We start from the raw sequence: 57,200 nt of genomic DNA, 5'->3' as shown, positions 1-57,200 counted from the left end.
AGCGCACCAGGCCCCGTTGCTGCAGCTGACGCAGATTCCGATACACCGTGGCCAGTCCCATGGTTTGGTCGGGAGCGAGGTTGCGGTGCAGTTGCTGACCGCTCATCTCATCGCCACAGGCCTGGAGGCTCGCCAGCAACACCTTCTGGCGGGCATTGATTTCCGTTGAGGGGCGACGAGTGGCCATGGTTTTAGAGAGCGACCAACCAGCGGCCGCTGAGGCTGACCAGGAGCAGCACCATGCTGCCTCTGACCCAGGCCCGACGGTTGAGATCCAGCAAGCGGCGGCTCAAAATCACAGCACCAATCCACCCGATCAACACCACTACGGTCTGGCAGAAGCCGATCACATGGAGGTCGGCGGACCATTGCGGCCAACCAACCGGCAGAACCGTGCCCGCTTCGGACATGCCGATGGGCAGATGGCGTGCCAGGAGTAGGGCCCAGAGCAATGGCAATCCGGCATACAGCCAACGGCGTTTGAGCCACAAACCCGCTGCTGCTGGAAGAGCGAGGGCCAGCGCCGCAAAGCTGAGCCGAGCCAGCAGGGGGCCTTCATGCAAGGAAGACGGTGCAAGCGGCAGCCAGCCGAGCAGGCGCTGCCAGTGGTGCAGGCAGAGTCCGCCAGCCAGCACCAGGATCAGTCCGCGCTCTCCATCGGGGGCCTGCATGTTGCGTTGCAGATCGGCGGCAGGCGGGCGCAGTCGCAACTGCACAGAGCGGTTGGGACAGGCCTGGGTGCAGGTCATGCAGAGCACGCAGTTGCGGTTGTCGCTCAAGTGGGCGGGGTGGGTGCCCAGGGGACAGCCTTCGGTTGCCAGGCCCTCGCCATCAGCGGGTCCTCCCTTGAAACAGGCGTAGCTGCTGCAGCTGCCGCTGCAGGTGCCGACTTCAGCCCGCAATTCAAGGATCGAGAGTTTGGCGAATAGTCCGTTCATGCCTCCGACGGGACAGAGGTATCGGCACCAGAAGCGTTTTTCGAAAACCATTGAGCTGATCACGGCCCCTGCCGTGATCAGTAACAGCAGGCAGCTGCTCAGCCAGGCGGTGTCTTCAAGGTTCCAGACCTCTTCCCAGAGGAGAATCGCGGCAAACCCGGCGGCTAGAGCAGGAGCTCCCCAGCGGTCTAGGTCTCCATGGGGCCAACTCCTTTTTCGCCATGGAGTGATCCGTTGGGCGATCTGTCCCCACACCATGAATGGACAGATCGAGCACCAGAGTCGCCCCACCAGTGGGTAGCTCAGCAGGATCAAAGGCCACCACCAAGCCCAGAACAGGGTCAGCATTGGATTGGCTGCGCGCTCCTGGGGGCCAAGCCAGAGCGCCAGGTTCACAGCCACGAACAGCCAGCTCACCAGGCCGAACAGCAGCGTGTTCCAGAGCGCCGGTGCGCGCATCCACTCCCGCAACTGTGGTTTCCAGCGCCAGACGTCAAAACGGGTGCGCCGTGCTTTGTCTTCGGTCCAGAAGACCTCTTCGGGAAGCAATGGTGGAAGCTCGCCTTGGCTTTGCTGACGCGCCTGACGTAGGGCGCGATCGACCATCGCTTCGAGTTCGCGCAGGTTGTTGGCGAAATCGTGGTTCTGAAGCCGTCGCACCACGCTGTCGGGCAGGGCTGGTGGTTGGTTCCAACCGAGTCCAGGGCTCTGCAGCCTCAGCCGGTAACGCAGCCAGTCCCCCAGGTCGGTTCGGCGCACGCGTAAGGGAGGTACGCGGATGGCTCGCACCAGGCCATCGAGGGCCGGGATGGCGGCTTCGCTGGTGAACAGCACACGACCATGGAACCCTGGCACTTCGCCACGGGCCATCGCGATCAAGCGTTGCTGGAGCTCGTTATCGATGCGGTCCATGCCGCTCACCAACAGGGTGCTGGATCCGAGCTCATTCAGCAGGTTGAGCGTGCTGCCCTGCAGATCACTGGCATCCAGTCGCACCAGCAGACGGCGTCGTTCCGCTGATCCGTAGTGCACCAGGGCGGCGAGATTGTCTTTTTCCAGGCCGGGCTCACCGCTGATCAGCACTGGCTGGCGTTGCGGGTCTCTGGCGGCCTCGAGCACAGCACTGCGCAGCCGTTGGGCATAGCGACTGGATCCCACGACGCCACGTCGGGCCCGGCCCAAAACGAAGGGGGCCAACCGGTGCAACCCAGCGCTGGATTCAGCCACCGATCAGCTGCTCGCTCAAGCTCCAGAGCCGCTGCCGTTCGGCAGGTTGATTCGCTGCTGGGGCAACACGGCAGAGCGCCGGTGCACCCCGCAATCCACCGAACTGCTCAGGGCCGTAGTGCTCGCCACCCTGCGCTGTCGCTGCGGTGGCGGCATGCAGTTGCGGCAGGGCGCCCATGCTGGCGCTTTGAAACAAGGGATCCATCAGCCGGTAGGCCAGGGCCTCCAAGCGATTGCCAACGCTGGCGATCGCCGTGGGTTGCAGTTCGGTGCGTGCGATGCCTGGATGGGCGGCCAGTGAGCCGATGGGGCTGCCCTGTTCGCGCAGGCGTGCATCCAGCTCGAGGGCAAACATCACATTGGCAAGTTTGCTTTGGCCATAGGCCCCATAGCGGTCGTAGCCCTTGCTCCAACTGGGGTCGTCCCAGCGGATCTTGCCGAAGTACTGGGCCCCGGAGGTCACCGTCACAACCCGGGGGTCGGGCCGGTTCTGCATCAGCGGCAGTAGCGCCTGGGTCAGGGCCATGTGCCCCAGGTGATTCACACCGAACTGCAGTTCATGCCCCTGGGCGGTGCACCGGCGCGGCGGCGCCATCACTCCAGCGTTGTTGATCAGTAGATCGAGGCAGCCATAGCGCTCGCCAATGCTGTTCGCCGCCCGTTGGACGCTGGCTAGGTCCGCTAGATCCAAATCCACCAGATCCACCGCACCTCCATCCCGCTCCTGCAGCAAATCTTGTTTGGCCGTCTCCGCTTTGCGGGGGCTGCGGCACGCCAGCACCACGGTTGCCCCGCAGCGTTTCAAGGCTCGCGCGGTTTCGAGGCCCAGGCCGCTGTTGGCTCCGGTGATCAAGGCAATGCGCCCCTGCTGGTTCGGGATGTCAGCAGCGGACCAACCCATGTCTCGAGGAAGAGTGAATTCATTGTGCCGAGTTCGCTTTCAGAGTCGTCGCGCCAGGACCTCCAACACGGTTGGTCCAACCCAGTAGCAACCCGGTTCAGCCTGTGCACGGGCGATTTCATCCTGAGCCTCTAGTGCGTCGTCGGCACTCCAGTGCCCCAATTGTTGAAGTCGCCTGCCGAACACCAGGACAAACCGCTCCATCCATTGCCCGGCCATGGATCCGGCATCGCCCAACACGGGGATTGGCTTTAGGTGCTCGATTTGCCATCCGCGCTGGTGGAGCAAACCGGGGAGTTTCCGGTTGACGTCGGGATCGCCGCCGTCTTCACGAAAACTGCTCTGACAGGCCCGGCCAAAGCGCTGAATCGCTCGTCCGTGGGGATGCAGCCCGAAGGTGTCCCAGTGAACGTATTCATGGATCAGCCAGCGTCCGCCCGGTTGGATGCACTGATCCACCCCAGCCAAGAGGGGCTCCAGCTGGGGCAAAAACATGGCCACCCAGCGGCACCACACCAGATCGAAGAATTCACTTGGCCAGGGATCTTTGAGCAGATCCTGTTGGCGGAGTTCCAGTTGATGCAAGCCCGCTTGTTCCGCCATGCGGCGGCCCGATGCGACGTAAATCTCACTGCGTTCCAACCCCAGGACGCGACCTTGGGCACCCACAGCGTTCGCCAGATCTGCTGCAGCGAACCCTGGCCCCGCACCCAGGTCGAGCACGCTCTGCCCCAAATGGAGGCCGGCGCGCTGCCAGGCGGCTTGGGCCGTCGGTCGCCACAGAGAGTGCTGGAAACGCAGGCGTTCCAGCTCCTCGGTGTGGGTGCCCAATAGGTAGGGGTCCCTTGGTGATGCGGCGTCCGAACCCAGCTTCAGTCTTCCGGGAACAGCAATTCAGCCAGTTCGTCGGCATCGACGTCGTAGACGCGGGCCAGGCTGGTTTCGATGGCGCTGGTCACCTCGCCGGGCAGGAAGCGCATCGAGTTCAGAGCGTCCTCAGCGATGTCATCGGTGAGCAGCTTGTCGTCGCTGTCGAGTTTTTCGTCGTTGATCACCGCCATCACCCAGCTCTGGTAGGCGTAGACCAGATCGGAGAACTCGAGTTCGGGATCGTTCAGGTCCAGGGCCATGGTGCGAATAGCCAGTCGCCCCAGTCTGACCTTTCACAGGAGAGGATGAACAGCATGGATTCCGCTGATGCCACTGGCCTCCAGGCCACGCTGTTTGATTTCTCGATTGCTGAATTGGTGCGGCAACACCGGGAGAGCTTCCAACCCCTCTGGACGGCAGAAAGTTGGGTGAAGTTGTTGATCTGGTTGTCGTTGAATTGCGGCAGCTCCGGGGATGAAGCCGGCATGGCCCGTTTCGTCGAGGCGCTTGGTCCAAGCCTCACCACCCGGATGCGGCGGGTGTTCTTTGAACGGGAACTGGAGGATCTCGATCTTCAGGTGATGGCCGATCCGGCTGAGCAGCAGGTGCTGGTGCTGCCGATGGGCCCTGGTGTTCCTCTGGATCTCGAACGGGCCGCGGCTGTGATTGAACAGGTGAAGCTTCAGGATCAGGTGGTGGCGGATCGTGGTCGCTGGCAGGCCCTGGATGCTGTGGTGGCGATTCCCAGAATGGTGGCAACGGCATGAACTTGATCGGCCGTTACCGCAATGCCGGGTTCGAGTCGGTGGCTGATGCCGTAAGTGAGTTCTTCCCGCGCCGCTTGGATTTGCAGCGTCCTGGCGTGGCCTTTGGGCCGGAAGGTACAGGCGAACCGGCGAAACAGAGCACCGACATCAGCCTGGTGGCGATTGATCGCTCGGAACCCGAATCCTTCGCCCTTTCACAACTGATCTTTCGTGGGGTGACGGCAGGGTTGGATCGCTATGTGCAGGAGCGACCGCTGTTCCGTCAGTGCTGCCCGCAGCAGAGCCTGTTCGTCAATCCGATCTTCAATCTTCAGCACTACGCCCCGGGGGAAGGGTTCAAGCGTTGGCACTGTGATTGGACCATGAGCGATGAGGCCACCGAACCGGTGCACCGAGTGCTGGCCTGGATTCTTTACTGCAACGACGTGGATGAGGCGGGCACCGAGTTTCATTGGCAGGACCACCACGAACCGGCGGAGCGGGGCAAGCTGGTGATCTTCCCGGCGGGTCCATCCCACATTCACCGGGGACGGGTGAGTGAGAGCGCCAGCAAGCTGATCGCCACTGGTTGGATCAATGCCGGACGCCAGGAGGACTACTTAAGTCGCCTCGCCCGTTGAGCTGGGCTGGTCCTCTGGGATTGCGTCTTCCACTTGCAACTGATTGGCGGCAGCACCCATGCGCAGGGTCTGATCTTTTGATGGTGGCCATTCCATCGGATACACCTGACGCTGCGGGAAGGGGATGCCGATGCCGTTCTCTTCAAAAGCCGTCCAGATGGCTTGGCGCAAGTCACTTCCCACACCGAAGGCCTCCAGTGGGTTGCGCACCCAGAACAGCAGCTTGTAGTTGATCGATGAATCCGCGAAATCGACGGTGAAGGCTGCCGGGGGTGGGTACTGCAGCACCTTCTCGTGCTTGCGGGCGACCTCCTCCAAGACCGCAATCACTTGACTGGGTTCGTGGTGATAAGCCGCTCCCACCATCACCCCGTCGCGGCGGGAGGTTTCTTCGGCGGTGTACGACTCAGCCTCTTGGGTGAAGAAATTTTGATTGGGAATCAGCAGTTCGGCGCCATCGCGGCCGCGGCGCAATTGGGTGGCGCGCAGCCCCAGCTTTCTCACCGTGCAGGGGTCGCCGTTGATCATCAGGATTTCTCCGGGGCGCACGGAGCCTTCAAACAGCAGCCAGAGGCTGCTGATGAAATTGGAAATGATCTCTTTGATGCCAAAGCCGATGCCCACGGAAAGGCCTCCGGCTACAGCTACTAAGGCGGTGCCATTGATTCCGATGTAATACGCCACCCCCATCACGCCAATGCCGATCACCGAGTAGCGAAGAATCACTTCGAGCGCTTTGCGGCCCTGGGGCTTAATGCCGAAGAATCCACCCCCAAGCCAGGCGGCGAAGGCTGCCGGACGGCTGGCCAGGGTGATAACCAGATAAACGATCACCAGGGCTGTGCACAATTTGCCGATGGTGAGAGTCACCCCGAACACATCTCCCAGGGAAATCAGCGACAGCGATTCCCGGCTTCCAAGCATCTGGAAGAAGGTGAGGATTGAAATGACCAACAGAATGGGCCGGAAGAAAGATTTATCGATTTCTTCGACCGGTACTTTTGGAAAGCGGCTGAGAATGAGTTGCTTGGTGGGTTCCACGCAGCGCCAGATCAGCCAGAGCAGCGCCAGATACTGCAGGTAGCCCGCTGTGACTCCAACGAGGGTCAAAGTGGTGGCGATTAGAAACAGTGCCGCCGGGACCAGGAGATGGATCAGGCTGGCGATCAGGGGACTCCTGAGTTTTCGCTTCACCCGTGATTCGCTGGTGATGGCGGCGACGAACAATCCCACCTGGAGAAGTACGGAACCCCGCTGCAGATAGCCCAGCCAGGTCGTGGTTTCAGAGGTGATTTCGGTGATCATGAATCGCTCTCCCGCAAACTTTTCAGGATTTTTTGACTGGATTCCTCTGGGGAACTGACGTCGTAGATGGTGTCGAGCAGAGCATCTGAGATGGTTTCATAACGCTCTGGATCGCGAAATACGCGCGCTTTGGATTGCCCTTTGGCGGCGTTTGCCTTCAGGGACTCCTGTGCATACATCACCAAGGCTTCTGTGCCGCCGGGGATTTTGGCGGCAACGATCTTCGCGGCTTTGCGGTTCACGGGCAATGAATTGCGCCCTGCGAGTGCATAAGTTTTTTGCGCCCAGGGTTTGGTGATGAAATCGATCATCACTAATGCTTTCTCTCGCTGCGTTGGGCTGGAGTTGCGTCCAAGCGCCCACACCTGCAGTTTGGTGGCGGCTTTGAGCTTTGTTGAAGGTCCTTTGGGGAGAGGAGCGAGCGCAAGTTTGTCTTTCATTTGCTCTCTCAATTCCCGCAGGCTGCTGCTCCAGCAGGTGATCCAATCCAGCTCTCCAGCCACCAAGGCGTCGCGGAGGGTGCGCTGATCGTTCAGAAAACGAATGTTTTGCTGATAGCTCGCGTTTTCCAGCCAGTGCAACCAAGCCGTCACGTTGGCCTGGCGTTCAGCATCTGGAGGGAGCTTCGCGAGTGCGGCTTCCATGGCTTCGCCAGCGTCAAATGATTCAGCACTCCAGAACAGATCCTTCAGCTGCAGTGCCATGCCGAAGTTGTTTTCTTCGCTGGCTTGTTCCATCTGCTCAAGGGTCTGGGGCGGAGAGGGCAATCGCTCCTTGTTGAAGCAGGCCAACTGCACAAACTGATTCACCGGACGGCCCACCAGTTGCCCGTCCTTGGCTGTGACGAGGTCGAACAGATAGCTCGGTGTGTCAGCACGATCTTCACGAGAGATGACAATCGGATCGACCAACTTGCGCTTGTACAACTCGAGAGCTGTGTCGCTATCGGTGATCAGCAGATCCGGGCCAAAGCCGCTACGGGTTTGATCTTCAATCTCATCAACAAAATTTTTCTGGGAGGACAGGGTTAGTTGAGGGCGGATGGTGGGATCCACACTTCTGATGTGATCAATGGCGTCTTCAGTGACCTCCCGCAGCTGTTCGTAGTCCTTGCTGGAGATCGTTTCTGAGTTATTGATCGTGCGAACCACCTTGATCACAACCGGTGGGTGCCAACTGCTGCAACCTGTTGTAAGGGCCGTTAGTGCAATGCCCAGGGCCAGATGCTGGATCCGGATTAGCCCCATGCCAACGCTTCAGTGGGCCGATGTTAGGGACGTTGGCCGGTGTGGGCAGGGCTTTGCGAGCATGTCCTGCTGAAACGCTGAGCATTCCGTGCCCGAACTGGCCAAGACCTACGACCCGGTTGGCACGGAGGCCCGATGGCAACAGGCCTGGGACGACCAGGGAGCCTTCCACCCCGACCCGAAGGCGCCAGGTGAACCGTTCTCGGTGGTGATCCCGCCACCGAACGTGACCGGCAGCTTGCACATGGGCCATGCCTTCAACACGGCCTTGATCGACACGATCGTTCGCTACCAGCGTTTGGCTGGAAAGAACGTGTTGTGTTTGCCCGGCACCGACCACGCCTCGATCGCGGTGCAAACGATCCTGGAGAAGCAGCTGAAGGAGGAGGGCAAGACCCGCCACGATCTCGGCCGTGACGCTTTCCTGGAGCGGGCCTGGCAGTGGAAGGCCGAAAGCGGTGGCCGGATCGTGGGCCAGCTGCGCCGTCTGGGCTATTCCGTTGATTGGAAGCGCCAGCGCTTCACCCTCGATGAGGGCCTTAGTGAGGCTGTGAAGGAGGCCTTCGTGCGGCTGCATGAGCAGGGGCTGATCTACCGCGGTGAATATCTGGTGAATTGGTGCCCCGCCTCGGGCTCGGCGGTGAGCGATCTGGAGGTGGAAATGAAGGAGGTGGACGGTCACCTCTGGCATTTCCGTTATCCCCTCAGCAGCGGTGAAGGCCATCTGGAGGTGGCCACCACCCGGCCCGAAACGATGTTGGGCGACACGGCGGTGGCGGTGAATCCCACCGACGAGCGCTACGCCCATCTGGTGGGTCAAACCCTCAAGCTGCCGTTTGTGGATCGCGAGATTCCGATCGTGGCCGACGACCACGTGGAGAAAGACTTCGGCACCGGCTGCGTCAAGGTGACGCCGGCCCACGATCCCAACGATTTCGCCATCGGTCAGCGCCACGGTCTGCCCCAGATCACGGTGATGCGCAAGAACGGCACGATGAACAAAGAGGCTGGCCAGTTCGAGGGGCTCGATCGCTTCGAGGCTCGTAAGGCCGTGGTGGCCGGCTTGGAGGAGCTGGGGCTGCTGGTGAAGGTGGAGGACTACCGCCACAGCGTTCCCTATTCCGACCGCGGCAAAGTGCCGGTGGAGCCGCTGCTGTCCACCCAGTGGTTTGTGAAAACCGAGCCCCTAGCGGCCCGCTGCCGCGAAGCGCTGGAGAAGCAGGATCCCCGCTTCATCCCTGAGCGTTGGGAGAAGGTCTACCGCGACTGGCTGACCGACATCCGCGACTGGTGCATCAGCCGACAGCTTTGGTGGGGGCATCGCATCCCCGCCTGGTTCGTGATCAGTGAGAGCGGCGGCAAGTACACCGACACCACGCCCTACGTGGTGGCCCGCAACGAAGCCGAAGCCCTGGAGAAGGCCAAGGCTGAGTACGGCGCGGCGGCGGAGATTGAGCAGGACGAAGACGTGCTCGATACCTGGTTCTCCAGCGGCCTGTGGCCCTTTTCCACCTTGGGCTGGCCCGATGCGAGCAGCGCCGATCTCCAGCGCTGGTACCCCACCAGCACCCTGGTGACGGGCTTCGACATCATCTTTTTCTGGGTGGCTCGGATGACGATGATGGCCGGCGCCTTCACCGGCGAGATGCCCTTTCAGGACGTCTATATCCACGGCCTGGTGCGGGACGAGCAGAACCGGAAGATGAGCAAGAGCGCCGGCAACGGCATCGATCCGCTGCTGCTGATCGACCGTTACGGCACCGATGCCCTCCGATTCGCCCTGGTGCGGGAAGTGGCTGGTGCCGGTCAGGACATCCGCCTCGATTACGACCGCAAGAAGGACACCTCCGCCACGGTGGAGGCTTCCCGCAACTTCGCCAACAAGCTGTGGAACGCCACTCGGTTCGCGCTGATGAACCTGGGCGGCAAAACCCCCGCCCAGCTTGGGGATCCCGACCCCGCTGCGCTGCAGCTGGCGGATCGCTGGATCCTCTCGCGTTTGGCCCGGGTGAATCGGGAAACGGCTGAGCGCTACAGCAACTATGGCCTCGGTGAAGCGGCCAAGGGGCTCTACGAGTTCGCTTGGAACGACGTTTGCGATTGGTATCTGGAGCTGAGCAAGCGCCGGCTCAACCCCGGTGAGAATCCATCAGCCGAAGCCCTCGCTGATCAGCGGGTAGCCAAGCAGGTGCTGGCCAAGGTGATCAGCCAGATGCACCTGATGCTGCATCCGCTGATGCCCCACCTCACCGAGGAGCTCTGGCACAGCGTCACCGGCGAGCCGGAGACCAGCTTCCTGGCCCTGCAGCCCTGGCCGGTGTTGGATCAAAGCGCTTTGGATGATGCCTTGGAAGCCTCTTTCGCTGAGCTGATCGGTGCCATCCGTGTGGTGCGCAACCTTCGCGCTGTGGCAGGTCTCAAGCCCTCCCAGTCGGTGCCGGTGCGCTTCGTTACCGGCCGCAGCGAGCTGGCGGCTGTGCTCAGCCAAGGCACGGCCGACATCACGGCGCTGACCCGGGCGGAGTCGGTCGCGGTGATGACACCAACAGAGGCCGATGCCGCTCCGGTGGCCAAGGCCTTGGCTGGGGTGAGCGGTGAGCTGCAGGTGTTGCTGCCGATCGAAGGTTTGGTAGACCTTGATGCGCTGAAGAGTCGCCTCGAGAAAGACATCGCCAAGGCGGAGAAGGAGATCAAGGGCCTGGCCGGCCGTTTAGGGAATCCCAACTTCGCTGATAAGGCACCGCCGGAGGTGGTGGCTGAGTGTCAGGCCAACTTGGATGAGAAGCAGGCCCAGGCGGATTTGGCCCGTAAGCGCTTGGCCGACCTGAGCTGATCCGGTGATTCAGGTTCAGGGGCTGAGCAAGACCTACCGGGTTGCCGAGAAGCAGCCCGGTTTGGCCGGCACCCTGCGCCATTTCATCCGGCGCCGCACGCGGGATGTGACGGCGGTGCAGGACGTGTCCTTTGCGATTGAGCCCGGCGAGATGGTGGGCTTTCTCGGCGCCAATGGCGCCGGCAAAACCACCACCTTGAAGATGCTCTGCGGGTTGATCCACCCCAGCGCTGGGGATGTGCAGGTGGCAGGGCACAGGCCGCAGCGACGCCAGGCAGAGTTTTTGCGCCGGATCACCTTGGTGATGGGGCAGAAGCAGCAGCTGCTCTGGGACCTGCCGCCGATGGATTCCTTGCGGGTGAATGCAGCGGTCTACGGCATCCCCGATGCTGTGGCCCAGCGGCGGATCAGCGCGCTGGCCGATCTGCTGGAGCTGGGGGAGGAGCTCACTCGCCCGGTGCGCAAGCTCTCCCTGGGCCAGCGGATGAAGGCTGAACTGCTGGCGGCCTTGCTGCACGAGCCGGAGGTGCTGTTCCTCGATGAACCAACTCTTGGGCTGGATGTGAATGCCCAGGCCCGGGTGCGTCAGTTCCTGGCGGACTACAACCGCCGCACGGGGGCAACCGTGTTGCTCACCAGCCACTACATGGCCGACATCACGGCGCTCTGTCCCCGGGTGCTGCTGATCCACCAGGGGCGGTTGTTCCACGACGGCCCCTTGGAAGCTTTGGCCGATCAGCTGGCGCCGGAGCGGGAGGTGCGGCTGAAATTGGAGTCGCCGGTTGAGCCGGGAGCACTGGCTGGGCTGGGACGTCTTGAGCAGCTGGAGGGCTGTGACGTGCGGCTGCTGGTGCCCCGCGACCAGCTCACCGCGGTTGTGGCGCAGCTGCTGGACCGCTTCCCCGTGCGTGATCTGGACGTGACCGATCCGCCCATCGAAGAACTGATCGGTGGGTTGTTCCGGCAGGGGCGCGTCTGATGCGGATCTTCGGGTTGAACCGCAGGATCATCCGGGTGCTGCTGGGGTCCCAGTACGCCCACATGCTCGAGTACCGCGCCGAGATCGCCCTCTGGGCGCTCTCCGGTGTGCTGCCCTTCATCATGCTCAGCGTCTGGAGTGGCAGCGAAGCCCGCTCAGGCTTGGGGCTCGATGGTGTGGCCCTGGATCGCTATTTCCTCAGCGCTTATCTGGTGCGCCAGTTCTCGGTGGTTTGGGTCGTCTATGCCTTCGAGGAGGACGCCCTGTTGGGTCGGCTGTCGCCCTATCTGCTGCAGCCGCTCCACCCGCTCTGGCGTTATGTGGCGGCCCATCTGGGTGAGCAGCTCACCCGCCTGCCCTTCGCAGCCTTGATTGCTGTGGTGTTTTTTGCTGTGCAGCCCCAGGCCTTCTGGCTGCCCTCCTTGGGCGGCTTTCTGCTGGCCTGGCTGGCCACCTGGATGGCCTTTGCCATCGCCTTCCTGTTCCAGAGCTTGATCGCGGCCCTGTGCTTCTGGAGTGAGAAGGCCAGCGCCCTGGAGCGGCTTCAGTTCATTCCCTTCGTGTTTCTTTCTGGTTTGTTGGCACCCCTCACGGCGTTCCCGCCGGCGGTGCGGGCTGTCGCCCAGTGGACGCCCTTCCCTTACCTGATCGACTTTCCAGCTCGGGTGCTGGCGGGCCAGCCGGTGGATCTGATGGCGGGCTTTGGCGCGCAACTGGTCTGGGTTGCTCTGTTGCTGCCGTTGGTGCTGCTGCTCTGGCGTGCCGGCGTGCGGCGCTACAGCGCCATGGGGGCCTGATGGGGCGGTACTGGCGGACGTTGCGTCGCTTCTGGAGCACCGCCGTGGCGGTGCAGTTGGAATACCAGGCCAACGTGTTGATCGAGTTGCTGGCGGTGGCGATGAGCCTCAGCGGCAGCCTATTTTTGCTTTCGCTGTTCTATGGCCCCAATCAGACGTTGGGGGGTTGGAGTTGGGCCCAGGCCCTGATGGTGCAGGGGCTTTACACCGTGTTCGATGGCATGGCCACCACCTGGCTGCGCCCGAATCTTGGGGCGATCGTCACCCATGTGCGGGAGGGCACCCTGGATTTCGTGCTGCTCAAGCCAATTGACAGCCAGTTCTGGTTGTCGCTCCGCACCCTGTCTCCGGCTGGGTTGCCAGAAATTGGCCTGGGGCTTGGGCTGCTGGCCTGGGGCAGCCATCAGGCCGGAGTAGTGCTCACCTTGTCCTCACTGCTCACCGTGCTGGTGATGCTGCTGGCCGGTGGCTTGATCCTTTATTCGCTCTGGTTTCTGATCGCAGCTACCAGCATCTGGTTCGTCAAAACCTGGAATGCCACCGAGGTGTTGCGGGCTTTGCTGGCTTCCGGTCGTTATCCCCTCAACGCCTACCCGCCGGCCTTGCGTCTGCTGTTCACTGTGGTGCTGCCCGTGGCGTTTCTCACCACGGTTCCCGCCCAGGTGTTGCTCGGGGAAGCTGCGATACCAATGCTGCTGGCGGGGTTGGCTCTGGCGGTGCTGTTCTTTGCAGCGGCGCGTGCCTTCTGGTTGTTTGCACTGCGTTTTTACACGTCAGCTTCCAGTTGAGTGCAATGCTCCACGCCATGTGTTGGTGAGTTCGCTTGATCTCCTTGGTTCAGCACTGGCTTCCGGAGGCGTTGGAGCTGCTGCGCTCCCCAGCCGGTGCGCTGGTGTTCATCCCCCTCTATGCCCTCTGGGTGACCTTGCTGTTGCCGGGGGTGTGGGCCTCGATGCTGGCCGGAGTGCTCTATGGCACCTGGCTTGGCAGTGGCCTGGTATTCGTTGGGGCCTGCCTGGGGGCGGTGGTGGTGTTTTTGCTGGGGCGTTCGGTGCTGCGCGACTGGGCCCAGCGCCGCTTGGAGCAACTCCCCAAGCTGCAGGCGGTGGAGCGGGCCGTCAGCAAGGAGGGGCTGAAGTTGGTGTTGCTGACGCGTCTCTCCCCTGCCTTTCCGTTCTCTTTGCTCAACCTGGCCTACGGCCTCAGTGAGGTGAGCCTGCGGGACTACAGCATCGGCTTGATCGGCATCCTTCCTGGCACCATTTTGTTTTGCGGGTTGGGGGCGCTGGCCGGCGATGTGGCCCGTTTCGGTGAGGTGCTTGGGGGTGAGGCCGATGCCGGCACCTGGACGCTGCGGGTGGTTGGCGTGCTCGCCACGCTGGCGGTGGTCTGGCTGGTGAGCCGGGCGGCCCGCCGGGCCCTTCAGGATGTGGAGACGTCGCTCTGATCGGGATCGGCGAGTCGCCAGTCCCTCAGGGCAGCGATCAGGATGAACCAGGCCAGTCGCATGCGGGCGATTGTGCCGGTGCGCTGCTGCAGGTCAGCCAACTTGGCCCGTCCGCAGTCGGTCTTGATCCAGCGATGAAGCGCAGGGGGGGATTGGTTCATGGCAGCAGCATGGCGGTGAGGTCGTCTTCGCTGAGAACCGCCACCCCGAGGCTCTCGGCTTTGGTCAGTTTGCTGCCGGCGGCTTCTCCCGCCACCACATAGTTGGTCTTTTTGCTGACGCTGCCGCTCACCTTGCCGCCGGCCGCTTCGATTAGCGCTTTGGCGTCGCTGCGGCTCAGGCTGGGGAGTGTTCCTGTGAGAACCAGGGTCTTGCCCTGCAGCACGCCGTCGGCGTCAGCTCCGGCTTGGCTCGCGGCTTCCTGCTCAGAGGCACTTGCTTCCAGGGAGAGGCCGACGCTGCGCAAGTCCTGCAGCAGCTGTTGGTTAGCGGGCGTGCGCAGCCATTGGCCGAGGCTGGCGCTGATTTCCGAGCCGATGCCGTGCAGTTCGGCGATCCGCTCCGGGGCATCCAGAGCGGCTGCTGCGAGGCTGTCGATGCTGAAGAAGTCAGCGGCGAGAGCTTTGGCGTTGACCTCACCGATGTGACGTATTCCCAGGCCGTAGAGCTGGCGGTGCCAGGCCTGCTGTTTGGAGGACTCCAGGGCGGCCACCAGGTTGCTGGCTGATTTGTCCCCCATCCGATCCAGGCTGGCGAGCCGGGCGGCATCCAGCCGGTAGAGATCGGCGAGAGAGCGCACTAGGCCGCGGTCCACCAGTTGTTCGATCAACTTGCTGCCGAGGCCATCCACATCCAGGGCGCCCTTGCTCACCCAGTGCCGCAGACCACCCCGCAGGATCGCCGGGCAGCTGCTGTTCACACAGCGGGTGGCGGCTTCATCGCCCTCCCGCACCAGGCTGGAGCCACATTCGGGGCAGTGCTGCGGCAGTTGTACCGGAGTGGCGTCGCTGGGCCTGAGCTCCGGCAGCACCCGCACCACTTCGGGAATGATCTCTCCGGCTTTGCGCACCACGATGGTGTCGCCCAGATGTAGATCCAGTTCAGCAATCCGATCGGCGTTGTGGAGGGTCGCGCGGCTGACGCTGGTGCCCGCCAAAGCCACCGCTTCGAATTCGGCGACGGGGGTGATGGCACCGGTGCGGCCCACCTGAGCGCCAACGCGCAGCAGACGGGTGGGGGCTTCTTCGGCGGGGTATTTGAGGGCGATTGCCCAGCGCGGTGCCTTCTGGGTGAAGCCGGCTTCGTCCTGCAGCAGCAGGTCGTTCAGTTTCACCACCACGCCGTCGGTGGCATAGGGGAGGTCATGGCGACCCTGTTCCCAGTGGTCGCAGAAGCGTTGGATGGCGGCCAGATCGGCACAGAGCTCCCGGTTCGGGTTCACGCGGAAACCAGCCGTGTTGAGCCACTCCAGAGCAGCCCATTGGCTGGGGGGTTGGGCGTCACCCGGCAGATGCAGGGTGTAGGCGAAGAAGTCGAGCCGGCGGGCGGCCACCACTTTTGGGTCCAGTTGGCGCAGGGTTCCGGCGCAGGCGTTGCGGGGATTGGCGAACAGGGCTTCGCCCCGTTGTTCGCGTTCGGCATTGATCGCCGCGAAGGTGGCATCGGGGATGAAGGCCTCCCCTCTCACCTCCACCCATTCCGGTGGATTGTCGATCTGCAGGCGAAGGGGAATCGAGCTGATCGTGCGCACGTTGGCGGTGATCTCTTCCCCGCGGCTGCCGTCGCCACGGGTGGCGGCACGCTCCAGCACCCCATGGCGGTAGCTCAGGGCGAGGGCGTTGCCATCAATTTTCAGTTCCCCCACCAGGGGCAGCTGGGTGTCGTTGGGTCGGTCCAGCACCTTGAGCAGCCGCTCATGCCAGGCCTGTAGGTCGTCGCGGTTGAAGGCATTGTCGAGGCTGAGCAGCCCCACACGGTGTTCAACGCTGCTGAACCCTTCCGCTGGAGCCACACCCACCCGCTGGGTGGGGCTATCGGGACGTTGCAGATCAAGATGGCTCTCTTCCAGCTCGAGAAGCTCGCGATAGAGGCGGTCGTAGACCGCGTCCTCCATCACCGGAGCATCGAGAACGTAGTAGGCGTGGCCAGCACGGTTGAGCAGTTGCCGCAGTTCCGCGGCCCGCTCGTGCGGATCAGGCATTGACCCGGTTGATGCGGGCAATGCGCCAGTTGTCCTCCACCTTGGTGAAGGTGAAGTCGAGGGGCAGCTCCTCGTCACCCTCGGACTTCAATTTCACGGTGAGGAGCAAGTTGCCTTCCTGCACGCGGGGGCGTCCGGACTTGAGATTGCGGAACTTGTTCAGCTTGAGGTCGGCCAGGAAGCGGATGAACTGCTGGCGGCTCACGTGCTGCCGATAGGCCTTGGTGGTGAGCAGGTAGGCGGCATCGATGCGGCCGGCAGCAACCTGCGTGAAGAACTGCTTGATCAGGGGGTTGATCCCGCGGGCGTCAAGCACCAACTTGACGGCGTTGTAGATCCAGTACCCCAGCAGGGTGACTCCTCCCGCCAGCAAAGCTTTGCTGCCGATGTCACGCACCAGTCCTAGTTCCATCACCAGCTGTCAAAGCAGGGCCGAGTCTGACTGACCACGGCAAGATGGCGCTGATTCGGATCCCCTCCCCCCTGCTCTGTGCCTTTGCAGCCCCTGCTGCCGTTGTTTCACCGCCTCAACCGGGAGCATTTCGGAGGTGTTCTGGTGGATGCTGGGCAGCCGCTGACGGCTGTGCGTTGGAGTGATGGGCGGATGAGCCGCACCGCGGGGTTTTATCGGCGTGGCCCAGGGGTGGGCGAGGGACGCGGCAGCGAGATCGTTCTGTCGCGTCCCGTCTTGGAACCGCTGCCGCAGACCGCTACGGAAAGCACGCTTTGTCACGAGATGATCCACGCCTGGGTCGATCTGGTGCAGCGCCGCCGGGAAAGCCATGGACCGCTGTTCCGAGCTCGGATGGCAGCGATCAATGCGGCCCAGAGTCGCTTTCAGGTGAGCATTCGCCACAGCTATCCGGTGCCGCCCCGGCCGCCCCGCTGGCTGGCGGTCTGTCCCCGCTGCGGGCGTCGCACTCCTTGCCGGAGACGCACGCGCAATGCCGCCTGCCGCGCCTGTTGCGTCGAGCACTTTCACGGCCGCTGGGATGCCAGCTGTGTGCTCAGTTATGTGGAGGCGGAGGGCTAGATGGAGGTGTTCTGGCTGTCCCTTGAATGCGGTGGTGTGGTGATTGTGTTGTTGGGATTGCGGCGGGAACAGTGGTTGCGCCGCCGCCGTCGGTAACGTCAGGGGATGGAGGAGCGCTTCGATCGGTTGGACCGGTTCCGTGATCAGCGGGATCGCCGTCTTGACCAATTTTTGGAAACCGGACGTCAGCTCGTCGATGGTGTCTCCGGCCGGCGGCCTGGACAACGACCCGGGCAGCGGCGTTCCGGTTTGGACCTCGATTCAGTGGGCCGCTGGGTCGGTGAAAAAGTCGAGTGGCTGCTGGAAGAGGACGACGACTGGCAGGAGCCTTGGCAAGAGTCCGGGCGGGGCCGCCCGGAGCCCGGGCGTTCCATGCGATCAGCCCGGCGCCCCCTCGATGCGATTTCACGCCGGAGCCGCCGTTCTGTGCCGGCACCAGTGCCAACGTCAACGCCGCCTTTGGCTCAGGAGTTCAAATCAGATCAGCAGGATTGGCCGGAGGATGACAACTTTCGAGTTCAGCGCTGGTCACGGTCGGCGCAAACGACCCCCCGTCAGGAGCCAAAAGAGGCTCCGAATCCGACTTCCGCAAGACGGGCTCTGCCGCGTTCCAGTCGCCGCCGGGCCGATTAACGGCTGGCGTGAAGCGAACGTGGGTTGACCCGATAGCGGCAGCCTCGTTCGGCGAGCTGGTGGTTTACGTCGTCGAGCAGTTCCCCGGGCATTTCTTCCGCCATTTGGTCGGCTGTGGCGGTGATTGACGGCGATCCAACCTGGAGGGCCTCCAGCAGTTGGGTCCACTGCTCGATTTGGAGGCTGCGGCTCATGGGCTCGTACCCCTTTTGTTCCAGCAGATGGCTGCAGACTTCGCGGTTCCAGAGCACGCTTCGCCCTTGGCCGTGGGGCCCTGTCTGCATGGCGGCATTGGCGTCGAGTGCGCTCTGGGTGGGGCGACCCCGACGGTCACGCCAGCCTTGATGCTCGAGGGTCTTGCCGCAGTGAATGGCTGAAATGCCGTAGATCCGACCGAGGTCGGTGAGGCTGAGCCAAGAGGTGGTGGCAGCCATGACACGGTGAACCGAAGTGCCTACATCTTCCTGAGAGCACAACTCTTGGCAAGTTGTCAAGAGCAAATCCCAACAAACTCGAGGGTTTGTTCATGAACTTTGTTGAAACTCTTGGCGCAGCGTGGGCCCGAGCCAGGTTTCGAGCTGGGGGCTGAACACTTCGCGAATCACGGTGAGGGCCTTGCCTTGGCGGAAGAAGCGGTAGTGGCGGCTCCAATACGGGCCGCGATAGCCAAAGGTCTGGTCGAGCCAATCTCCCTCCACCAGGGCCAAGCCGTCCACCTCCCGGAACAGCTCAGAGCGTCCTTCCGTCAGGCTTTTCCAGATCGGTTGATTTCGGTCCCGCAGGTGCCAATCCGCTTCAGCTTGGTTCCACCAGCTTTCCGCCCAGGCCAGGGGTGTGCCGCCGCAGGTCAGCCAGACCTGACGGCGCAGCAAGGGTGCCATCAGTTCCTTCACTTCCTCCGGTGCCCCGGGGTGGTCGCTCTGGTCGGCCTCCATGGCGATCAAATCCACGGCGACTGGTGAACCGGTTAGGAGTCGCAGGTGGCGGGTTGGGCTGCCATCACCCAGCAGCATCAGCCGCCAGGGTCCTGGTAGTTGTCGCGGTCCCTCCGCCGAGAGCACGGCGTCGGTGGGGGCTTGCCAGAGCTGGTGCGGTGATGGGTGAAGTCGCTGGGTGGGGTTCAGAAGAGTCCTCCCACCGAAAGGGTTTGGCTCTGGCCGTTGCGGCTGATCACAGCACCGCTATCGGTGACGTTGTTGAGAACCCAACCGCTGCTGCCGATGGCATCACCGATGCCGGCGGACACCGATCCCTGTCCCAGCTGAAAAATGGCGGAACTGGTTCCACCCGGGCCCTGCACCACGCCTGTGAGTTGGGGGGTGGGCTCGATCGGAGCCGGGGCTTGATCGCTGCTTTGGGGAACGGCCGTCAACGGCTGTTTGATCGGCAGGGTCAGCGGTTCCAGGCTCAAGACCGCTTCTGAAGCCTCCTCGGGCGTGACCGTTGGTTCTGGGCGGGTCTCCTGCGCAGCGAGTTGGTCGCGCAGCCGCTCGATCATGGCGACGCTTTGCTGCCGTTCCAGGTCCAGGCGGGAGCGCTGCAGGCTGCTTACCAGCCAGGCGCTGCAGATCACCCCGGCAACGGCGACGCCACTTATCAGCGGAAGCAGCCAGGGGGTAGGGGAGCGGCGCTCGGGTGCTGCTGCCGTTGGTTCGTGCACATCCACATCAACCGGCACGAGGTGTGGCTGGCTCGGGGCGGTGACCGTCTCATGGTCAAACACCTGGTCCATCACCTGCTCGGCTCGCAGGTTCCAGTAGGCGCGTGAGGTGGGAACCCGTGCTGACACCGCAGACGTTTCAGGACGCCAACGCTATCGAGCTTCTGCGGTGGGGGCGAGGGGTTGGTGTTCCCTTTTCTGCAGTTCCAGCCACATCAGTAGGGCTGTGATGTCGGCCTTGCTGACGCCGGGGATCCGGCTGGCCTGACCAAGGGTGCTCGGTTGAATCGCAGCGAGCTTTTCGCGGGCTTCGTTGGAGAGGGTGCCGATGCCGGCGTAGTTCAGATCGGCAGGCAGCTTGCGCTGGCTCTGGCGTTTTACCTGATCGATCTGTTGTTGTTGCCGTTGCAGGTAGCCGCTGTATTTGATGTCGATCTCAGCTCCTTCCCGCACCGGCAGGGGCAGGTCGGCATCGGCCAGGCCATGGCGCACCAGATCCGCGGCGTGCATGCCGGGTCGGCGCAGCAGGTCGGCCAGGGTGATCGAGCCTTTGATGGCTGCGCCCGTTTCCTGCTCCACCGCCGGGGCCACTGGATCACTCACCTTGAGGCGCACAGTTTCCAGCCGCTGCTTTTCGTCCTCCATCGCCTGGAGCTTGTCTTCGAAAAGCTGCCAGCGGCGATCGTCGATCAGGCCAAGCTCACGGCCCAGTGGCGTCAGGCGGCGGTCGGCGTTGTCACCCCGCAGGATCAGGCGGTATTCGCTGCGGCTGGTGAGCACCCGGTAGGGCTCGCGCAGGTCTTTGCTCACCAGATCGTCGATCATCGTGCCGATGTAGCTGCCCTCACGGGGGAAGTGCACCGGCTCCTGGTTGCCGATTAGCCGGGCTGCGTTGACGCCGGCCACCAGGCCCTGGGCGGCGGCTTCTTCATAGCCCGTGGTGCCATTGAGCTGGCCGGCGCTGAACAGGCCACGCACCCGCTTGGTTTCCAGGGATGGCTTGAGCTGGGTGGCGGGCAGATAGTCGTAATCAACCGAATAGGCCGGCCGCAGCATCACGGCTTGCTCCAGGCCCGGCAGGCTGCGCAGCAGTTGCAGCTGGATCGGTTCCGGCAGGCCGGTGGAGAAGCCCTGCACATAGATCTCCGGGGTGTCGCGACCCTCTGGTTCGAGGAAGATCTGGTGGCTGTCCTTGTCCGCGAAGCGAACGATCTTGTCTTCGATCGAGGGGCAGTAGCGCGGGCCTTTGCTGTCGATCACGCCGCCGTAGATGGCGGTGAGGTGCAGGTTGTCGCGAATCAGCTGATGGGTTTTTGCCGTGGTGCGGGTGATGTGGCAGCTCATCTGCTCACCGCTCACCCAGGCGGCCGGGTCAAAGGAGAAGAAGCGATCGGCCGCATCGCTGGGCTGCTCCTCCAGTTGATCGAGGGCGATGCTGCGCCGGTCCACCCGGGCGGGGGTGCCCGTTTTCAGCCTGTCGGTGTGGAAGCCAAGTTGCTGGAGAGCCTCGGTGAGGCCTTCGGCGGCCTGTTCACCGGCGCGGCCGGCGGCCATGGATTGATGGCCCACCCAGATGCGGCCGCCCAGGAAAGTGCCGGCGGTGAGGATCACCGCCTCAGCGCCATAGACGCTGCCGAAATAGGTGCGGATGCCGCTGATGCGTTGCTGATCGCCTTCACCGCTGGTTTCCAGGCCGGTCACCATCGCTTCGCGCAGGGCGAGGTTGGGGGTGTGCTGCAGCAGTTGCAGCATCTGGCGGGAATAGAGGCGCTTGTCGGTTTGAGCGCGCAGGGCCCACACCGCCGGGCCGCGGCTGGCGTTGAGGATGCGCTTCTGGATGGCGGTGGCATCGGCCAGGCGACCGATCACCCCACCGAGGGCATCCACTTCATGGACGAGCTGGCTTTTGGCGGGGCCACCGACGGCCGGGTTGCAGGGCTGCCAGGCGATGCGATCGAGATTGAGGCTGAACAGCGCGGTGTTCAGGCCAAGCCTGGCGGCGGTGATGGCCGCTTCACAACCGGCATGGCCGCCGCCGACCACGATCACGTCGAAGGATTCGGTGGGGGCGGCGCTGAAGCTCATGGCTTCATTATCCGGTTCTGCAGAAGTGCCTGTCTTGGCTCAGAGGTTGAGGTCTTGTAGGGATTGGATGATTTGGTGGGAATAGGTCCAGCTGCTGGAGGAGTTATCGAAGCTTTGGTTGGAGAAGAGGTCTTGATAGGTGGCGTTGAGGGAGGTGCTGCCGGTGCTGTTCAGGCCGTAGGTGTTGACCTGAATCTTGTTGGGATCTGTGGAGAGATCAGCGAGCTGATCGAGGGCTGCATTGAGGTCTTTTTGCATTTGTTTCCACTGCCATTGGCCTTGGTTGTTTTGGAAGAAATATGGATTGCCCTTGGTGTCGTAGAGGAGGCCAGAGGTGGTGATGTCTTCTTTGCCGAGGGTTTCGGGAAGCGGAATGGCCTGGCCGGTGATGGAATCCGAGGCTGCGTTGGTTCTGGTGTCCCACCAACTGCGGCGTTCTGGCCTGCCATCGAGAACGAGGGAGATGGATGTGGATTGATCGCGCCGGTTGGGGTCGTTGGCTTTGTTGGTGAGGAGATAGTCGAGCCCTTCCAAGGCACCAAGCAATTCGGTGCCGGCATAGAGGTTGGAAGGTCTATTTGAACGGCCCTGATGGAGGTCGTAGCGGTTGGGCTTGGGGAGGCCAAGCTCTTTCCATTTTGAGTTGTTTTTTATTGAATTACCGAAGTCTTCTCCTGCCATTTTGAGCGACAGGATGGCTTGCATGGTGTCAATGCCGCTGCTTGGATTTGAGCGAGAGAGGGTGAAGGTGCTGTGATCGACGTGGTAGTTGTAAGTGATCAAATGAATGTCGAGATCATCGGCATCTTTTTCGTCATTGGGGTTGTCAACAATGGTGTAGTTGTTGAGCTCTTTGATGGCGCGGCTGCTGGATTGCTTGGCCAGCTTTTGCAGTAATTGTGTGTAGCTGATTGTGTTGCCTGTGCTGCGGCGTTGAAACTGATAGCCAGCGCGTTCAGCGTCTTGTGCGAAGGCTTCTAGTGCAAGCAGGAATTGGAATTTGCTGTGATTTCTACCTTCGCTGTGGAGCATCGATGTGGAGGTATCGAGGAGGAGATAGATATCGCTTTTCTCTGACGTCGTCTCTGGAGTTGGAGTTGGAGTTGGAGTTGGAGAGGGAGAAGGGGAAGGCGAAGGGTTTGGAGTTGGCGTGGTGGTGGTATCGACCGTTAAGGTGACGGTGTTGTTGGCGTCAGTTTCGTCTTGGTTGTTGTTGCCAGCAGCATCAGAGAATTTGTCGTTGGCGACGTGAATGACGCCATTGGTGGTGCTGTTGGTGTCTGGTGTGAAGGTGGCGGTGTAGACGGTGCTGGAAACAGCGGACCAGTTGGAAAGAGCCCCACCGGTAACGGTGGTATCGGTCTCAACGAAATCGGTGGATGCTTCTGAGAGGGTGAAGGTGAGTGTGGATGTATCACCAGCACTTAAGGAATCATCGGCATCATCTTCAGTGATGCCGATTGTTGGTCTGACGGTATCGACCGTAAAGGTGATGGAATTGTTGGCATCGGAACCGTCGTTGTTGGTGTTGCCTGCAGAATCGGAGAACTTGGAACTGGCAACAGAGATCACACCATCGGTGGAGCTGTTGGCGGTGGGAGTGAATGTGGCTGAGTAGGAGGTTGCGGAAGCAGCATTCCAGTTGGAGAGGGTTCCACCGGAAACGGGGATATCGGATTCAACGAAATCGGTGGATGCTTCTGAAAGGGTGAAGGTGAGGGTTGCTGTGTCTCCAGCACTCAGAGAGTCGTCGGCATCGTCATCAATGATGGCAATGGTGGGTGGCGTGTTGTCAATCGTGATCGCGATGGTCTGCATCACGTCAACGCTGCGGTAATCGGTGGAGCGTGATGAGGATGTTGTTTCGTTTGAGTAACTCGCCCGAATGATGATGTTGTAGGTGTTGTCTGTATTGCTATCGCTTGGATTATCAAAATCTGGCGCAGTAACAAAGCTCAGGGCGCCTGTTGTCTCATTAATGCTTAACAAGCTCTCATCGTCTCCGCCAACAATGGCCCAGTAAGTCGACTTCGATGCGGCTGTTGATCCATTGGTAAATGTGTGGACTGAGGTGTCTCCATCTTGCATGGAATATTCAATGCTGCTGTCGCCGCTGTCCCCACTTGGGCCTGTGATTCGGATCGGCAGTTCACGCAAGCTCTCGCTTGGATCAGCAGCCATGTCGGCTGGCTCTGATGAAGAACTGCTATTAGCCCCAGTGTCATCAAAATCAAGGATTAAGAAATTGGTGTTATCAGCATTAAAAAAGTTCTCTGAATCGACGTTATATAGAACAAGGAAGTCCTTGTCTGTGGTCTCTTCGCCAGTGGTAAAGCTTCCGGAGAAGTTGCTGGCTTGAAATTGAGTTAATGCTGTTCCAGAGTCGCTGATGGACCAAGTTCCTTGGATGAAGTAGTTGGAGCCAAGGGTTAAATTGTTAAGGCCATCTCCGCCGTTAATAGCATTGAAAGTTGTGCCAGGCAGATAGAGCTGGTCGTCAATGTGGTGGAAGTCATAAATGACGTCTGTGCCGTTGGCGAATGTGATTGTTTCGCCATTGATTAATGTCGAGCTCCCCGATAGGTCTGCCGCACTTGTCCAGATGGTTGAGTGGCCGTCGTGCTGGTAGTAGTAATCCGTAAATCCTGATTTTGCATCTCCTGTTCTGCCTGCTTGGATGATGTCTGAGCCAGGCCCGCCATCCAGGTAGTCATCCCCTTGGCCGCCGGATAGGAAATCATTGCCATAGCCACCTGTGATCAGGTCATGGCCGTTGCCTCCATGCAGTTCATCATTACCGGCATTGTCTGGAACTTCGAGGCCCTGCTGATTGCCATCACCACGCAGGACGTCTTGCTTTTTGCCGCCATGAATCAGGTCATCTCCCTCGCCGCCAAACAAGCCATTGCGCGTTGCATCGCCAAAGCCGCCGACTGATCCTGCATAAATATTGTCGGCACCTCCGCCTCCATAGATGTAATCAAAGCCTGAGCCACCCGAGAGTGTGTCGGCGCCTCCTAGACCATAAATCGTGTCACCGGCGGCATGCTTGCCTTCATTGCCGCCGGTGATTGTGTCGGCATCAGCTGTGCCAGTAAGTGTTTCCGCTGCATTTGTTCCGTTGATCGTTGCAAATTCAACCCTCTTTGTGCCGTCAGGTGTTTTGATTAATCCTTGATCTTGCTCCGATCTGATTGCTCTAAGTTGATCCGAATTGAGACTTTCTAGAGTCCCTTCGGTGAGCAATAATGTAAACAGTTCGCCTTCATCACCGGCTGTATCGTTGTTATTGAGTTGTGCGTCAAGGTGGTGGCCGAGTTCTTCATTCAGAACCGCAATAACTTGAGCATGGCTCGCGCTTGCCAGCCAATTGGCGTTGAGATAAATCGTGTTATTGCCGCTGGCATAGGCGCCGGCTGCCCCAGGCATGGCGCTGCCCGGCAAGACCTCAATGGGGGGAAGGCCACGTGTCTCACCCTTCGCGAGCCGATTGGCGATGCGCTTCAGCTGGTCCGTCGCTTGGCCTGGCTTCAGCCGCAGGGCATCAACGCCTGCTGAGAAGAGGCGCCCGTTCGCTGCCCAGGTTTGGAGCTGGAGCAGCCAATTTTGATAAAGCTGCTCGTCCAGCTTCACCTTCTCAGAAAACTCTCAGATCCTTCGGCGCATTATGAGCTGTTCGTCCAGCACCAGAGGGGCCGAAAAGTACGCAGTTGCTGGCCTTAAAGCTTTTGGGAGGCTCGATGGCTGCGCTGGAGCGTTTCGTGGGGCAGCTCATGAAAGTGCTGCTGGTAGCGATGGGCGAAATGGCTGCGGCTGCTGAAGCCCATCGCCTCCAAAATGTCGCTCACGCCCGTGAGGCCTTGGTTGTAGCGCTGTTTGCGGTTAAGCAGCAACTGCCGCACACGATCCAATCGGACCGAGCGTTGCAGTTCGAGGGGTGTGCGCTTGAAGTGTTCTTTGGATCCTTGGAACAGCGATGTTCGTGATTGAAAAATCTCGCGGCTGATCTCCTCAATCTTCAGTGGTGTTTTGGGATGCTGGGCACACCAGTGCAGCAGGTCGATTGCCGCCTGGTGCCGCGCTTCCCGTTTGGCAATGGGCAGCGTCTGTGCCGCTGGATCTTCAAAGCACTGGATCAGGGCATGAATTAGCTGATCAGAATCCTCTGTCTGTTCTTGATCTTCTTGGCTATGGATCAGTGCCATCAGTTGGCGTTGAAGCTCATCACACAGGGGTGTTCGAACTTCCAGCTGATTGCTCTCTTCCCAGCGTTTCAACATCAGTGGCCCAGCCTGCTGAGCATGGCGATCGAGCCAGGCCGCCTTGCTGATCACCACCGTTGCCAACTGGGCTCCGGCGGGAAGTTTGAGATCGAAATCGATCAAGCCGCGGTTGTATCCCATCAGGCCCGGCCACGGCATGGTGATGCCCTGGGCCTTGTAGCCAACCTCGCCCTCTGATGGATTCAAAGGAAGGGCCAGGGTGCAGGGTTCATGGCGCCGCGAGCCGCTGAGGAACAGGGTTTGATTGGTGTTCAGCAGATTCAATCGAAATCCGTCAAACCCCCAGGCCTGCAGCCGTCCTTTGAGGCGGCTGCAGCTCAGTTGCAGGGCGACAAGATCTGGAGAGAGCGGCTGAAACAGCTCCTGCAGGTCTCCGCAACTCTCGAATATTGCATCGAGGAGCTTCACCGGGTCTGTTGGGCTGATGTCTGTCGCGCGTTTTCGGCTCTGATGTTGTGTTCCATGGCCGGCTGTTTCAAGCGTCCCTGAAGGATCAGGCCGCCAAGTTGCGGAAGCGGGTGAACTGGGGCTCGAACAGCAGCTTCACTGTGCCCACCGGTCCGTTGCGGTGCTTGGTCACGATCACTTCGGTGATGCCTCGGTCTGGGGTTTCCGGGTTGTAATACTCGTCGCGATAGATCATCAGCACCAAGTCGGCGTCCTGCTCGATCGAGCCCGATTCCCGCAGGTCGCTGAGCATCGGTCGCTTGTTTGTGCGTGACTCAACACCCCTGCTCAGCTGGGAGAGGGCAATCACTGGCACGTTCAGTTCCCTGGCCATCTGCTTCAGGCCCCGGGTGATGCGCGACAGCTCCTGCACCCGGTTGTCCGAGCCCGAGCCTTCCATGAGTTGCAGGTAGTCGATCATCACCAGCCCCAGCTCCTTGCCCTGTTCGGCCATCAGCCGACGGCAGAGCGAGCGCATTTCCAAAACCCCGGAGTTGGGCTTGTCGTCGATGAAGATCGGCAGTTGTCCCAGGCTGTTGATGCCCTGGCCCAGCAGGGGCCACTCCTCCTGCTGCAGTCGGCCGGTGCGCAGTCGGCCCGCTTCAATTCCCACCTCCATCGAGAGCAGGCGATAGGTGAGCTGCTCCTTGCTCATCTCCAGGGAGAACAGGCACACCGGCAGGTCGTGCAGCTGGGCAACGTTCTTGGCCAGGTTCAGAACGATCGAGGTTTTTCCCATGGCTGGCCGGCCGGCAACGATGATTAGGTCGCTGCGTTGCAGGCCCTGGGTCATCGCATCCAGGTCGTAGAAGTTCACCGGGATGCCTGCCACTGAGGTGCCCAGTGAGCGGCTCTCGATCTCCTCAAAGGTCTGGGTGAGGATTTCGGCTGTGGGGGTCAGACCCTTGGAGGGTTTCTCTTGGCTGATGGCGAAGATTTTCTGCTCCGCTTGGTCCAGCACCTGCTCCATCGGCAGGCTCTGATCAAATCCCAGCTGAATCACTTCGTTGCCGGAGCGGATCAGCTGGCGGCGTAGGAACTTGTCCATCACCAGCCGGGCCACCTGCTCGATCGAGGCGGTGGAGGGAACCCGCTCCACCAGCTCCACCAGTCGGTTGTTGCCGCCTACCTTTTCGAGGGCGCCGGTGTCGGCCAGCCAGGCGCTCATGGCGGTGAGATCGGTCGGCTTGCCCTGGCCGTGCAGCATCAGGGCGGTGCGAAAGATCTCCCGGTGGGCGTTCAGATAGAAGGCTTCCGGCTGCAGCACGTCAGCCACACGGCCGATTGCATCAGGATCAAGCAGGATGCCCCCCAACACTGCCTCTTCCGCCTCCAGGTTCTGGGGCGGGACGGAATCGGGTAGGGCCTCGAAGTTCGGCTCGTCGTCGCGACGGCCCTGGCCATAACCACGGCGTCCCCCATCATTCTTCTCTGGCAGGGGGACGCTCACCATGGCGGCAGGGCGTTACGAAAGGAATCACACTCTGGCTCGGATGAGCCGTTTGAGTGTTGTTTGATCAGGGATCAGTAGCTGACCACTTCCAGGTTGATCTCGGCGGTGACTTCGCTGTGAAGCTTCACCGTGACGGTGAACTTGCCGGTGCGATGGATTTCAGGCACCAGGATGTCGCGGCGGTCGATCTCCTTCTTGGTGGCTGCTTCGATGGCTTCGGCCACATCACCGTTGGTCACGGTGCCGAACAGAACGTTGTCTTCCCCGGTCTGCTTCTTGACGGTGAAACGCCCGATGGTGGAAAGGGCGGTCTTGAAGTCGAGGGCTTCCTGCTTCAGAGCTGCCTGACGTTCAGCTTCCTTGGCCCGGCGGTGCTCCACCTGCTTCATCACCGCTGGGGTGAGGGGCACAGCTTTGCCGAAGGGGAGCAGGAAGTTACGGGCATAACCCGGAGCAACTTCCACCAGGTCTCCGTCCTTGCCCAGGCTGAGGAGGTCCTCATTCAGAACGACTTTTACACGCTTAGGCATGGGACCGGAACGATGGATGAAGGCGGGTGCGATCGACCACGTTACGACGTGGCCTGTTGGTAAGAAGTCTCAGAGCCTCAGGAGGCTTCGTTGACGTAACGAGCAGTGCGGACTCGGCTTGCCAGACCAAGACGCTTGAGCAGCCGCACGTGTTGCCAGGTGAAGTCGAATTCAAACCAGCGCAGACCGTGGCGAGCGCTTGCGGGGTGGGCGTGGTGGTTGTTGTGCCAACCCTCACCGAACGAGAGCAAGGCCACCCACCAGCAATTGCGCGAGAGGTCAGGGCAATCGAAGTTGCGGTATCCGAAAGCGTGGGTGGCTGAATTCACCAGCCAGGTCACGTGATAAACCACCACGAGGCGCAGCGGGATGGCCCACAGAACCAAGCCAAGGCCTCCACCATGCACCTGTGCAGCTTCCCCGAACCAGTACAGCCCAAGTCCCAGGGGGATTTGAAGGAGCAGGAACCAGCGGTCGAGCCAGCGATAAAAGGGATCGCATTGAAGGTCGCCGGCGTAACGGTCGAGCTCTCTTAAAGCAGGGATGTCGTGCAGCATCCATTCGCTGTGGCTCCACCACAGCCCACGCCCAGCGTCATGGTGATCATTGGGTTGATCGGAGAAGCGATGGTGATGGCGATGCAATCCCACCCACTCGATCGGACCGCTCTGACAGGCGAGGGTGCCCATGAGCACCAGGATGCGCTCCACCCATACCGGAACCACCAAGCTGCGGTGTGCGACCAGACGGTGCAGGCCAAGCGTGACGCCCAGCACAGTCATCCAGTACAAAACTCCGAAAGCCACAACGCCCTGCCAGCTCCAGAACCTTGGGAGCAGGGCCACGGTGGCTAGCACGTGCATCACCAGCATGAAGCTGGTGGTACCCATCTTCAGCTTCCGCTGACGAGCTGGCAGGGGCTCACGCCGTGCCACCACCGCTGCCCGCTGGCGAAGCTCACGGGTGTCAGCTGTTTGCGAGGAAACCAATCGGATTCTCCTGAAATTGACAAGCCGCTCAGACAGGGAAACCGTGGAGCGGATGGTGCCGTTAGTGACAGAAATCTAAAGGAGTTCACGAAGTGCAGAGGCTTGGCACGTTCGTAAGAGTCGCGTCGGTCAGGACCTATGAAGGCAAGAACTCAGCAAGGAAACGGGTGATTAGTGCAATCGCAAATCATCTGATCGAAGTGGTGGCAAGGGATCAGGCTGAACTTGCCGCAGCGAGGACGGCGTCCGTTCAGCTGCGTTTGCAACGGGTCCTGGATGCGCTATCGGCTGAGCGTGTGGGTACACAGCACTTCACTTCGCTGACCGGCTACGGCCATGGTGACCAAGGGCGTGAGGTGGTGGATCGGGTCTTTGCCCGGGTGCTGGGGGCCGAAGCCGCAGCAGTGCGCCTGCAATTCGTGAGCGGCACCCATGCCATTGCGGCAGCGTTGTTTGGGGTGTTGAGGCCCGGTGATCGTTTGCTGTCCATCACTGGGCGCCCCTACGACACCTTGGAAGAGGTCATCGGTCTCCGCGGTCAGGGTCAAGGCTCCCTTGCAGAGTTCGGGATCGCTTACGACGAAATCGATCTGCAGCCCGACGGGGCAGTGGATGAGGTGGCGTTGAGTCAGGCCTTGGAGCAGTCCTGTCGGATGGTGCTGATCCAGCGCAGTTGTGGTTACAGCTGGCGGCCCTCGGTCACGGTCGATCAGATCGCAAGGCTGTGTGAACGCATCCATGCGCGCCAGCCCGACTGCGTTGTCTTTGTCGACAACTGTTACGGCGAGTTGGTGCAGGAGCAGGAGCCAACCGCTGTTGGTGCGGATCTCATCGCTGGATCCTTGATCAAGAATCTCGGCGGCACCATTGCCCCCACTGGCGGTTACATCGCCGGACGGGCTGATCTTGTCGAGCAGGCCTGCTGCCGGCTCACGGCGCCGGGGATCGGTCGTGAGGGCGGCACTGGATTTGACCTGCAGCGGCTGGTGCTGCAGGGCCTGTTCCTGGCACCGCAGATGGTGTCGGAGGCATTGATCGGCGCGGATCTCGTGGCGGGGGTGTTCGCGCGACTTGGTTTCCCTGTGAATCCCATGCCGGGCGCGGTGCGTAGCGATTTGATTCAGGCGGTTCGGCTGGGAAGTCCGGAAGCCCTCAAAGTCGTGTGTCGAGCCTTCCAGTCGACATCACCAATTGGCGCTTACCTCGATCCGGTGCCTGCATCCATGCCGGGGTATGCCTCCGATCTCGTGATGGCAGGGGGGACGTTCATTGACGGCTCTACCAGTGAATTTTCGGCCGATGCGCCGCTACGGGAACCCTTCAACCTGTACGTGCAGGGCGGCACCCATCGGGCCCACATCCGCCTGGCGTTGTCCCGTGCGTTGTGTGACCTGAATGCGGCAGGACTGATCAATCTCACGCAAACTGGGATCACCTGAAAGTGCGTCGATGGCGTTCGCGTTCCCCGACTCTTTTCGCTTCGCCGACAGCCACGAATACGCCAACGCCGATGGCGAGCTGGTGAGGGTGGGCATTAGCGCCTTCGCCGTTGATCAGCTGGGCGACATCGTGTTTGTCGATCTGCCGGACGTGGGCTCCAACCTGGCGAAGGGCACCAGCTTCGGATCGGTGGAATCGGTGAAGGCCGTCGAAGACATGTACGCGCCCATTGCCGGTGAGGTGGTGCAACGCAATGAAGCGGTGCTGGCCAGTCCGGAGGAACTGCAGAACGATCCCCATGGCGAGGGCTGGCTGCTGGTGCTGCGACCGGCGGATCCCTCTGAGCTCGAGAGCCTGATGACCGCGGAGGCCTACAGCGCCAAGGTCAACGCCGGCTGACCTCAAGGGCGGGATGCGGCTCTTACGATCTCCCCTGTGAGCCGCTGCTTCAGACGTTGATTTCTCCTTTTTCGCAGCGGCATATCGGCCCGAGTGCGGCGGAACAGAGCCGGATGCTAAACGCGCTCGGCTACAGCGATCTGAAGGGTTTGATCACTGATGTCGTGCCCGACGACATCCTTGACCCAGCGCCGCCTTACGAAGCGTTGCCCGAGGGCTGTGGAGAGGCGGAAGCCCTCAGACAGCTGAAGGAGCTGAGCGAGTCCAATTCACTTCGACGCTCCTTGATTGGGTTGGGTTACTACGGCACAGCAACACCGGCTCTGATTCAGCGCCACGTTTTTGAAAATCCGGCCTGGTACACCGCATACACCCCGTATCAGGCGGAAATCGCCCAAGGCCGTCTTGAGGCCCTTCTCAACTTTCAAACCCTGATCAGTGAGCTCACGGGTTTGCCGATCGCTAACGCGTCGCTGCTGGATGAAGCCACCGCAGCAGCGGAGGCCATGAGCCTCAGCTTTGGGGTTTGCCGTCGCCCCGAGGCGACCCGGTTCTTGGTGGACGCCAATGTGCTGCCGCAGACCTGGGCCGTGCTGCAGACCCGCGCGGAACCCCTTGGCATCACCCTTGAGCGGATCGACCCGGCAACGGCGCCGATCGATGCGTCCGTGTTCGGAGTTCTGCTCCAATTGCCCGGGGCTGATGGTTGTCTATGGGATCCAACTGCCGTGATCGAAGCGGCCCATGCGGCTGGCGCTTTGGCCACTGTGGCCATCGATCCGTTGGCCCAGACCCTGATGGCGCCTGTTGGATCCCTGGGGGCTGACATTGCCGTGGGCAGTGCCCAACGCCTGGGGGTGCCGATGGGATTCGGTGGCCCCCATGCCGCCTTTTTCGCCACGGTTGAGGCCTACAAGCGCCAGATCCCGGGTCGTCTGGTGGGGCAGTCCAAGGATGTAGAAGGCCGCTCGGCCCTGCGGCTGGCGCTGCAGACCCGTGAGCAGCACATCCGCCGTGACAAAGCCACCAGCAATATCTGCACTGCTCAGGTGTTGCTCGCCGTGATGGCTTCTTTCTATGCGGTGCACCACGGCCCCGACGGCCTTCAGGCCATCGCCCAGCGCATCGTTGGGCTGCGCAGTCAGTTGGAGCAGGGCCTGAAGGCTCTCGGGTATCCGCTGGCTTTGGCGGACCGCTTCGACACCGTCACCGTGCACTGTGCGGCGGCGCCGGCCGTCCACCGCGCGGCAGCAGCAGCAGGCTTCAATCTGCGGGTGCTGCCAGATGGCGCCGCTCCGGCGGACGCCACCGGATTCGGCATCAGCCTGGATGAGTTGTCGGATGAACGGGAGCTGCAAGTGCTCCTGGGGCTCCTGGCGGAGGCCTGCGGTCAGGAGGTACCAGAGCTTGAGGCTGCGCTGCCCGAGTCCCTGTTCCTGCCGCAGCGCAGCCAACCCTGGCTGACCCAGCCGGTGTTTCATCAGTACCGCAGCGAGACGGAGCTGTTGCGCTACATCCAACGGTTGGTGAGCCGTGATCTTTCCCTGGTGCACGGGATGATCCCCTTGGGCAGTTGCACCATGAAGCTCAATGCCGCCGCTGAGCTGCAGCCGGTGAGTTGGCCTGCCTTTGCGGCATTGCATCCGTTTTCTCCAGTGGATCAGACGGAGGGCTATCGCTGCATGGCCGACGATCTGGAGCGATGGTTGGCGGCTCTGACGGGGTTTGCAGCCGTGTCGTTGCAGCCCAATGCCGGTTCTCAGGGGGAATATGCGGGGCTGCTGGTGATTCGCGCCTGGCACCGCTCCCGCGGGGAGGCCCATCGCGATATCTGTCTGATTCCTACCAGCGCCCATGGCACCAACCCCGCCAGTGCCGTCATGGCCGGACTCAAGGTTGTGGCTGTCGCCTGCGATGACGAGGGCAACATCGATCAGCAGGATCTTGCTGCGAAGGCTGCTGAGCATGCCGATCAGCTGGCGGCGTTGATGGTCACCTACCCCTCCACCCACGGCGTCTTTGAAACCGGCATCCGTGAGATCTGCTCCGTTGTGCATCAGCACGGTGGGCAGGTGTACCTCGATGGGGCCAACCTCAATGCGCAGGTCGGGCTTTGCCGTCCTGGTGCGTTCGGTGCCGATGTGTGCCATCTCAACCTGCACAAGACCTTCTGCATCCCCCACGGGGGCGGTGGCCCAGGCGTTGGACCGATTGGTGTGGCGGCGCATCTGGCGCCCTTCCTGCCGGGTCATCCGTTGCAAGCTGGTACCTCAGCCGCCATCGGACCCGTTTCCGCAGCAGCGCTCGGCAGCGCCAGCATCCTGCCGATCAGTTGGATGTATCTACGGATGATGGGGGCGGATGCCCTGCGGCAGGCCAGTGCCGTGGCGCTGTTGTCAGCCAACTATCTGGCCCATCGGCTTGACCCCTATTACCCCGTGCTGTTTCGGGGCAGCACCGGTCGCGTGGCCCATGAATGCATCCTTGATCTGCGGCCGTTGAAAAGGGACGCAGGAATCGATGTGGATGACATCGCTAAGCGTTTGATGGATTACGGCTTCCACGCGCCCACCGTCAGCTGGCCGGTGGCTGGAACGGTGATGGTTGAACCCACGGAGAGCGAAAGCCTGGCGGAGTTGGATCGCTTCGCCGATGCCCTGGTGGCGATCCGTGAGGAGATTCGTGCCATCGAAAACGGCGCCATCGACCCTCAGAACAACCCGTTGAAGCGTGCCCCGCACACCCTGGCTGCAGTGACAGCGGATGACTGGGATCGTCCCTACAGCCGTCAGCAGGCCGCATTCCCCATGGAGGGTCAGCAGGAGAACAAGGTCTGGCCAGCTGTGGCTCGGATTGACAACGCCTTCGGTGACCGCAACTTGATCTGCACCTGTCCCTCTGTGGAAGAGGTGGCTCTGGCGGTTTGACCTGGTGCGAGGGCATCAGAACGTGTAAATTTTCACTGAAAGTGGAAAAATTGGTTTGATTCCGTTCATCGCCCTTGCGGGTTCGGTCAAACTGTTCGACAACTGATTCGTCTGTCGGGGGACACCATGGATCGGGACAACATCAAGAAATCTGGCCTCAGGACCGTTGAAGGACCTGCCCTTCCTCAACTTCCGGACGGTCTCGAGTCGGCCTTCAATCGTGGTCATACGTTGTCGATTGAAGGGACGAATGTGATTCGGGTTCCGTTCGGCACCCGTCGCTCCCGTCGTAGTCGCCCTGAGCGGCCCGATCACTGGGCCACCCTCGTCATTCCCCTTCAACCGGTGGGCGATCCCACCCCACCACCGGCAGCGGCCTGAATTCAGGCCACTCCGATTTCTGATGCTTCCTGCGAAAGACGCCAGTCCACAAGGGCTTTGACGTCGGCCAATGAGCAGGTCGGTGTTCGGAACGGCAGAAGCCGCATGGGGCTGCGTTCAGGTCGCACCAACCAGCTTCGATTGGTTTGAGGCATCAGAAGGAAGCCGCGGTAACGCACCGCGGTCTCATGACCGTTCATGAATCCCATCGCTCAAGGGATTGTTTGAAAGTGACTCCGTCATTTCAGGGCGCAAGATCTGGTGTTACGCGCTTGCACCGAATCTCTTCCGGATTGCTGCGTTTCAAGTGGTCAAACGGAGATCAGCTTGCGAGATTGCAACGGTCTGTCAGTCGTGCCCCCACAGGTGGTGGTGCATGCCGAAACCCTTTCCAGCAGCGATGGTGTCGTCGTTGATCACCCGCAAGGTGCCGAAGCCCATCCAGTTCGGATCCTGATGGCGGCCGAGCGAAAAGCTGTGCCACGACTTAAGCCAGTCCAGTTGGGTGAGAAAGCGCTCGGAAGCCGGGCGCATCCGCATTGATGAAGTGTTGACAACAGCGGTCAGGTTGATCGCGTGGAAAGGGGGTATTTGGGTTGAGGGGTTCGCTTCAGAGCTCGAGGGGAGTCATCTGCAGCAGCCGTTGCACCAGGTCGGTGATGGACTCGTCTTGGGGTGGCTTGGCGTAGTTGCTAAGCAGCTGTCGCCCGACAACCTGGGCTCCAAGGTGCGTCAGCTGGATGCGCAAGGAAAGGAGCAGTTCCATGCCGCCACCACCGGAAAAGGTGGCCATGGCAATTGGTCGCCCGTTGAAGAGGGATCGGAAGTCATCTCCTGTCACCGAGAGCCAGGCAATGGCATTGGTGAGCGATGGCGGAATGGAGCCGTTGTATTCCGGTGCGCAGATCACCCAGCGCGGAGTTTGCTGGAGCTTGTTGTGCAGGGTCACAAGATCAGGGCCAGCACCCGCTTCCTTGACTCTCGGTGTGAACAGGGGCACGTCGAGCTGCGTGAGGTCGATCAGTTCGGCGGTGGCGTTCTGAGCTGCTGCGGCCTTCACGAACCGTTCAGCAAGCTTGAGGTTCTCGCCATTGCTTGCTGTCAGAACGATGAGATCGGAGGGCATGGAGAATTCTGAACTTGATTGAATCGTGCAAGTTCTCGCTTGTTCTCACAACAAGGTCCGCCGCGCTTGGACGATGCGCTGACGGACCTGGGAGTAAGGGTCAGGCGGCCTTCAACTCGGCTTCCCGGTAGGGGACGAAGCTGGCTTTGCGGGCACCGCAGATCGGACACTCCCAGTCGTCCGGAATCGCTTCAAAGGGTGTGCCTGCGGCGATGCCGGAATCCGGATCTCCCTCGGCGGGGTCGTAAATCATCGAGCACACCTTGCAGATCCATTTGCCTGGAAGGGGTTGATCGGCTTGGCCTGCCGTTCCTTTTCCTTGCAGTGCTTCCAGGGCGACGCCATAGGTTTCGGCGTGATGTTGTTCGATCGGTGTTAGCAGGCCGAAGTTCTTAGCGGCTGTCCGGAAGGTGCCGGCATGCTCCTTGGATTCGCTGCTTTGCTCGGCAAATTCCGCCTCGGCTCCGCTGTCCCGGTCCTGACGGGCCTGGGCGGCGAACTCCGGATACATCGTTGTGTACTCGTAGGTTTCGCCTTCAATCGCCAGTTCCAGGCAGCGGGTCAGCATCGCTTGCTTCTCGTTGTCGCTGAGCTGGTCGGGGTTGCCCACCACTAATTCGGGATGCAGTAGGCGGAAGTGCGCAAAGGCATGCTCTGTTTCTTGGACCGCGGTTTCACGAAACAACTTGGCCAGGTCTTTGTGACCCAGTTGTTTGGCCACATCCGCAAAGAACAGGTACTTGCGGTTGGCCATGCTCTCGCCGCCGAATGCGGCTTCGAGATTGGTGTGGGTGGATGGCTTGGAGAGGTCCATCGAGGAGAAGCGATCGTTCCAACAGACTACTCCTAACTCATACCCGCTATGAGTTAGGCGATGGTTCGGGTTGCCGGCTCAGTAGTTGGCGCCGCTCCGGCGTTGGTGCACCGCAGTGCTGCCCTTCGCATCCAGTACCCCACCGTGATCCACTTCGGCGTAGATCAGCCAGTGGTCGCCGCATTCCATCCGCTGGCTTACTTTCCCGTCTAGCCATGCCAGGGCATCCGGTAGCAACGGCTGATCGGCGGGGCTTGTGTCGAGCTCAAGGCCTGCAAAGCGATCAGCACCGGGCTCGAACGGCTGCAGGAATTGCTTCATCGCTGCTGTTTCGCGACCTTCTGCCAAAACGTTCAAGGCGAAGCGATCGCCCTTGTGCAGTAAGGCTTCCACGGCGCGGTCTTTGGCGACTGCCACCGTGATGCCGGGAGGACTGAAGCTCGCCTGACTCACCCAGCTGGCCACCATGGCGCCGCTTAGATCAGCTTTACGTGTGGTGAGCACGCAGAGGGAGCCGATCACGCGGCCCAGGGCTAGTACCGCTGGATCGCTGCGGCTTTCACTCAACCCTCCTGCACTGCGCCGCTGCGCTCGCTTCTGGCTCTGCAGCAGTTGACGGGCGAAACGGGTGCCCGTCTCTTCCAGCTCTTTCACCCGTGCGGCATCTGGACTGAACTTCACCCGGATCGGCTCGAAGCCAAAGCTGAAGCCGCCGTCCCGCAGCTTGGTTTCCAGCAGATCCACCGCCTCGCCGCTCCAGCCGAAGCTGCCGAATACCCCCACGGGCTTGTTGCGATCTCCTTCCGCCAACAGGGTGCCCAAGGCCGAAACAATCGGCGTGGGGGCATGACCCCCCAGGGTCGGTGAGCCGATCAACACGGCATCGGCCTGCTGGATGGTGCTCACCAGTTCATCGGCCGGGGTGAATTCGCAGTTCAAGCTGCTCACCCGGATGCCGGTGCGGCTGACCCCGCGGGCCAGGGCGTCGGCAATGGCCGCGGTGTTGCCGTAGGCGCTGGCGAACAGCAGGGCCACCGTCAGGCTGGCGTTCTGCTGGCCTTCTCCCCAGCGGCGGTAGTCACTGAGCAGGCTGCGCCAACTGGCTTCGATTGCGGGGCCATGGCCCGGAGCGATGGTGCGGATATCCAGCTCTTCGAGCCGTTCCACCAGGGCATCAACCTGACTGGCCATGGGAGCCATCAGGCAGTCATAGAAGTGACGGCGCTCTTCTTCTGTGCTGCTGCGGTTGCTTTCGGCCCAGCTGTCCGTGCAGAGGTGGGCACTGAAGAATTTGTCGCTCATCAGCAAGCCGAGGCTTTCCTCAAACGCCAGCAACCCGCCAGGCCAACGGGGGGTTGGGGCGGGCAGCAGCATCAGGCTGCGCTGATGGCTGAGGGGAAGCGTTTGCTCCTGGCGGATGATCCGCAGGGGCGGCAGGTCGGGCAAAGGTGGTTGTTCGCTTGTTTCTCCGGGCGGGGCCGGTTTGCGTTGGCTCCACAGTTCCTTGATCAACTTGGCGCCCGGGTTGGAGACGATCAGTTCCAGCCCGGCATAGGCCTCCGCTAAACCCCGCAGCAAGGCAACGCGATTGGGATTGACGTGACCCACGACCACCAGCAGCGGCGCATCGTTGCTGGGTAGGGCGTCGGCAAGCACCGGAAGAAAGGCGCCGCTGTAGGCCACACCTGGAGGGTGAACCAACACGGCAGGGGCACCATCACCGGCCTCAAACAACACACTGTTGGCGGTGCTTCCCCGCTCCAGGGCGTACTCCAGTTCAAAGCGGTTTCGTTGAGGGCTCAGACCGCGGAGACCAACGACCCCATCGTCGATCGGCAGTTGGATCGTGCGACGCGTGGTTGCGGTGCTGGTCACGCTCATCTTCGAAGCCAGTTGAATGTAGGCGTGTTGTTAGTGAGAGCAGCAGACCTGTGGCGCAGAGCGTTGTTGTTCTCTCCTCCCAGCTGATCACCACCCTTTCGGCTCTGGCCTATCTGCGCTGGCGAGGAATACGAGGAACCCGGCTGCACGTTGTCTCGCCTTATCGCGACGAGTTCAGCCATTCGACCAAAGCCTTCCAGCCGCTGTTGCGGGATCTCGCTTCCCAGGATGGACATCAGTGCCAGTTCATCCAGATCCCCCCTGATCAGACTCGAGTGCTTCAGCTCAGTGCTGGGGACAGCCTGCTGATTCGGTCTGAGCCCCTGAAGTGCAGCCTGCTGCTGCTGCCACGGTTGGATGATCGTGAAGGGCAGCGGATGCTGCTTTCGTACCAGGCTTCAGAAGTGGTGGAGCTGGGGGAATCGATTGGGGTCGAGACGCGCTTGTATTCAGATCAAGCACAGCGCAAACGCAGCAAGGTGCTGGAGGTCGTGAATTGTTCTGAAGTCTTTGCTTCGGTTCGTCAGGATCCGCTGCTGCCTTTCGACCGTCCTGTTGAGCTGTTGCGGCTCCAGGCCATGCTCGACATTTGCGCGAATTTCCGTTCTGCATTGCTTGACGATGAAGCGATCAGCCGAAAGCATCAACCGGGCGTGATGCTCTGCCTGCCTTACCTGAGAGTGCCCAAATGGCATGTTCGCTGGCGGCTCTTTGGCAGATCGTTTGGTTGGCGCCGGACGCCAGGAATCGCGAACAGTGCGTACTTCATTCGCGCCATCCGTTCCGCCTTGCGACATGTGCGCGCAGATGCACCGTTGTGGGCGCAAGCCCATCCCAAAAATGAAGCTCACTATTCCTTGGTTCAGCAGCTGTTGAATCCGCTGCATCAAGGAAGATCGTTGGAGCTGTTCTCATCAGATGCCCCCCTCGAGGTGCGGCTGTCGAGCGGATGGTCGCGTGAAGGGAGTGGACCCTTGAATGTGTTGGGTTTCGGCACCAACCTCTTGGCTGCAGCCATCTTTCTGGCCCCTCATCACCGAGGCATTGCCCTCTGTCAGCCGGCTGATGAGGGCTGGTGGCGCGACTGCTCAGATCAGTGGATCCATCGTCGTGAATGGCGGAGGAGCCAACACGTTGATGCCTTGCTCACGAATCTTCTTGACGCTCTGGATCAGCTGCAAGCTCAGTAGTGGTTGCCCACCTTGCGGTGATGCACCGCGGTGCTGGCATCGGCATCGGCCACGTTGCCTTGCTCCACGACGGCATAGATGATCCAGTGATCGGGGCCTTCCATTCGCTGCTCCACCCGGCAGCCAAGAAAAGCCAGTGCATCGGCCAGCACCGGGCCTCCATCGGCTGTCCCTTCCAGCACATTCACCCCGGCGAAACGATCGGCACCGGGGGGGAAGCGTTTGAGGAAATGCCGCATCAGCTCCTGGTGGTTGTCCTGCCGGAGAACATTCAGCACGAACCTGTCGCCGACCTGCATGAGTGCTTCGATTGCACGATCTTTGGCGACAGCAATCGTGAGCCCCGGTGGTGTGAAGCTGGCTTGGCTCACCCAGCTGGCCACCATGGCGCTGCGGCGCTGCGATTCGCCGTCCCCCTGGCTTGCGGTGACCACATAGAGGCCACCACTGATGCGACCAAGAGCCTTGTCGAGGTCGCCATCGAGGCTTTTCATCGCCGCGATTGTCTTCTCCTTGGTGAGCAGCTGACCAAGGTCGGTGCCGGACTCTTCACAACGTTGATAGTCGCTGCCCTGGGGCAGTTGTTTGATCCTTAATGGGCTGAATGCTGGTTTCTGCCCCTGGCTGCGCAGTTGATCGGCGACGGCGTCGATCGGTTCATCGTTGCCGCCGAAGGCGTCGTAGACCCCCACCAGTTGCTTGGGATGCAGGGCCGCCAGCAGGGTGCCGATCGAGGCCTGGAGATCAGGTTCCGGTTCCGATGGCCAGGTCGGCACCACAACAGCCTTGGCATCGCCAATGAGTGCGGTGAGTTCCTGGGGATCGGTGGCCCGCAAGTCCACCAGTTGCACCTGGGCATCCGCCTTGCCGATGCCGTGGGCAATGGCTTGGCTGATCCGATCGGAGAAGCCGTACTGGCTCAGATAACAGACGGCTGCATAACTTTCTCCCTTGCTGCGTTGACCACTCCAGTCGCGGTAGTCACTGACCCAGTGGCTGAGGTGATGGCGTAGCAGGGGGCCATGACCCACGGCGATCGTGTTGATCTCCGGCAGGCCATCCATGCGCTTGAGGGCCTGCAGAACGCTGCGGGCATTGGGACCCATCAAGCAGTCGTAGTAGAAGCGGAAATCGGGAGCGATGGCGCCAGGGTCGGCGTCGAAGACATCGTCGGAGCAGTAATGCAGGCCGAAGGCGTCGCAGGTGTAGAGGATGCCTGTGCCGTGATCGAAGGAAAAGATCGTGTCTGGCCAGTGCAGGTTCGGAGCGCTCAGGAATTCGAAGCGGTGCTGAATGCCGCTGGCTGGGTTCGTGCCGAGATCCAGTTCTTCCCCAGATTTCACGGCACGGGATTTGAAGGGTCGGTGCACCTGGTCCTGCAGGAACTGCAGCGCCACCTTCGATCCGACGATTTCAATGTTTGGGTTGAGGTCGATCAGATCCCCAATCAGTCCGGAATGGTCCGGCTCCGTGTGGCTCACGATCAACACATCAATCTCGATTGGATCGATCTGCTCCTTGAGCAGGGGAATCCAGGTATCGCGGAACTTGGCGTGGCTGGTGTCGATCAGGGCGGTGCGTTCGCCCCGCACCAGGAAGGCGTTGTAGGTGGTGCCGTTGCGCAGGCCGAATTCGATGTCGAAGCGGCTGCGATCCCAGTCCAGGGAACGAATCGTGCTGGTGTCGGCTGCAATGGCCTCGCACTGCAGCGACAGCTTCGGAGCAGCGGGAGCAACGACCATGAAACCGACCGTGACGGATGTCGACTTTACGGAGATTCAGCGGGGGAAGGCGGCGGAGACTGGTAGCAACCGCAACCTTGTGATGGCGTCATCGACGCTTCGACGCAGCATTGGTCCCGGGATCCTGTTGGCCGGTGCCTGCATTGGTGGATCCCACTTGATGTCTTCCACCACGGCGGGGGCCCGTTTCGGCTTTGCGCTGGTGGGACTGATCCTGCTCACCAATCTGATCAAATACCCGTTCCTGCGGGTGGGCACCCGCTTTACGGCGGCCACCGGACTGTCGTTGCTGGAAGGCTTCCAACAACGCAATCCGCTCTACCTCCCGCTGTATTTGGTGGTGAGCCTGGTGACAGGCACCTTCACCATCGCTGCAGTGAGTTTTGTTGCGGGGCTGCTGCTCACCAACATCCCCCTGCTGGCGGGATTGGACCCCTATGGACTGTCGATCGCCGTGTTGGCGGTGAGTGGCCTGGTGCTGCTGTTGGGGCACTACCGAGCTTTGGACCGTCTCTCCAAGCTGCTGGTGGTGCTGCTCACCTTGCTCACAGGGATCGCGGCCGCATCACTGTTGATTCGCGGCCCCGTCGGTGATGTGGCAGCGAGTTGGGTCAGCACGGATCCCAGTCCCTGGACCCTTGCCAACCTGGCCTTTTTGATTCCCTTGATGGGCTGGATGCCCGGTCCGGTGGAGATGTGCGTGTGGCCATCCTTGTGGATGTTCTCCCGTGCCCGGGATACCGACCACACCGCAACGCCGAAGGAAGCGGAATTTGATTTCAACCTCGGCTATGGCGTCACGGTGGTGACGGCGATGTTCTTCGTGATCCTTGGCGCCTTCACGATGTACGGCAGCGGTGATGGAATGCTCGCTGGCAGTGGTGTGTCCTTCGCTCAGAAGCTGATCAAGCTCTATACGGCCGCCATGGGCGGTTGGGCGGCTTGGGTGATCATTCCGGCGGCCTTTTTCGCCATGTTCAGCACCACCCTCACCTGTCTTGATGCCTACCCCCGAAGCATTGCGGCGATTCAGGGCTTGCTGCGCCATCACGACAGTGGTGACTCGGCACCGGGGCCCATGCAACGTCGCTTCGATATCTGGGTCATCGTGCATTTCCTGGCGGCTGTGCTGGCGTTGGTGGTGGCCAAGACCGGCGGTATTGGGGTGAAGGATTTCGTGTTCGGGGCGATGACCGGCAGTTTCCTCACGGCGCCCCTGTTCGCCTGGATGGCGATGGACACGATCAACAGTCCGTTGGTTCCGCTCGAGCACCGTTATGCGCGGCTCACCCAGGCGTTTTGCTGGTTTGGTTTGGTGTTTTTCAGCGGATTCAGCCTGTTGTTCATCGGCCGCTTCTTTTTCGGCCTTGGGGGCTAACCCGAATGCGGAGCCATCAAAAAACCCCTGCCATGGGCAGGGGTTGGGCTTCCGTTCTTCGGTGTGGGGATGAGCTGCTTCAGCTCGATGCTGTTTAGTGCGATGGCTGTTCAGTTCTCGATCTTCACCGAAACGCTGGTGTGTTCAACAGCTTTGCCGGCGTTGATTTCAAGAATGCCGTCGCGGTAGCTGGCTTTGAGCTGGTCGCGATCAAGGCTGTGGGGGAAGCGGAAGCTGCGGCTCCAGGTGCCGCTGCGGAATTCGCTCAGCAGAGGTTCATTGTTGTCATCGCCGGTTGCGGCTGTGCGTTCTGCGTTGATCACCAGATTGTGATCGGTGGCCTTGATGTCGATGGAGTCGCGGTCCACGCCAGGCAGTTCCAGCCGCACGATGTAGCTGGATTCAGTCTCATGGATTTCGGCGTTGGGGACGCGCTCTGCGGTCGCAAGTTGCTGCTCGAGACGCTCGAACAGATCGAAGGGGGATTGGCGGAGGGTCAGCATGATGGTTGCTTTGAAGAATGAACATCTGCGGACTTGGTTGATTGCCCGCCAACACAATCTGCGCCGCTTGGATGAGAACCAGAAGCGTGAGAACCGCCCGTTTTGATTCGGTCTCTACCACCAGGTTCGGCTGGCACGACAGGGATGGTGTTGAAACCGAATCTCCCTAAAGCCACCACCAGTCGCTGAAGCAGGCCGCCTGGCCGCACACCCGCTCTTCTGCATCCCAGAGCGTCCAGATACGGGCGTTGTTGATCATGAATTGCTGCCCTTTTCGGCTGATCCGATTGCCTTGATAGTTCTGAACTGCCTCCAGACGTTTGGCCTGGCCCAGGGCGTTGCTGCGTTCTGCCCGTTCGGTTTCCGGTGCGGTGAGCCGTGAGGGCAGGCCGATCAGCTCATGCCAGCTGGTCTCCCAGAGCTGCAGCGCTGCGGCATTGGCGTAACTCAGTTTCGGGTCGTTTTCGGTGCCGTGGGCCAGCACCGGAAAGCCGCAGGCGAACAGCTCCTGGCACAGCAGGCGCCTGGAGCGGCCCGGTTGGGCGGCGGCGATTAGCGGGCGACAGAAGGCCCGTTGATGGGATTGCAGCAGCACCCCGGCGAGCCCTTGTTTTTCGGAGGTGAGCCAGGCGGCTTCGCAGGCCATGGCTCCAGGCCCCTCCACGTCGCTTCAGCTGCCGGCCGCCATGGCCTGCAGCATCGCCTTCTGGGCACTGGCCTGGCCGTGGGCCTTGAGGTTGCTGAGGAAGGTGCTTCGGGCATCGGCGAAACGCGGGTCTTCCGCCAGTGGCAGCTCTCCGGCGGCATCCAGGCCGGTGTCTCCATCCATCGCCGGGGTGATCACCACCAGGTCGCCATCGAGGCTGCGGTTGTAGCGCCACCACAGGGCGGGATCCTGCACTGCTGGATGGGGCGGCAGGGGGGTGGCATCGTCAGGGATGTTGGTAATGCCCGCTTCCTTGGCCGCCTCCGCCCGCTCAGCCAGGGCCTTGCGCCGGTGTTCCGCCAGGTCCTCCAGTAGCCGAGCTCGGGTGCGGCCCCGCAGTTGGAATAACACGAAGGGGTCTTCACTGAAGCGGTCCCCCATCAGGAAATACACCGCGCTGATGTGTTTGCAGGGGTTGGCTTTATCCGGGCAGCTGCACTCGCTGCGCACCTCCTGCAGCTTGAACGGGAACAGGCGTTTGCCGCTGGCGGCGAAGGCCCGTTCGATGTCTGAGGGCATGATCCCCGCTAGGAGTTGGGCCGACCAGCGGGCTTTTTGGGTCAGGGCTTCCATGACATAGCCCCAATCTTCATCGTTCAGCACATCCAGCCAGAGCTTCACTTTGTAAGGCGCTTCATCGGTGCCTTGGACCCGGGCATGGACCCGGCGGCCTTCGAAGCGGATCGACGTCACATGGCCTTCCCGGGCATAGCCCCAGGCCCGTTCCAACCGCTTCTTGAACCGGTAACCGTTGATCAGCTCCATCCATTGCTCCACCCACCAGGGCTGTTGGCCCAGGCCGTCGTCGCCGATGGCGGTGCTGCCGTTGGTGCTGTTGTTGCTGAGGGTCATGGTCAGGTGTCCTCCAAGGAAACGAGATCACGCAATTGATCGCCACCGAGGCTGCCGAGCCAATCCTCCCCGGAGCCGATCACATCCTCCGCCAGGCGTGATTTCTCCCGGATCATGCGATCGATTTTTTCTTCCACCGAGCCGCTGGTAATGAATTTATGCACCATCACCCGATTAGTCTGGCCGATTCGGTAGGCCCGGTCGGTGGCTTGGTTTTCCACGGCAGGGTTCCACCAGCGATCGATGTGGAAAACGTGGCTGGCTCGGGTGAGGTTGAGGCCCACACCACCGGCCTTGAGCGAGAGCAAGAACAGCTGCGGACCGCGGGGATCCTCCTGGAAGCGATCCACCATCGCCTGACGTTCGCTCTTGCGGGTGCCGCCGTGCAGGAAGGGCACCTCCGCCTTCCAGCGCTGTTGCATCCAGGCCTGCAACAGATGCCCCCATTCGGCGAACTGGGTGAACAGCAAAGCCCGGTCGCCCGCTTCGATCACCTCGTCAAGGATCTCCTCTAGCCGCTGCAACTTGGCGGAGCGGCCGAGGAAGCCATCGTCTACAGCCCCTTCGCTCAGGGCAAGGGCGGGATGGTTGCAGATCTGTTTTAGCCGGGTGAGCAGGGCCAGCACTTGGCCGTGGCGCTTCCCGCGCGGAGCACGTGCAATGGCATCAAGCGTGTCTTCCACGGTTTTGCTGTAGAGGGATTTTTGCTCTTTGCTCAGCCCCACCCATTCGCTCAGCTCCACCTTTTCGGGAAGGTCCGAGATGATCGTTTTGTCGGTCTTGAGCCGGCGCAGGATGAATGGTCCGACCCGCCCCTTGAGGTCGCGCAGAGACGACATGTCGCCGTAACGCTCGATCGGCATCCGGTAGCGCTGGCGGAAGAAGTCCTCCTCCCCCAGCACCTTGGGGTTGAGGAAGTCCATCAACGCCCACAGTTCGCTGACGCGGTTTTCCACTGGGGTGCCGGTCAGGGCGATGCGGAAGCGGTTGCTTTTGCTTCGGCCGGGGCGGGCCAGATCCCGGGCTGCTTGGCTCTGCTTGGCGCCGGGGTTCTTGATCGCCTGGGCTTCATCAATCACGACCCCCTGCCAGTCCTGGGTTTCCAGCAGTTCGCTGTCGCGTTGCAGCAGTCCGTAGCTGGTGAGTAACAAGTCCACCTCCTTCAAGGCTTTCTTCAGTTCGGCCGGTGTGGAGGGACGACGCGGGCCGTAGTGCTCGGTGACCGCCAACTCGGGGGTGAAGGCTTCCGCTTCCCTTCGCCAGTTGGTGAGCACTGAGGTGGGCGCCACCAACAGCACAGGGCGCTTCAATTCCTGCTCCGCCTTGAGGTGCTGCAGAAACGCCAGCAACTGGATTGTTTTGCCCAAGCCCATGTCATCGGCCAAGCAGGCCCCTTGGTCAAACCGATGCAGGAAGGCGAGCCAGCCCAGGCCCCGCTCCTGATAAGGCCGTAATTGGCCGCAGAATCCCTCTGGGGCCGGCAGTGGGTCGGGGGCTTTTTGCTGGTGATATTGCTCCAGCACCGACTGCAGCCGTGGGCCGGCATCGAAGCGGTGCACCGGCATCCGCATCAGCAACTCCCCTTCCGTTCCCGTCAACCGCAGCGCGTCGTCGAGGCTCAGTTCTGCTTTGGCGCCACAGAAGCGTTCGGCGTTCTTGAGGTCGTTCGGACGCAGTTCGATCCAGGCCCCCTTGTGGCGCACCAGGGGGCTGCGCTTGCCGCTGAGTCGCTCCAGTTCTCGCAGGGTGAGCGTCACCCCACCGATCATCAGATCCCACTCCCAATCCAGACACTCACCGAGGGTGAAGCCCCGCGACCGCTCCGGTAGTTCAGCCTTAATCGCCAGTCCCAGTCGGCTGGCTAGTCCACCGGAGAGGCTCGGGGGTAGTTCCACACCCACACCGGCGTCCCGCAGTTGCCGAGCTGCGGTGCGCACCAGCACGAAGGCTTCGGCCGGTGTGAGTTGCATCGTGTCAGGCGTGGCGCTTTCCAGCCCCCGTTCGATCGGTGGGAACACCGTCAGGGCCCGCCCGAGGCCCTCCAGTAGCACTTCGCCGGGCTGGTCCACCTGGATCTCACCCAGTTGGAGCATTTCGGCGCCGGAGGCCCAGGCTGCGGCGGCCGGGAGCTTCAGGCTTGGGTCGGCTTCCGCCTGCAGTCCGAAGCGCAGTTCCCAGAGATCCTCCCCATCCGGTGGGGTGTGCAGTTCCAGGCAGGTCCGGGCCGCGGCGAATCCGCCGGCGATGCCTTCCCGCCAGTGATGGCTTGCGCTGGCCAGTCGTTCGGCCTCCTCATCACCGATCTCGATCACCCCGGTCTCTGATCCCAGGGCCTCCTGCCAGAGCGTCAGCAGGGGATCAAGGCCATCACTGGAGGGCTCGAAGTCCTTGCGCAGCTGGGCGTCCACAAGGTCTTCCAGCAGGGTCGCCACCCGCAGGCGACCGCTGCGGGGCCTGCAGCTGGCGACGGGATTGGCGGCCCGCATCGCCTCTGGCCGCAACCGGGTCGTGCGGTTGCTGCGGCGCCCCAGTGGTTCGCGCCAGGGCAAGGCACAGGTGGCCACTAGGGGAAGGCTGGCTGCCAGATCCTCGAGCCGACGTCGATCTTCTTCTCGGTTAAGCAGCGGCACCCAACGGGCCCGATGGGGGTAGCCCTCCCCTTTGCTCAGTTCCATCTGGGGCATCCAGCGGCCCCGGGCCACCAGACTCAGGGCCCAGCGCTGCAAATGGCTCCACCAGCGCAATTCATCGGCCAGGTCCGGGTTGGTCCCCGACAGCGGCAAGCGGGACAGCCACTCTGTGGCTGCTGAGGGTTCCACGGCAAGCCCCTGCACCTGCCAAGGCCACCATTCGGTTTGTTTGGGGATCGGTTCGCCGGCTTGCATCGGCAGTCCGGTCCAGCCCGGTGGCTCTGGCGCTGGATCCGCTGCTTTGCTTCGGCTTTTGCGCGGCTTCACCGTGCGGCTTGGCAGGGTGAGACAAGCCGTGGCATCGATGCTGCCGCCGGGCAGAAGGTCGCGTTCGCTGAGCCAGGCCTTGAGGTCGTCGTGGCTGAGGGTGAAGGGATGCAGCGCCGGGGTGAGGCCTGGCCCTTCCGGTGTGGCCACCCGCCAGGTGTCAGCCCAAACGAGCAGTGCCGGTTGGCCGGAACTGCTTGAGGTACGGATGGCGGGAAGCCAGGTGGCGTGCAGCAGGCTCATGGCCGCGACGCGGGCAGGAAGCGGAGGATGCCTTGGAGCAGGAGAGCACTGCCGATCAACGGCAGCCAGGCCAGAAAAAGCTCCAGTACTAATGATGCCAGGCCATCGACCTGCCAGTTGTCAAGGGGTAGCGGCATGCCGAGGCTGCGCAGCCCGCAGACCGCCCCCACCAGACCCGCTTGAAGATGCCCGTCATCGGGGTCCACCCGCTGCAGATGGAAGGCCAGTAGTCCGTAGAACAGACCGCAACCGCCAGAACGCACGGCTGCTTCCAAGCCCCAGGGCAGGCTGATCAGCCCTGCGCTGATGCCGGCAATTAGAGCCCAGCCGATCGACTGCAGTCTCAATCGCTGGCGAATCTCAGGATCACTGGGAGGAACGGCCACGGGCGCCGGCGGTTCAAAGGCGATCATGACGGCAGGATCCCCCCTTCCTGTCATGGTCGCCGCCGCATCGTCGTCTTCTGCAGCGTCTGCACCGCGCAGCGGTGAGGAGATCCGTGAGGCTTTCCTGAATTTCTACGCCGAGCGCAGTCACAAGCGGATGGCCAGCGCTTCGTTGATTCCCGACGATCCAACGGTGTTGCTCACCATTGCGGGAATGCTGCCCTTTAAGCCGGTCTTTCTCGGCCAGCAGGAGAGGCCGGCTCCCCGGGCTACCAGTTCTCAGAAGTGCATTCGCACCAATGACATCGAGAACGTGGGGCGCACCGCCCGGCATCACACCTTTTTCGAGATGCTCGGCAACTTCTCCTTTGGGGATTACTTCAAGCAGCAGGCGATTGAGTGGGCCTGGGAGCTCAGCACTGTTGTCTATGGCATCGACCCCAAAAATCTGGTGGTGAGTGTCTTCCGTGAAGACGATGAAGCCGAGCAGATCTGGCGCGATGTGGTGGGGGTAAACCCCAAGCGGATCATCCGCATGGACGAGGCCGACAACTTCTGGGCTTCGGGGCCGACTGGGCCCTGTGGTCCCTGCTCGGAGATCTATTACGACTTCACGCCTGAGCTGGGTGATGAGGGCATCGATCTGGAGGACGACGACCGCTTCATCGAGTTCTACAACTTGGTGTTCATGCAGTACAACCGTGACGCTGAGGGCACGCTCACGCCGCTGGCCAATCGCAACATCGACACCGGCATGGGTCTGGAGCGGATGGCTCAGATCCTGCAGAAGGTCCCTAACAACTACGAAACCGACCTGATCTTTCCGTTGATCCAGGCGGCCGCGGAGCTGGCAGGGGTCGACTACCACCAGCTCGACGACAAGGGCAAGACGTCGTTGAAAGTGATCGGCGATCACAGCCGTGCTGTGACGCAGCTGATCTGTGATGGCGTCACCGCCAGCAACCTTGGCCGCGGCTACATCCTGCGGCGGCTGTTGCGCCGGGTGGTGCGTCATGGCCGCCTCCTGGGCATCGACAAGCCCTTCTTGGTCACCATGGGGGAAGCGGCGATTGCCTTGCTGAAGGGGGCCCACCCCAGCGTGATTGAGCGGCAGGAGGTGATTCTGGCCGAACTCCAACGGGAGGAGGCTCGTTTCCTCGAGACCTTGGAGCGCGGTGAGAAGCTGCTGGCGGAGGTGCTGGCGTCCAAGCCAACGCAGATCAGCGGTGCCCAGGCCTTTGAGCTTTACGACACCTATGGCTTCCCCCTGGAGCTCACCCAGGAAATTGCTGAGGAGCAGGGCTTAGCCGTCGATCTCGATGGCTTCGAGGCGGCGATGGAGGAGCAGCGTCAGCGGGCCAAGGCCGCTGCGGTGAGCATCGATCTCACGCTTCAGGATGCGATCGATCAGGTGGTGGCTGATCAGGCGGCGACCTGCTTCCAGGGGTATGTGGCTCTCGACCACCCCTCCTGCGTCCAGGCGCTTGTGGTGAACGGCGAACCGGCCACCACCGCGAAGGCTGGTGATGCCGTTCAGGTGGTGCTCGACACCACACCCTTCTATGGAGAAGGCGGTGGCCAGGTGGGCGATCGCGGGGTGCTGGCCGGTGCAGACTTGATCGTGCGGGTTGAGTCGGTGAGCCGTAGCCGTGATGTGTTCGTGCATGCCGGTCGTGTGGAACGCGGTGAGCTCGCCTTGGGTGAGACCGTTAAGGCGCAGGTGGATCGTGCCTGCCGGCGCCGGGCTCAGGCGAATCACACCGCCACCCACCTTCTCCAGGCTGCACTCAAACAGGTGGTGGATCCGGGGATCGGCCAGGCCGGTTCCTTGGTGGATTTCGATCGACTGCGCTTCGACTTCCACTCCCCTAACGCGGTGACGGCGGAGCAGCTGGTGCAGATCGAAGCATTGATCAACGCTTGGATTGCCGAAGCCCACGGGCTTGACGTGCAGGAGATGGCGATTGATCAGGCCAAAGCGGCCGGCGCTGTGGCGATGTTCGGGGAGAAGTACGCCGATGTGGTGCGCGTCGTTGATGTTCCCGGTGTGTCGATGGAGCTCTGCGGCGGCACCCACGTGGCCAACACCGCAGAGATCGGTCTGTTCAAGATCGTGGCGGAAAGCGGCGTCGCTGCCGGCATTCGCCGGATTGAAGCTGTCGCTGGCCCCGCTGTGCTCGCGTATCTCAATGAGCGCGATGCGGTGGTGAAGCAGCTGGGGGATCGCTTCAAGGCGCAGCCTGCCGAGATCGTTGATCGTGTTGCGGCTCTTCAGGATGAGCTCAAGGCCACCGGTAAGGCGCTGGCGGCGGCACAGGCGGAACTGGCGGTGGCCAAGGCCGGTGCTTTGGCCGCCAAGGCCGAGGCCGTGGGCGATTTCCAGCTGCTGGTGGAACGCCTCGACGGGGTCGATGGCGCCGGTTTGCAGGGAGCGGCCCAGAGCCTGGTGGATCAGCTGGGGGATGGCGCGGCTGTGGTGATCGGTGGTCTGCCGGATCCCGCAGATCTGGGCAAGGTGATCCTGGTGGCGGCCTTCGGCAAGCAGGTGATCGGCGCCAAGCTCCAGGCCGGCAAGTTCATCGGTGGCATCGCCAAGCGCTGCGGCGGCGGCGGTGGTGGTCGCCCGAACCTGGCGCAGGCCGGGGGTCGTGATGGTGCTGCCTTGCCTGGTGCTCTTGAGGCAGCTCAAGCTGAATTGGCTGCGGCACTTGGTGCCGTATGACAACAGGAGTCGCTGCTACGAGAGCAGGCTTTGGAAGAGTTCTTTCATGCGCCCCACCACGTCTCGACTGTTGGGTGGTACCGATTGGATGGTGAGTTTGGCCAGTTGAGCTTGCCGATCGCTGATTAATTGGCCAAAGCGCTCGATCAGGCCTGGCTCTTCATCGATGAGTTCGGCGATGGCCTGTCGACTCACCTCGAGCAGGTCGACTTTGCTGATGCTCTGAATTGTTGCACTGCGAGCAGATCCGGTAAAAACAGTCATTTCCCCAAAGATGTCTCCGCATTGAAGTTGAGCTATTTCGGCATTGTCCTGAGGAATTGATGATTTCTGGATAGAAATATTGCCATTGATTAGCATAAAGAGTGAGTCTCCATCTTCGTTTTCTTTGACGATAATTTCTCCGGGTCCGTATGTGTGAAACGAGCTCATTTCAATCATCTTTTGTATCTGATTGTCGGAAAGGATGGAAAAGAGTTGGTTGTCTCTCAGGAGTTGGTGAATGCTTTGGAGTAAGTTGTCTTTGCTGGAAGAGAGTGATTTTGGTTGCTGCTCATTTTTTGTAATTCGTACATCACGAACGCTGAATGGGAAGCTGAAGCCTTCACGTTGTAGCGCATACCAAAGCTGTTCTTGCAGGTCACCACGGAGCGCACGGCTTTGGCCGAAGTCTTTGTGCCAATTGATCCATTCGTAGTTGATGCAGCTCTCTTCGAATGAGCGGATTCGAATGATGCTGGCTGGTGATCGAAGAACCAGCGGGTGATTATCAGAGATCTTCTGCATTATTTTTTTGGCTATATCTGGCGGCATGCTGTAATCCAGTCCAATAATCAGCTTGTTGCCATAGGCTCCATTGCTTGTGAAATTTTCGATTGTGCTTGAGTTGGAATTTGTATGTGGAAAGATCAGTCTTGACCCATAAAGGCTGTTAATTTCTGTATCTCTCCAGCTGATTGATTGCACTCGGCCAATGTGTCCATCAATTTCAACCCAATCGCCTTCCCGGATTACTTGTTCGAGTTGAAGGCTCAACCCACCGATGAGGTCTTTCAGTGGATCCTGGGCGGCTAAACCAACAACAGCCGTGAGAACTGCTGAGGTTGTCACCAGGCCCACCAGGTCGATGCTGGCTTGCTCCTTCAGGTTCAGAGCGATTAGGAACAAGCTGCCGAGAATGAAAATCAGATCTCGCAGAATTTTTGGGCTGGACGGCAAAATCCGCAGTGTTGGCAGGATTTCGAGAGCGATCCAAACCAGGCAGCGGCTCATGGCAATCGAAGCGAGAATGCCTGTGATGAGGCTGAGATCAAGCCCTGCTGAGATCGGAATGCGGAAGCCTTCGATCGTCTGTTCCGTGGTGTGCGCTAGTAGAGCAATCCAAGGAGTGCGCCAAGGGAACGGTGGCATGCTGAAGCGTTGGCAGATGCGCTTGGCGACCAATCCGCCAAACAGGCCGACAACTGTGAGTAGCCATTGCAATGCCAAGACCATGACCCACTGACCCGTCGCAACTCATTGTGGGGAACTTCCAAGGTCAGGGCCGGAACTTTTTTGATCTTGTTCCAGTTGGGTGACGAATCAATTCACCCCCTGCTCGTTTGTTCAGTTTGAGTTCGTGCTGATTAGGGATGCTTGTCCTGCTGGGTTGCGCTGATGACGCCACGCCAGAGGGCGCTGTCAAGGTCAACCATCCGCCGTTCCTTTGTGGCCAGTTGAATGGGGACATGGGTGAAGAAATTGTTCCAGTAGCCGATCACAAGATTGGTTTTTCCGCTCATGCCCGCATGCACGGCATGTTCCGCAAGTAGGTAGCAAAATACTGCATCTGCTGCGTTTGCTGAAACGCTTCGGATGTGATAGCTGGGATCCAGATACTTGATGCTGATTGCGAGATTATTTTGTTTGAAGTATGCCGTTATCTCCTCTTTAAGAAGTTCTCCAATATCATCCTTGAGGATGTTCCCGGAAGCGTCGACTCTGCTTTCACTGTTGCTGAAAAGGTCTTGCCCAGCCCCTTCTGCGACAACAATCACAGCATGGTTGTTCCGTTGCAGTCTGCGTTGAATCGCTGCACAGATGCCTTCGGGCCCACTGATTTGAAACGGGATCTCGGGAATAAGACAGACATCCACAATCGAATTGGCCAGTGATGCTGTAGCGCTAATAAAGCCAGAGTCTCGACCCATCAGCTTCACGATTCCAATGCCGTTTTCAGCACCTTCTGCTTCGTGGTGGGCGGATGTGATGATTTCCGACGCTACCTGGACAGAGGTTTCGAAGCCGAAGGTTTTTTCAACAAAACCGAGATCGTTGTCGATGGTTTTCGGCACGCCGACAATGCTGATTTTGGCTTGACGTTTGTTGGCTGCTTCCGCGATTGCTTGAGCCCCCTTCAATGTGCCATCGCCGCCGATGCAGAACAGGAGATTGATTTTTCTACGCTGGAGCTCGTCCACCATGATTTCTGGATCCTGATTGCCTCTCGACGATCCAAGAATGGTCCCGCCCTGTTTATGAATCTGTTCAACAACAGATGAATTCAGCTGGATCGGTTCTTGATTTGATTGTTGCGTCAAGCCTTTGTAGCCGTAGCGAATGCCAACAATCTCTTTGACGCCATAGTCCTGTTCCAAGACTTTGACCAGTCCCTTGATCACATTGTTCAGCCCTGGACATAGCCCGCCACAGGTGATGATTGCTGCGCGGGTTGTATCTAGATTGTGAAAGATTTTTTCCCGGGCGCCGGCCTTCTCAAATGCCGGCAATTTTTTGCATGTTTCGAGTTGATGATTCAGGTTCTTGATCTGGCTGGAAAAAATAATTTTCTCTGAGTCGTCAACAAAAATCTCTTGGCTGCAGGGGTTGGCATAGGTTGCTTCCCCAAGCTGTTGAATCTCGAAATTGAAGTTATCGGGATTTTTCAGAACGTTCTCGTATGCCATGCGTGTAAGACACTCAGTGCTCGTAATCTGACGACGGATTTTTTACTTTGCAACCAACGTCAAGTCGTTGTTGTCTTGGTTCGCTGGTGGCGTAATCCATGTCCGGCTGCCAGTCTTGAAAAACTGCTGCATGACAGATGTTGAAACAGGCAGTTTTCGTTCAGGCAGGTGCGCTGCTGCTGCTCGGGAGTGCCCTCTGGGCCCTGCCCAGTCGTGCCGCTCAGCCTCGTGTTGTTGAGGTCCCGGCGGGGCCTGCCTTCGTCAAGCTGCCCGGTGCTACTGAGATCACTGCACGCTCGGGTCAGTCGTTGAAGACGAATGCGTTGCTACGCACCACAAAGCCAGGTCGCATGCAGGTGATGTTGGGCAACGGGCGTCAGTTCCGCATGGGGGGTGATGCTCTGTTGCGCTTGGGTGGGTCCGACGTCGAACTGTTGAAGGGTTCCATCATCGGCTGGATCAAGCCAGGGACTCCGCATCGCAGTCCCTTCTCGATCAAAACGCGGTTGGCCACGGCTTCGATTCAGGGCACCACCGTTTTTTTGGAGTTCACCGACAAGCAGTTCAAGGTGTTCAGCTGGGAAGGCAGGGTTCGGGTGGAGACGAGCAATGGCCAACGCTTCACCTTGAACAGTGGTCAGCAGCTGCTTTTGGATCTCAAGCGTCAGATGGTTGAGGTCAGCGGTCGCTTGGATGGTTTGGAATCCGCTTTAGGTGAGTTGGGCGGCGGCATCGTGACGCCGCCGACTCCTGGGCGAGATGGCTACAGCAGTCCTCGTTCGCGTCAACAGGATCAGCAGGAGTACGACTGGGAGCCCCCCCAGCCACTGTCTGCCCAGGATGCTGAACGCCGCCTTCAGAAGAGCCTTCTCATCAACGGTTTCTCAACCCCCTTGGAGACCTTGCCGGACATCGAGCGGGAACTGGGGGTTTCTGCGCCAGCCCCTTGAGACGTTTGATCCGCCGGCATCTTGTTCCGTGTCTGTGGCGGACATCGCTGCTGTTGCCCCTGGCCATGCTCCCGTTGCTGTCGCGTTTGGACGCCACGGGTCGGCAGCTCCTTTTTCAATGGCGTGGCCCGATTGAGCCCCCCGATGACGTGGTGCTGTTGGGCATTGATGAGGCGTCACTGGATCCACAGCTGTCTGATTTCGGCTCCTGGCCCTGGCCGCGTGCGCTGCAGGCAGACCTGGCCCGTGCGGTTCTCCGTCAGGGTGCCCGTCGTGTCGTCTTCAACATCGTTCATGTTGGGCCCAGCGGTTTTGGTCCAACCGACGACCTGGCCTTCCAACAGGCGCTGCAACCATGGCAAGACCGGGTGGTGTTGAGTGCCTCTTTGGTGCGACAGCAGCTGGAGGGTCACGAGCAGGTTCAACTGAGACGTCCCTGGTACACGAGCTATCCCGTGGGACTGTCGGCGTTTTCGATGAACGCCTTCGGCGTTGTGCAGGCTGTTCCGGGACGGCAGAGCCTGAAGGGGATGCTCAATGAATTTTCTGAGCCTCACCCTCGCCCCTTAGCGCCCCTCGCTGCAGGGGTTGCTTCATCACAAGGTGATAACGGCATTGATTTCCTCGGACCCAGCGGACACATTCCGGTGATTCCAGCCTGGGCCGTGGGCACGCTTCCGCAAGACACCTGGCGGAACAAGGTCGTCATCATCGGTTCCACCGCCCCTTCGCTGGGTGATCAGCTGGAGACCCCTTTTGGTCAGCAGAGCGGCTCTGAGGTTTTGCTGTCGGCCATTGCAGGCTTCCAAAGCGGACGAGGCTTTCGCTCGCCTGATGTCTCCCATTTGGTGGTATTGATGGCCCTCTGGTTGCTGTTGTGTCAATGGCGTATCGCAGCTCCATCGACCGCCCTTGGCACAGCGATCACAACCGCTCTTCTGGAGGCTCTGGTAACCGGGGGCGTTGTTTTGGCTTGGTTCAACGGCCTTTGGTTGCCTGGCGCAGCTTTGATGCTGATGCCGTTGATCGCGGGAAGTCTCCGGGCGGGAGACCAATTTCAGCGGGAAAGCGTTCAACGGAGATTTCTGCACTCGGTGCTGTCTCGCAGAGTGTCACCGAATCTCATGCGCGACATGCTGCGGTCGGGGCAGGAGAGCTGGACGCGTCTTGGCGGTCGTCGCGAGCGCTGCGTGGTGTTGTTCACCGACTTGGTGGGATTCACAGCCCGCAGCAACGTGATGGATGCGGAGGCCCTGTTTGGCTTGTTGAATCGCTATTTCGAGGCAATTGCAGCTCCGGTGCTGCGGGAGCAGGGGTTGTTGGACAAATTCATTGGCGATGCCCTGATGGCGGAATTCGGCGTGCCCGTGCATCGGGGCGATCGTGCCGAGGCTCTGGCGGCTGTGCGGGCTGCCCTGGCGATGCAGGCCAACCTTGAGGTTCTGAATCGAGAACTCGATCAGGAGGGTTTGGCACCCCTACGCCAGGGAATTGGTATTCACTGCGGTGAAGTGATCGCCGGCAATCTTGGCTCGAGCCACCGGTTGGAGTACACCGTGATTGGAGCTCCGGTGAATCTGGCCAGCCGGCTTGAATCCCTTACACGGCGCTTCCCTGACTATCCAATCCTGATGAGTGGAGACGTCAGGAATCTCATCGCGGAGGATGTTGTGGTGGAGGATCTGGGGTCCCATGCTGTGAAAGGTTGGCCTGAACCCATCCCTGTCTTTGGTTTGCTTGCGCTTCGGTCTGATTCGGATTCTGGTTAAAAGAAGGCTGGTTTTGGTTTTAACCCGCTTCAACAACTTTTTTCTGACCCTGAACATAGGTCTGAAGTACTTGGTTGGGAATCAATTCGCGTTCTGCTTTCCCTGAGATGAGATAGTCGAGAATGGCTTCGCCGCTCTGTGGATTGGTGGCAAATGGGATCTGATAAACGTCGCAGAGACGTCCCAGCGCCTCGATATCAGCATGGTGGGGATGTGAGGAGAGTGGGTCCCTGAAAAAGATCACGCCACAGATGTTCTGGGTTGAGATCAGAGTTCCGACGGCCTGATCGCCACCGAGGGGGCCTGATGCCACTTTCTTGCTAAGGCAAAGCCCAGTTTTCTTATAAAGCATGCTGCCCGTCGTGCCGGTTGCAATCAGTGGAAATGTTTCTAATTTGTTGGTGTGTATGCCGCAAAATTCCATCAAACTTTCTTTCATGTTGTTGTGAGCAATCAGGGCTAAGTATTTCCGCTTGTCGCTATAGTTTTCGGCGGCAAATTGCTCGGCTCGTGCGCGCCTGATAGCTTGAAAGTATTCTCGGTACTTCAGGGCCAGCGGCTGGTTTTGGCCCAGGAAGTTTTCGAAGTCGTGAATTGAAAATCGACCAACGGTTGTTGGCTCAATGGTTTGAACGTCAGCAACGC

Annotated in this window: 50 protein-coding genes and 1 pseudogene (2 of these 51 cut by a window edge); 18 read left to right on the top strand and 33 right to left on the bottom strand. The window is 60.8% G+C overall.

The features are described from left to right. The 5 genes in view from FZZ92_RS05585 to FZZ92_RS05565 are tightly spaced (at most 41 nt apart) and all read right to left on the bottom strand, a layout consistent with a single transcriptional unit that may run on beyond the window. On the bottom strand, positions 1-187 hold the start of the coding sequence (locus FZZ92_RS05585; RefSeq protein WP_226397489.1) for a transcriptional repressor. The gene continues 224 nt to the left of window position 1, outside the view; the window shows 187 of its 411 coding nt (coding positions 1-187); it begins with the start codon at positions 185-187; its stop codon lies off the left edge, out of view. A gap of 4 nt (positions 188-191) precedes the next feature. Further along, the gene (locus FZZ92_RS05580; protein WP_226397488.1) at positions 192-2,165 is read right to left on the bottom strand and encodes a 4Fe-4S binding protein; all 1,974 of its coding nucleotides are present in this window, start codon (positions 2,163-2,165) and stop codon (positions 192-194) included. Continuing rightward, positions 2,158-3,066 carry an oxidoreductase gene (locus FZZ92_RS05575; protein WP_226422761.1) on the bottom strand — a complete coding sequence of 303 codons (909 nt, stop codon included), beginning with the start codon at positions 3,064-3,066 and terminating at the stop codon, positions 2,158-2,160. The genes FZZ92_RS05580 and FZZ92_RS05575 overlap by 8 nt, the downstream gene beginning before the upstream one ends. A gap of 39 nt (positions 3,067-3,105) precedes the next feature. Then, on the bottom strand, positions 3,106-3,897 hold the full coding sequence (locus tag FZZ92_RS05570) for a methyltransferase domain-containing protein (RefSeq protein WP_226397486.1): 792 nt from the start codon (positions 3,895-3,897) through the stop codon (positions 3,106-3,108). 41 nt (positions 3,898-3,938) lie between these two features. Continuing rightward, positions 3,939-4,196, bottom strand: coding sequence for a hypothetical protein (locus FZZ92_RS05565; protein WP_011365486.1), 258 nt, complete (start codon positions 4,194-4,196; stop codon positions 3,939-3,941). Between the two features lie 54 nt (positions 4,197-4,250). Between FZZ92_RS05565 and FZZ92_RS05560 the strand changes: the two genes are divergently transcribed. Further along, complete coding sequence (locus FZZ92_RS05560; protein WP_226397485.1) at positions 4,251-4,703, top strand: protein phosphatase; 453 nt, start codon at positions 4,251-4,253, stop codon at positions 4,701-4,703. After that, entirely contained in the window at positions 4,700-5,323 is a 624-nt protein-coding gene (locus FZZ92_RS05555) for a 2OG-Fe(II) oxygenase (protein ID WP_226397484.1), read from the top strand. The genes FZZ92_RS05560 and FZZ92_RS05555 overlap by 4 nt, the downstream gene beginning before the upstream one ends. Here FZZ92_RS05555 and FZZ92_RS05550 read toward each other — a convergent pair. Both FZZ92_RS05550 and FZZ92_RS05545 read right to left on the bottom strand, forming a co-directional pair. Further along, entirely contained in the window at positions 5,303-6,628 is a 1,326-nt protein-coding gene (locus FZZ92_RS05550; protein WP_226397483.1) for a mechanosensitive ion channel family protein, read from the bottom strand. The two genes, FZZ92_RS05555 and FZZ92_RS05550, sit on opposite strands and share 21 nt — an antisense overlap. Beyond that, positions 6,625-7,875 carry an extracellular solute-binding protein gene (locus FZZ92_RS05545; protein ID WP_226422760.1) on the bottom strand — a complete coding sequence of 417 codons (1,251 nt, stop codon included), beginning with the start codon at positions 7,873-7,875 and terminating at the stop codon, positions 6,625-6,627. Before FZZ92_RS05545 ends, FZZ92_RS05550 begins: the two co-directional genes overlap by 4 nt. An 88-nt stretch (positions 7,876-7,963) precedes the next feature. Here FZZ92_RS05545 and FZZ92_RS05540 point away from each other — a divergent pair, with 88 nt between their 5' ends. From FZZ92_RS05540 to FZZ92_RS05520, 5 genes are read left to right on the top strand one after another with little or no spacing between them, the layout of a single operon-like run. After that, the gene (locus FZZ92_RS05540) at positions 7,964-10,708 is read left to right on the top strand and encodes a valine--tRNA ligase (protein WP_226422759.1); all 2,745 of its coding nucleotides are present in this window, start codon (positions 7,964-7,966) and stop codon (positions 10,706-10,708) included. Positions 10,709-10,712: 4 nt separating this feature from the next. Next, positions 10,713-11,687, top strand: coding sequence for an ATP-binding cassette domain-containing protein (locus FZZ92_RS05535; protein WP_226397480.1), 975 nt, complete (start codon positions 10,713-10,715; stop codon positions 11,685-11,687). After that, entirely contained in the window at positions 11,687-12,484 is a 798-nt protein-coding gene (locus FZZ92_RS05530; RefSeq protein WP_226397479.1) for an ABC-2 family transporter protein, read from the top strand. The genes FZZ92_RS05535 and FZZ92_RS05530 overlap by 1 nt, the downstream gene beginning before the upstream one ends. Then, positions 12,484-13,272 (top strand): ABC transporter permease, encoded by a 789-nt coding sequence (locus FZZ92_RS05525; RefSeq protein WP_226422758.1) that lies wholly within the window; start codon positions 12,484-12,486, stop codon positions 13,270-13,272. Before FZZ92_RS05530 ends, FZZ92_RS05525 begins: the two co-directional genes overlap by 1 nt. A gap of 35 nt (positions 13,273-13,307) precedes the next feature. Then, the gene (locus FZZ92_RS05520) at positions 13,308-13,931 is read left to right on the top strand and encodes a TVP38/TMEM64 family protein (RefSeq protein WP_226397477.1); all 624 of its coding nucleotides are present in this window, start codon (positions 13,308-13,310) and stop codon (positions 13,929-13,931) included. On the opposite strand, the gene FZZ92_RS05515 is transcribed toward FZZ92_RS05520, so the two are convergent. From FZZ92_RS05515 to FZZ92_RS05505, 3 genes are read right to left on the bottom strand one after another with little or no spacing between them, the layout of a single operon-like run. Further along, positions 13,907-14,092, bottom strand: a complete 186-nt coding sequence (locus tag FZZ92_RS05515; protein ID WP_226397476.1) for a hypothetical protein — start codon at positions 14,090-14,092, stop codon at positions 13,907-13,909. The genes FZZ92_RS05520 and FZZ92_RS05515 overlap by 25 nt on opposite strands. Continuing rightward, positions 14,089-16,131: an NAD-dependent DNA ligase LigA gene (ligA, locus tag FZZ92_RS05510; RefSeq protein ID WP_226422757.1), complete on the bottom strand. Its 2,043-nt coding sequence runs from the start codon at positions 16,129-16,131 to the stop codon at positions 14,089-14,091. The genes FZZ92_RS05515 and ligA overlap by 4 nt, the downstream gene beginning before the upstream one ends. Next, positions 16,124-16,543: a hypothetical protein gene (locus FZZ92_RS05505; protein ID WP_115094811.1), complete on the bottom strand. Its 420-nt coding sequence runs from the start codon at positions 16,541-16,543 to the stop codon at positions 16,124-16,126. The genes ligA and FZZ92_RS05505 overlap by 8 nt, the downstream gene beginning before the upstream one ends. Before the next feature lie 78 nt (positions 16,544-16,621). On the opposite strand from FZZ92_RS05505, the gene FZZ92_RS05500 reads away from it, so the two are divergent. Both FZZ92_RS05500 and FZZ92_RS05495 read left to right on the top strand, forming a co-directional pair. Beyond that, positions 16,622-17,164 (top strand): SprT family zinc-dependent metalloprotease, encoded by a 543-nt coding sequence (locus FZZ92_RS05500; protein ID WP_226408790.1) that lies wholly within the window; start codon positions 16,622-16,624, stop codon positions 17,162-17,164. 105 nt (positions 17,165-17,269) lie between these two features. Beyond that, a complete protein-coding gene (locus FZZ92_RS05495; RefSeq protein ID WP_226422756.1) occupies positions 17,270-17,797 on the top strand; it encodes a hypothetical protein in 528 nt (175 codons plus the stop codon). On the opposite strand, the gene FZZ92_RS05490 is transcribed toward FZZ92_RS05495, so the two are convergent. The 9 genes from FZZ92_RS05490 to FZZ92_RS05450 form a co-directional block, all read right to left on the bottom strand. Beyond that, complete coding sequence (locus tag FZZ92_RS05490; protein WP_166016282.1) at positions 17,794-18,231, bottom strand: hypothetical protein; 438 nt, start codon at positions 18,229-18,231, stop codon at positions 17,794-17,796. The genes FZZ92_RS05495 and FZZ92_RS05490 overlap by 4 nt on opposite strands. Positions 18,232-18,321: 90 nt before the next feature. Then, a complete protein-coding gene (locus FZZ92_RS05485) occupies positions 18,322-18,921 on the bottom strand; it encodes a chorismate lyase (RefSeq protein ID WP_170952202.1) in 600 nt (199 codons plus the stop codon). Further along, on the bottom strand, positions 18,918-19,586 hold the full coding sequence (locus tag FZZ92_RS05480) for a pilus assembly protein PilZ (RefSeq protein ID WP_226422755.1): 669 nt from the start codon (positions 19,584-19,586) through the stop codon (positions 18,918-18,920). Before FZZ92_RS05480 ends, FZZ92_RS05485 begins: the two co-directional genes overlap by 4 nt. A 24-nt stretch (positions 19,587-19,610) precedes the next feature. Then, positions 19,611-21,542 (bottom strand): tRNA uridine-5-carboxymethylaminomethyl(34) synthesis enzyme MnmG, encoded by a 1,932-nt coding sequence (gene mnmG / locus FZZ92_RS05475; protein WP_226422754.1) that lies wholly within the window; start codon positions 21,540-21,542, stop codon positions 19,611-19,613. A gap of 39 nt (positions 21,543-21,581) precedes the next feature. Beyond that, a complete protein-coding gene (locus tag FZZ92_RS05470) occupies positions 21,582-25,175 on the bottom strand; it encodes an Ig-like domain-containing protein (RefSeq protein WP_226422753.1) in 3,594 nt (1,197 codons plus the stop codon). Positions 25,176-25,261: 86 nt separating this feature from the next. Continuing rightward, positions 25,262-26,233 (bottom strand): AraC family transcriptional regulator, encoded by a 972-nt coding sequence (locus FZZ92_RS05465; protein ID WP_226422752.1) that lies wholly within the window; start codon positions 26,231-26,233, stop codon positions 25,262-25,264. An 85-nt stretch (positions 26,234-26,318) separates the two neighbouring features. Then, positions 26,319-27,725 carry a replicative DNA helicase gene (gene dnaB / locus FZZ92_RS05460; protein WP_166016292.1) on the bottom strand — a complete coding sequence of 469 codons (1,407 nt, stop codon included), beginning with the start codon at positions 27,723-27,725 and terminating at the stop codon, positions 26,319-26,321. Positions 27,726-27,796: 71 nt separating this feature from the next. Further along, entirely contained in the window at positions 27,797-28,255 is a 459-nt protein-coding gene (gene rplI, locus FZZ92_RS05455) for a 50S ribosomal protein L9 (protein ID WP_186570874.1), read from the bottom strand. Positions 28,256-28,332: 77 nt separating this feature from the next. Beyond that, positions 28,333-29,244 (bottom strand): fatty acid desaturase, encoded by a 912-nt coding sequence (locus tag FZZ92_RS05450; protein ID WP_166016295.1) that lies wholly within the window; start codon positions 29,242-29,244, stop codon positions 28,333-28,335. 203 nt (positions 29,245-29,447) lie between these two features. On the opposite strand from FZZ92_RS05450, the gene FZZ92_RS05445 reads away from it, so the two are divergent. The 4 genes from FZZ92_RS05445 (at position 29,448) to FZZ92_RS05430 (ending at position 34,391) form a co-directional block, all read left to right on the top strand. Continuing rightward, entirely contained in the window at positions 29,448-30,683 is a 1,236-nt protein-coding gene (locus FZZ92_RS05445) for an aminotransferase class I/II-fold pyridoxal phosphate-dependent enzyme (protein ID WP_370631250.1), read from the top strand. A gap of 10 nt (positions 30,684-30,693) precedes the next feature. Next, entirely contained in the window at positions 30,694-31,083 is a 390-nt protein-coding gene (gene gcvH, locus FZZ92_RS05440) for a glycine cleavage system protein GcvH (RefSeq protein WP_226397464.1), read from the top strand. A 113-nt stretch (positions 31,084-31,196) separates the two neighbouring features. Continuing rightward, positions 31,197-34,010: an aminomethyl-transferring glycine dehydrogenase gene (gene gcvP / locus FZZ92_RS05435; protein WP_370631249.1), complete on the top strand. Its 2,814-nt coding sequence runs from the start codon at positions 31,197-31,199 to the stop codon at positions 34,008-34,010. Positions 34,011-34,136: 126 nt separating this feature from the next. After that, complete coding sequence (locus tag FZZ92_RS05430) at positions 34,137-34,391, top strand: hypothetical protein (RefSeq protein ID WP_115024581.1); 255 nt, start codon at positions 34,137-34,139, stop codon at positions 34,389-34,391. 2 nt (positions 34,392-34,393) lie between these two features. Here FZZ92_RS05430 and FZZ92_RS05425 read toward each other — a convergent pair whose 3' ends face one another. The 5 genes and pseudogenes from FZZ92_RS05425 to FZZ92_RS05405 form a co-directional block, all read right to left on the bottom strand. Further along, positions 34,394-34,600 (bottom strand): hypothetical protein, encoded by a 207-nt coding sequence (locus FZZ92_RS05425; RefSeq protein WP_186570867.1) that lies wholly within the window; start codon positions 34,598-34,600, stop codon positions 34,394-34,396. A gap of 157 nt (positions 34,601-34,757) precedes the next feature. After that, positions 34,758-34,931 (bottom strand): annotated as a pseudogene (locus FZZ92_RS05420) (pirin family protein); the annotation flags it as partial. A 70-nt stretch (positions 34,932-35,001) separates the two neighbouring features. After that, positions 35,002-35,517 carry an NADPH-dependent FMN reductase gene (locus tag FZZ92_RS05415; RefSeq protein ID WP_226397462.1) on the bottom strand — a complete coding sequence of 172 codons (516 nt, stop codon included), beginning with the start codon at positions 35,515-35,517 and terminating at the stop codon, positions 35,002-35,004. A 100-nt stretch (positions 35,518-35,617) separates the two neighbouring features. Next, the gene (locus FZZ92_RS05410; RefSeq protein WP_226422750.1) at positions 35,618-36,331 is read right to left on the bottom strand and encodes a rubrerythrin family protein; all 714 of its coding nucleotides are present in this window, start codon (positions 36,329-36,331) and stop codon (positions 35,618-35,620) included. A gap of 78 nt (positions 36,332-36,409) precedes the next feature. Beyond that, on the bottom strand, positions 36,410-38,212 hold the full coding sequence (locus tag FZZ92_RS05405) for a diflavin flavoprotein (RefSeq protein WP_226397460.1): 1,803 nt from the start codon (positions 38,210-38,212) through the stop codon (positions 36,410-36,412). Positions 38,213-38,262: 50 nt separating this feature from the next. Here FZZ92_RS05405 and FZZ92_RS05400 point away from each other — a divergent pair, with 50 nt between their 5' ends. Beyond that, complete coding sequence (locus tag FZZ92_RS05400; protein WP_226397459.1) at positions 38,263-39,402, top strand: hypothetical protein; 1,140 nt, start codon at positions 38,263-38,265, stop codon at positions 39,400-39,402. On the opposite strand, the gene FZZ92_RS05395 is transcribed toward FZZ92_RS05400, so the two are convergent. After that, positions 39,396-41,144, bottom strand: coding sequence for a diflavin flavoprotein (locus FZZ92_RS05395; protein ID WP_226397458.1), 1,749 nt, complete (start codon positions 41,142-41,144; stop codon positions 39,396-39,398). The two genes, FZZ92_RS05400 and FZZ92_RS05395, sit on opposite strands and share 7 nt — an antisense overlap. An 82-nt stretch (positions 41,145-41,226) precedes the next feature. On the opposite strand from FZZ92_RS05395, the gene FZZ92_RS05390 reads away from it, so the two are divergent. Beyond that, a complete protein-coding gene (locus tag FZZ92_RS05390; protein ID WP_226422870.1) occupies positions 41,227-42,522 on the top strand; it encodes an NRAMP family divalent metal transporter in 1,296 nt (431 codons plus the stop codon). A gap of 110 nt (positions 42,523-42,632) precedes the next feature. On the opposite strand, the gene FZZ92_RS05385 is transcribed toward FZZ92_RS05390, so the two are convergent. The 5 genes from FZZ92_RS05385 to FZZ92_RS05365 all read right to left on the bottom strand — a co-directional run bounded on the left by FZZ92_RS05385 (position 42,633) and on the right by FZZ92_RS05365 (position 48,196). After that, entirely contained in the window at positions 42,633-43,025 is a 393-nt protein-coding gene (locus tag FZZ92_RS05385) for an Hsp20/alpha crystallin family protein (RefSeq protein ID WP_226422749.1), read from the bottom strand. A gap of 166 nt (positions 43,026-43,191) precedes the next feature. Further along, positions 43,192-43,671, bottom strand: coding sequence for an MEKHLA domain-containing protein (locus FZZ92_RS05380; protein ID WP_226422869.1), 480 nt, complete (start codon positions 43,669-43,671; stop codon positions 43,192-43,194). Positions 43,672-43,695: 24 nt separating this feature from the next. Next, on the bottom strand, positions 43,696-44,583 hold the full coding sequence (locus FZZ92_RS05375; RefSeq protein WP_226397456.1) for an SWIM zinc finger family protein: 888 nt from the start codon (positions 44,581-44,583) through the stop codon (positions 43,696-43,698). A gap of 2 nt (positions 44,584-44,585) precedes the next feature. Next, entirely contained in the window at positions 44,586-47,783 is a 3,198-nt protein-coding gene (locus tag FZZ92_RS05370; RefSeq protein ID WP_226422748.1) for a DEAD/DEAH box helicase, read from the bottom strand. Next, positions 47,780-48,196, bottom strand: coding sequence for a hypothetical protein (locus FZZ92_RS05365; protein WP_115025006.1), 417 nt, complete (start codon positions 48,194-48,196; stop codon positions 47,780-47,782). Before FZZ92_RS05365 ends, FZZ92_RS05370 begins: the two co-directional genes overlap by 4 nt. 25 nt (positions 48,197-48,221) lie before the next feature. Here FZZ92_RS05365 and alaS point away from each other — a divergent pair, with 25 nt between their 5' ends. Then, positions 48,222-50,891 carry an alanine--tRNA ligase gene (gene alaS, locus FZZ92_RS05360; protein ID WP_226422868.1) on the top strand — a complete coding sequence of 890 codons (2,670 nt, stop codon included), beginning with the start codon at positions 48,222-48,224 and terminating at the stop codon, positions 50,889-50,891. A 15-nt stretch (positions 50,892-50,906) separates the two neighbouring features. Here the strand turns inward: alaS and FZZ92_RS05355 are convergent, their stop codons facing one another. Then, positions 50,907-52,385, bottom strand: a complete 1,479-nt coding sequence (locus FZZ92_RS05355) for a mechanosensitive ion channel family protein (protein ID WP_226422747.1) — start codon at positions 52,383-52,385, stop codon at positions 50,907-50,909. A 131-nt stretch (positions 52,386-52,516) separates the two neighbouring features. Then, entirely contained in the window at positions 52,517-53,836 is a 1,320-nt protein-coding gene (locus FZZ92_RS05350) for an ATP-dependent 6-phosphofructokinase (RefSeq protein WP_226422746.1), read from the bottom strand. Between the two features lie 140 nt (positions 53,837-53,976). On the opposite strand from FZZ92_RS05350, the gene FZZ92_RS05345 reads away from it, so the two are divergent. Next, entirely contained in the window at positions 53,977-54,786 is an 810-nt protein-coding gene (locus FZZ92_RS05345) for a FecR family protein (protein WP_226422745.1), read from the top strand. Further along, the gene (locus FZZ92_RS05340) at positions 54,783-56,555 is read left to right on the top strand and encodes a CHASE2 domain-containing protein (RefSeq protein WP_370631248.1); all 1,773 of its coding nucleotides are present in this window, start codon (positions 54,783-54,785) and stop codon (positions 56,553-56,555) included. The genes FZZ92_RS05345 and FZZ92_RS05340 overlap by 4 nt, the downstream gene beginning before the upstream one ends. A gap of 19 nt (positions 56,556-56,574) precedes the next feature. Here FZZ92_RS05340 and FZZ92_RS05335 read toward each other — a convergent pair whose 3' ends face one another. Then, positions 56,575-57,200, bottom strand: the 3' portion of a protein-coding gene (locus FZZ92_RS05335) for a methylglyoxal synthase (protein ID WP_226422743.1). 268 nt of this gene lie beyond the right edge of the window; the window shows 626 of its 894 coding nt (coding positions 269-894); its start codon lies beyond the right edge, outside the window — the gene reads right to left on this strand; the stop codon is at positions 56,575-56,577.

It is taken from the genome of Synechococcus sp. MU1611 (genome assembly GCF_020514255.1).
GTDB lineage: Bacteria > Cyanobacteriota > Cyanobacteriia > PCC-6307 > Cyanobiaceae > Parasynechococcus.
Note: the sequence above shows the minus strand (reverse complement) of the source record. Positions and strands in the feature narration are given on the sequence as shown.

Bases quoted from the DNA above. Each gene is read 5' to 3' on its own strand.
- FZZ92_RS05430 (WP_115024581.1), top strand. From the start codon at position 34,137: ATGGATCGGGACAACATCAAGAAATCTGGCCTCAGGACCGTTGAAGGA.
- FZZ92_RS05415 (WP_226397462.1), bottom strand. From the start codon at position 35,517: ATGCCCTCCGATCTCATCGTTCTGACAGCAAGCAATGGCGAGAACCTC.
- rplI (WP_186570874.1), bottom strand. From the start codon at position 28,255: ATGCCTAAGCGTGTAAAAGTCGTTCTGAATGAGGACCTCCTCAGCCTG.
- FZZ92_RS05490 (WP_166016282.1), bottom strand. From the start codon at position 18,231: ATGGCTGCCACCACCTCTTGGCTCAGCCTCACCGACCTCGGTCGGATC.
- FZZ92_RS05380 (WP_226422869.1), bottom strand. From the start codon at position 43,671: ATGGCCTGCGAAGCCGCCTGGCTCACCTCCGAAAAACAAGGGCTCGCC.
- FZZ92_RS05550 (WP_226397483.1), bottom strand. From the start codon at position 6,628: ATGATCACCGAAATCACCTCTGAAACCACGACCTGGCTGGGCTATCTG.
- gcvP (WP_370631249.1), top strand. From the start codon at position 31,197: ATGCTAAACGCGCTCGGCTACAGCGATCTGAAGGGTTTGATCACTGAT.
- FZZ92_RS05385 (WP_226422749.1), bottom strand. From the start codon at position 43,025: ATGCTGACCCTCCGCCAATCCCCCTTCGATCTGTTCGAGCGTCTCGAG.
- mnmG (WP_226422754.1), bottom strand. From the start codon at position 21,542: ATGAGCTTCAGCGCCGCCCCCACCGAATCCTTCGACGTGATCGTGGTC.
- FZZ92_RS05565 (WP_011365486.1), bottom strand. From the start codon at position 4,196: ATGGCCCTGGACCTGAACGATCCCGAACTCGAGTTCTCCGATCTGGTC.
- alaS (WP_226422868.1), top strand. From the start codon at position 48,222: ATGGTCGCCGCCGCATCGTCGTCTTCTGCAGCGTCTGCACCGCGCAGC.
- FZZ92_RS05425 (WP_186570867.1), bottom strand. From the start codon at position 34,600: ATGGGATTCATGAACGGTCATGAGACCGCGGTGCGTTACCGCGGCTTC.
- FZZ92_RS05410 (WP_226422750.1), bottom strand. From the start codon at position 36,331: ATGGACCTCTCCAAGCCATCCACCCACACCAATCTCGAAGCCGCATTC.
- FZZ92_RS05530 (WP_226397479.1), top strand. From the start codon at position 11,687: ATGCGGATCTTCGGGTTGAACCGCAGGATCATCCGGGTGCTGCTGGGG.
- FZZ92_RS05350 (WP_226422746.1), bottom strand. From the start codon at position 53,836: ATGGCATACGAGAACGTTCTGAAAAATCCCGATAACTTCAATTTCGAG.
- FZZ92_RS05575 (WP_226422761.1), bottom strand. From the start codon at position 3,066: ATGGGTTGGTCCGCTGCTGACATCCCGAACCAGCAGGGGCGCATTGCC.
- FZZ92_RS05365 (WP_115025006.1), bottom strand. From the start codon at position 48,196: ATGATCGCCTTTGAACCGCCGGCGCCCGTGGCCGTTCCTCCCAGTGAT.
- dnaB (WP_166016292.1), bottom strand. From the start codon at position 27,725: ATGGTGAGCGTCCCCCTGCCAGAGAAGAATGATGGGGGACGCCGTGGT.
- FZZ92_RS05375 (WP_226397456.1), bottom strand. From the start codon at position 44,583: ATGACCCTCAGCAACAACAGCACCAACGGCAGCACCGCCATCGGCGAC.
- FZZ92_RS05405 (WP_226397460.1), bottom strand. From the start codon at position 38,212: ATGAGCGTGACCAGCACCGCAACCACGCGTCGCACGATCCAACTGCCG.
- FZZ92_RS05525 (WP_226422758.1), top strand. From the start codon at position 12,484: ATGGGGCGGTACTGGCGGACGTTGCGTCGCTTCTGGAGCACCGCCGTG.
- FZZ92_RS05545 (WP_226422760.1), bottom strand. From the start codon at position 7,875: ATGGGGCTAATCCGGATCCAGCATCTGGCCCTGGGCATTGCACTAACG.
- FZZ92_RS05495 (WP_226422756.1), top strand. From the start codon at position 17,270: ATGGAGGAGCGCTTCGATCGGTTGGACCGGTTCCGTGATCAGCGGGAT.
- FZZ92_RS05370 (WP_226422748.1), bottom strand. From the start codon at position 47,783: ATGAGCCTGCTGCACGCCACCTGGCTTCCCGCCATCCGTACCTCAAGC.
- FZZ92_RS05390 (WP_226422870.1), top strand. From the start codon at position 41,227: ATGGCGTCATCGACGCTTCGACGCAGCATTGGTCCCGGGATCCTGTTG.
- FZZ92_RS05555 (WP_226397484.1), top strand. From the start codon at position 4,700: ATGAACTTGATCGGCCGTTACCGCAATGCCGGGTTCGAGTCGGTGGCT.
- gcvH (WP_226397464.1), top strand. From the start codon at position 30,694: ATGGCGTTCGCGTTCCCCGACTCTTTTCGCTTCGCCGACAGCCACGAA.
- FZZ92_RS05355 (WP_226422747.1), bottom strand. From the start codon at position 52,385: ATGGTCTTGGCATTGCAATGGCTACTCACAGTTGTCGGCCTGTTTGGC.
- ligA (WP_226422757.1), bottom strand. From the start codon at position 16,131: ATGCCTGATCCGCACGAGCGGGCCGCGGAACTGCGGCAACTGCTCAAC.
- FZZ92_RS05505 (WP_115094811.1), bottom strand. From the start codon at position 16,543: ATGGAACTAGGACTGGTGCGTGACATCGGCAGCAAAGCTTTGCTGGCG.
- FZZ92_RS05515 (WP_226397476.1), bottom strand. From the start codon at position 14,092: ATGAACCAATCCCCCCCTGCGCTTCATCGCTGGATCAAGACCGACTGC.
- FZZ92_RS05395 (WP_226397458.1), bottom strand. From the start codon at position 41,144: ATGGTCGTTGCTCCCGCTGCTCCGAAGCTGTCGCTGCAGTGCGAGGCC.
- FZZ92_RS05560 (WP_226397485.1), top strand. From the start codon at position 4,251: ATGGATTCCGCTGATGCCACTGGCCTCCAGGCCACGCTGTTTGATTTC.